Source organism: Bacillus kalamii, from assembly GCF_047238185.1.
Taxonomy (GTDB): domain Bacteria; phylum Bacillota; class Bacilli; order Bacillales; family DSM-1321; genus Bacillus_AD.
Map to the genome: position 1 here is coordinate 2,651,399 of NZ_JBDFMI010000001.1, position 56,980 is coordinate 2,708,378.

Consider the following 56,980-nt stretch of genomic DNA (forward strand, 5'->3'; position numbering starts at 1 on the left):
GACGTCCGCTTCATTTATATACACCCAAGGGAAGTGTACTTGAGTATCGATCCGGTGGGAATCGGCCGGAAAAGGGATGTCATCGAACTGCCGAAAAGACAGAATCTCGATATATACGGTTGGGATTTGACGAAGTCATTACGTTTATTAAGAAAATCCAACCCATCGATATTGGAGTGGATTCATTCTCCCATTATCTATATGCAGGCATCAAACGATATCTATGGACAGTTGAAAAAGGTAGCCGAAGACATATTTTCCCCTGTTCCCTGCCTGCACCATTATGTAAATATGGCTCAAAAAAACTACCATGATTGCCAACATAGTAGCACATTCAATAAAAAGAAATGGATTTATGCAGTACGTTCTATGTTGCTTGCCTTATGGACCGAAAAAAACCATACATTCCCCCCTTTTTCAGCCCATTCATTGCTGGATCAATTCATTGGCGCAGGGACTATTAAAGAAAAGATGTCTTCCATGCTCCTGAACGGAACTTTAGAAGAACACCTTGATATAGCTCAACAATTGGGGCCATTTTTGGATCAGGAAATCAAACGGCTTCAGCACTATTCCAGAAACTATAAAGAAAACGTACATGCGGATATGACAGAAAGGATGGATCAGCTTTTCCGCACCACTCTGGAAGAAATGGACATGGGCGGTTAAATTGTTACATTATTTTTAAATATCAATAAATTTAACTTCTGCTATTTGGAAAAATGGTATGATTGCCATTGACAGAGCTTTGCAGCATTTCTGGAGGGCGGATATCAAAAAGGAGATGTAACTGCTTATGGCTACAAGACAATGCACATTGTGTAAACAGTCCTATCCTATTGAACAGTTAACCCTGTTGAAAGAGAAAAAAGGCTATGTCCATTATTATTGCAACAACTGTTTTCCTAGAGTTAAGAAGAATATTGAACAGCTTCCTATTCAAGGATACTTTACTTGGGAAAAGCAAAATAACTGATAGCTTGTCCGCCCTGAAGTAAATCCTTATGCTGCAGAGCTTTTGTTCTCGGCATTTTCCAGATATTTCACTCATTGCGCCATACAGTTTTGAAATGCCCAGAAGAGCCGCGTCATTTTTTTCCCAATCGTACTTTCGCATGTTTCAGTATATAATCAAATAAATGAAATGTTGATTTATCAAATATTTCCCCCTATTTTAACCATTCACTTGTGAATGGTTATTTTTTCTGCTCTAAGGATTCATTTTGGCATCATTACGGAGCTTATCTTCTTAGCTACTTCCCATGGTCTAACGTCCATAGAGCATATATTTTCTACATTTATCCATAAAGGCACATATATGCCCCTATTTCCCACTTTATATTCATCACCTTTGCCGGTGCCGAATGTTCCTCCAATTTGTTCAGCCAGGAAAAAGGATTGTGTACCGTTGAAATTAATCTGAGCAAAGCACCGATTAATTTTCACTTCTACTCCCAATTCTTCAAAAGCTTCCCTTTCCGCGGCTTCTTCGGCCGTTTCTCCTTCTTCTATTCCTCCACCTGGAAAAACATAATATAATGAACTATTTCTTATTCTTTTAATCAGCGCGACCTTATTTTCCTGAATCAGTATGATCGAACTCCTGTCTCTCAATACAACCTCCCCCTTATTTCAAAATGGCCTATAAACATATAAGTAAGTGATGCCCCGCTTTCTTAGAAAGGTTTTAATCAACAAAGCACTATAAAAGCTGTATTTTCTTCGGAAGTTTTTCCTTTTTTGCATGTTCTGTTTAAGCGGTTCCTTTTGTTTTTTCCAACAAAAAACTAGAGGATATACGCTTCATCAAATGAGCATACCATCCTCTAATTAGAATCCATTAATCATATTCCGCTTGTTTTTACAGCATGGGAAAGACTATTTTTAGGAAAAGAAAGGATTATTCACTGCCTTTCTTCATTCCGCCGTCTTCCACTATATGTTTCAAAACAGAAAGTTTATTGCTCCAAAATTGTTCATAATAGGAAATCCATTCTCCTACTTCCTCCAATGGTTCCGGGTGAAGATGATAGATCCTCTCCCTCCCCATCTTTTTCCCGCTTACAAGATTTGCCTCAGCCAGTATATCCAAGTGTTTTACAATAGCCGTCCTGCTTATCGGGAAATGGGAGGCAATTTTTGAAATAGGCAATTCCTGACCCGACAAGAGATGAAGGACCTCTCTTCGGGTGGGATCGGCAATCGCTTGAAAGACGTCATGTTGTTTTGCAGCCTGTGCCATTTACCCCTCCTCAACCGCCTTAAGAAGCTTCTGTCGGACAATCGCTTCCCAACCTTGGTTCATGCGCTCCCGGATCACAGAGCTTGCTTCATTTGCTTTCGGCAAAATGGTATCAGGCTGCTTCCAACCGCCGTGTATAAGTGTAAACTCTGTCATATCCCCTATCTCTCTCAGTATAAAAGTGACTACCCAGCCGTCTGTATCCCATGTGAATGAAAGGCGGTTCGGCTCATCGATTTCGATTACCTTGCAGGGTGATGGACCGAATGGGGACTGAATATGAAATTCATGCCCTAAAGCTGCCTTAAAATCATTCGGCATGAACCATAAGGCGATCCCTTCTGAAGTCGCAACAGTATTCCATACCTTTTCAATAGGCGCCTTCAATTCTATTTTTTGAATGATATCTTGAACTGTATCCATTGTATATTCCATTTCTCCTTCACAGCATAAATAACACCTTCCGGTTTCACGTTAACTATATAACACCTTTTGGTTTCATGTCAATATGTGCTAATAAATGGATCTTAATGAAACCATTAACGAACCGCTAAATGGCCAAAATGGAAATGTGGAAAAGCATATAATCCTCCCTCCCCATCTTGAAAATATTGTTCTTCTATCATTTCCGGAGATACATTCTCATATACAAGCATACTACTGTTTTGCACTTCCGAATCCAGCAGAAGCGGGTCAAATCCCGTCACCATCGGCTCTCCTGCAGCAGCCGCAATCTGTCTCATTTTTATCAGTTTGTCTGAGGCGATTTCATCGTTGAAGGCATCTACATCCAAATAGTCAAATACAAAAGAACTTCCGCGGCATGAAACGCCTGAAATTTGCGACAATAAAGCCAACAGCACTTTTTTTTCAAGATACATGCTGACTCCCAGCATGCTGAAGAAGCTGGGAACATCGCTATTGAAACCTGCTTTCATCAACGTTTCTGATAAGGGCCCCGCCGTGAAGTCTGCTGCCATATAGTTCACATGAGCAGGCTTCTTTAAGCCCATCTCTTTCATCCGCTTTAATTTATATGCTTGTGCAGATGGATGGTCAATTTCAAAAACAATAAAATCATCCGGCAAATCTTTCTGCCGAAAAACATACGTATCAAAACCCGCTCCCAAGATCACATACTGTTTAACCCCCCGTTGTATGGCAAGGGATAATTGATCTTCCGTATATTTTGCCCGGCTGACTGTTTGGGGAATACATTGAGTGTTCATAACCCACTCTAATTTTTGGTCTTGGCCGGAAAGAGTTTTATTTTTTTCAGGACTATAAAACTGGATGGCATTTGCCCAATTCTGGCCGATAGCTTCCTTTTCTTCCTTTGTTAATATAGAAAAAGCAATGTCATCATTAAAAATCGGCATTGAATGGCGGGCGGCATGGAATCCTCTTGCATAACAGCTTACTAATGCTGTCATAATGCCTCTATTCAATTCCATAAGTATCTCTCCTTTGCATTTTGTGGAATGGCTCTTTTTGCAAAAAGAAAAAACACCTAACTCGTTAGGTGTTCATTATACGTCTGGTATATTTTTATGTAAACATATATTATAACATAAAAATAATTATTTGTCAATACGTATTATTTTTTTCAATGCGGCTTTTTCCTATTTTATTATAGAAAATAGGATTCATTCAAATAGAGGGAACACCAGCTATATAACCAGGTTCCCTCTTCTCTTTATTTATAATTCCACTTAGTCGCCTCATAGGATGCTGTTCCATTTTGGGCAAAGAATGAAATCCCCGTATCTTCCGGGTCCGGGAAAATTCTTGCGGTAAACACTTCTTCACCGTCATTGATGAATACTTCCACTGAAGAACGATCCACAAAAAGATGGAACTTAATGTTTGCCCCCTCAAGACTGCACGCTCTGTGGGTTCCATATTCCTCTGCAAACAGCTGGCCATTACGGCTTCTGTCCAAAATGATTCTCTTCTCAATGCGGTCATACAAAAGGACCGTCCCATTCTCTTTTCCGCATCTAAATTCGATGCCGAACCTATCTGCAGAATCACTTGCCATTTCGCATACCATTTCATACACATCCCCCGAAAAACCTTCGTGGCTGGCATCATCGTTCTGTACTGTCCCGCTCACCTTCTTTTCATCCGAACGCAGGCTCTGCAGCTCTTCGACCGGATTTTGGTACAACTTTCCATTCAGTACCGTTAATTCACGCGGGACCGTTAAACAATGGGCCCATCCATGGGAATCTGTCGGATACTCTATTTCCGGCAGCCCCATCCAGCCGACAAGGATGCGTCTGCCATCAGGCGTTTCCATTGTCTGTGGAGCATAGAAATCGAACCCCCGGTCCAGCTCACAGAACGTTCCATGTTGGAAATCTATATCAGGAAGATTCATTGGTTCACCAAGCAAATAACCCGATTGATATATATTCTGGAAGTGATCTCCTTTTGGTTCAAGCCCTTGAGGGGAAAAGATAAAAAGCCCCTTCTCGCCTATCTCCATATAATCTGGGCATTCCCACATAAAGCCGAAGTTCAAATAGTCAGTACCCATTTCACCAAGAAGTGTCCATGTCTGTAAATCAATAGATTGATAGATGACTGCACAGCCGGTTTCATCTTCCCTCTGTGCACCTATTATCATGTAAAAGCTATCATTATCTTTCCAAATTTTCGGGTCGCGAAAATGATCGGTGTACCCTCTCGGCACTTCTTCTATTATTGCTTGGTCATCTTTCGTTATATGGCCGGTTTCATCCATGGATGCCATCACCTGGTAAGGGAACCTTTCCCATTCATCATTACGGACATTTCCGGTATAAACAATCTTCAATTTCCCTTCATGTTCGATCGCACTGCCAGAATAGGCGCCATGGCTGTCGTAATAATGGCCTGGGCTGATCCCTACGCCAAGATTTTCCCAGTGCACTAAATCCTTGGATTTCGTATGGTACCAATATTTCAACCCATGAACCGGCCCCAGCGGAAACCATTGATAAAACAGATGGTATTCACCATTGAAAAAAGAGAAGCCATTCGGATCGTTCAATAATCCTGTAGGCGGTTGAACATGAAATGTTTGCCTCCACCCGCACGCTTCCACGCTGTCTTTCAATGCTTTCCATTCCTCGGGTGCCGCTTGTTCAATCGTTCGGTACCTTAGCTCTCTTGTCCATTCCATACTTTCATTCTCCTTTTCTATCTTGACAATCGATTCTATCTATCCGGTTCATAAGAAGAGAGGGAAGGAGTCTCCCCTTTCCCTCTGCTTGATTAAGCCGCTAGTTTTTCGCCTTCCGGCTTCGCTTTTCTTTGCTTGATGGCATCACGTTTTCCTAAGAACAATGTGACAGCAAAAGCCGTACCGATTGAGATAGCCATACAAATGATGTAGTAGAAGATCGATCCTGGGGCAATCGAAATGATTCCCGGCAAGCCAGCTGCGCCCAAAGCAATCGCCTTTACCTTGAATAAAGAGATGAAGGCTGCTCCCGCACCTGAGCCGATAACTGCCCCGATGAATGGATAGCGCAGCTTCAGGTTAATCCCGAACATTGCCGGCTCTGTAATACCAAGCAATGCGGAAATACCGGATGCAGACGCAACACCTTTAGTCTTCGAATCTTTAATAAGCAACAAGGCCGCTAGTGCAGCTCCCCCTTGCGCCACATTATTCATGGCTGCCACAGGGAAAATGAATGAACCGCCTGTTTTGGCGATATCGGCAATTAATTGTGTTTCAACAGCAATGAAGCTGTGATGCATACCTGTAATAACGATAGGGGCATATAACAGACCAAAAATCGCTCCGCCAATGATACCAGTCGAGTCATATAACCAAACAAGGCCGTCTGTCAACAGATTTCCCGCTCCGCGAGTTAAAGGACCGACAAACACGAATGTCAAAACACCTGTTATAAAAATGGCAACTAAAGGAGTGATTAAATTATCAAGGAAAGAAGGAACACGCTTTCTCAAGAACAGCTCAATCTTCGCTAAAATAAAGGATGATGCCAATACAGGAAGAACTGTTCCCTGATATCCTACCTTCTCAATATCAAATCCGAAGATACTCCAGACAGGCACCTCATTATTGGCTACAGCATCAGCGTAGCCATACCCGTTCAATAAATCAGGATGGACCATCAACATTCCCAACGCCGCACCAAGATACGGATTGCCGCCAAACCGTTTGGTTGCTGAGAATCCGATCAGAATTGGCAGAAATACGAATGCCGCATTGGCAAACGTATTGATCATCGCAGCCAAATCAGCCATTTCCGGGAAAGCATCGATCAGCGATTTCCCTTCAATAAAGAAATCCTTTGCAGTTAGAAGATTGTTCAATCCCATTAATAAACCGCCTGCAACGATGGCAGGGATGATCGGCACAAAAATGTCAGAAAGCATCTTCACAAAACGCTGCAGGGGATTCATTTTTTTCGAACCCGCCGAACTAACTTCCTGCGTCGACATTTCTGTTAGCCCAGTCAATTCGCCTAATTCCTTATACACCATGTTGACTGTGCCGGCACCGAGAATAATCTGGAATTGCCCTCCCGTCGAGAAAGTCCCTTTTATCGCGTCAATTGCTTCCAATTTTTCTTTATCTATCATAGATTCATCATTGATGACCAAACGAAGCCGCGTTGAGCAGTGGGCCGCCGCTGCGACGTTCTCTTTGCCCCCTAGGGCTGTAAGGACATCTTTGGCTATTTGTTTAAAATCCATTAATATCAACACCTTTACATTTCTTGGATGGAACCGGTTCCTAAAGTGATTAAAAAAAATCACTAGCAGAACCGGCTTCAACTAGTTTATATGATTGGAACCGGTTTCAACTAGATTATAAGACCTAATTTATCTGGAGTCAACGCTTTCTCGGTCAATAATTTGGTATTTTGAGTAGGTAATTTTTTCTATTTCGTCGCCCTGCAGCAAAGAAATAAGCTTTCTAGCAGCAGTGTGGCCGGCTTCCTGATAGAAGAACTTCACAGTAGTTAATTCTGGATTTGTGAATTCTGTCATGCTGTACCCCCCAAAACCAGTAACCGATATCTGCTCGGGAATCCGATACCCTTCTTTTTGAATGGCTTTTAAAGCGCCAAATGCGATGTTATCTGTTGCACATACTATAAGCGAGGGCTGGCATTCTTTAATGATAGAAGGAACAATGGCAATTGCATCCTCTATCTTAAATGTAGATTCGTAATAATGGACCAAGCAATCTTTTTGTTCGCCGACTGCTCTTTTGAATCCTCTTTTCCTCTCAAGGCCAACCGCAACGTCATTTTCAGTAACGCCCAAATAAGCTATGTTCCTATGCCCTTTTGCCAGTACTGCCTTTCCAAGGTCATAGCCTGCGTGAAAATCATCATGGATGACACTGTAGCATTCATCATGCTGCTGGCCCATTAAAATGACAGGAATCCCAATTTGCCGAAATGCCTGAAGATGGCGTTCCGTAATGCTTGTGGCCAGCAGTATGATGCCGGCTACCTTTTGTTTTTGCAATGTATAAATACTTTCAATTTCCCTGTCCAAATTCTGGCTTGTATTGGAAATCATCAATTGGTAGTCAAGTTCCCTCAATTGTTCATCTATGCCGATCAATGTCTGGGAAGTAGCGAAGGAGTCGAGCCTTGGCACAACGGTGCCGATTATCTTCGTTTGTTTCGCCTTCAGGCTTTGCGCAAAACGATTCGGTGTATAGCCTGTCTGTGCAATCACATTTTCAATCAGCTTAGCTGTAGGCTCACTGACAGAGCCCCCATTCAAATACCTGGATACCGTACTTTTCGCTACACCGGCTATTCTTGCAATATCCGCTATAGTTGTTGTCATATTCAATCCTCTCATTTCAACCGTTTATGATAGTTTGATTATACTAGAATGCCCGAAGAGCGTCACTGTGTGTCTTTTTCCAAAAGTAGCTACTGTTGCTTCTGTACAATATATGTAATGGCGTTCGTACTCATCATGATTGCCTTGTCCCGCCTCTTGATTTCATATTGCAACGGCTTTGCTTCCACTTTGATTGGTTTCCAGTATGCATATTTTTCACTAAGTATAGCTGTCATTTCAGCTTCGCTTACATTCACTTCCATCATGGCAGGCAGTTCTTCGCCCGTTTCCGCATCCCTTTCTTTCACTTCCGAATTCACAACCAGGCAATGTATTCCACATTCCCTTGTCCCCTTTATCATTCTGTCCAATAAGCAAGTAAACTCTTCTAGGGATGACACGTGCTCCAAACTTGAAACAGCTACGACAAAATCATAGTAACCGCTAGGGATACTGAAATCTGCTATATCACTACAATAGCTGTTTATAATATCCTCTATGCCATATTGTTTACTGTAACGGCGTAGAGGTTCAATGGCGGTTTCCAATAAATCGACGCAGTCCACTTTTCCCTGCCGCTCACGGATAGAAAGCGCCATAGGAATACTGTTTCTGCCGACGCCGCAGCCGAGATCAAGCACCATCGGCTTATCTGTTTGGATCAATGACAGCGATTCGATGACAGACTTTACAGGAGATGACAGCCATGAACCTTTGACGAACAAATCATGTTGGCTATAAAACCAGTCATGATAGCGCTTTTCTTCTTCACGAATAGTTGTAAAATCTGCCATCGGTCACCCTCTCCTTTGCGCATATGATTGACCTTATAAAAAACCACCCATTGGCACAAAGCTCTAATTGTCTCCTTCATTCAGCATCTTATGCCAAATAAACATTATGCCAGATCTTCCGGCTGCTTTTTTGCCGGTATCGGCAAATCCCGATTTTCTGTATACATGCTGTGCCGATTTATTGGCTGCATTGACCGCAAGCACTATTTCATTTACGTCCGGGAAATGAACTTTAACGAACGGCTCCAGCAACGCCATCGATTTAGTGGCAATCCCTTTCCCTTGGTGGCTGCTTGAAATCGAATAAGCCCTCAGCAACATGCATTTTTTATTGTCGCTATAGACAGCGCTCCCAGGGTAAGCATGAAGCACAAAAAAGCCTGCGATTTCCTCTCCCGCAAATATAACAACAGGATTTCTCTCTTTTTCTGACAAGCAACTCGCCAATGCGTCCAGAGGAGGTGCAGTGAACGCTAATTGTTCTTTTTCAAGGCTGTATTCACCGAAAAAACGCTTGTATTTCTCTTCATATATGCGTAAACTTACTTCTTTTTCCACCATCATTCCTCTCCCTCATTCATTTCGGAATTCACCTCCTAATTATATGGTAAAATTTCTTGATATCTAAATATTTTGACATTTATTCTTAAAAAAGAACAGCGCATTGATTTTTCATTACGCTGCCGGTCAACTCTAGATATATCTTGTTAATCCGATTTTTTTCCGCACTTCTTTCATGAAAGGAATAGCCTTCTCTCTAGCTTTTTCAGCTCCCTCAAGTAAAATGCTATCTAATCTCTCTGGATTCGACATCAATTCATTATACTTCTCCCGGGGTTCCTTCAAGGCTTCATTCATTACTTCAAACAATTGCTGCTTCGCTTCTCCCCATGAGATTCCATCCTCATAATGAGCTTTCATTTGCTCCGTTTGTCCAGCGGAAGCAAACTGTTTATACAGTGAAAAAAGCAAAGAAGATTTTGGATCTTTCGGTTCGCCTGGAAGCGATGAATCTGTCTTGATTTTCTTAACCAATTTCAGAAGCTGTCCTTCATCGGAGAATAATGGAATCGTGTTGTTATAGCTTTTGCTCATCTTCCGCCCATCCAAGCCAAGCAATACCGCCGTGTCTTCCTCAACCTTATACTCAGGCAACGTAAAAGTGTGGCCATATTTATTGTTGAATGTTTGGGCAAGGTCCCTTGCTATTTCTACATGCTGGATTTGGTCCTTCCCGACTGGAACAAGATCAGAATTATAGAGAAGAATATCGGCGGCCATTAGGATAGGATAGGTATACAATCCCATATTGACGCCATCATCTATATCGTTTCCGTTTCGTTTATTTTCTTCAGTCAATGCCTTATAGGCATGGGCTCTGTTCATCAAACCCTTGGATGAATAACAGGCAAGTATCCAATTTAATTCAAACACCTCAGGAATATCGGATTGTCTATAGAAGGTTGCCTTTTCGTAGTCCAACCCAAGGGCAATCCATGTTGCCGCAATTCCATATGATAACTGTTTAAATTCTTCGGGATCCGGTGTCCGCGTAAAACCATGGTAATCGGCAACAAAGTAATAGGCTTCGTACCGGTCATCACGAGCAAGGTCTAATGCAGGCTTAATGGCTCCTATATAATTCCCTAAATGCACTTGTCCGGTCGGCTTAATTCCTGTCAAAATTCTTTTTGTCATGTCTTTCCCTCCAATATGCACGCAAAAAAGGGCTACCCATCCTATGAAAAGGACGGATAACCCGTGGTGCCACCTTAATTCGTTCATCACAAAGAAGAACGCACTTATCCATACAGAAACAATCTTCGTTTCAATATGTCGCCTTTTTTAACGGCAAGACCTCCGCTATGCCTACTAAACTGGTTCAGCATAGAAGCTCCGAAGCCCATTCGACGGTTATTCTACACTGATTTCCACCCGACATCAGCTCTCTAAAGTATGCAAACCGCTTACTATTCTTCATCATCGCTCATTCATTCTATGTGTATACCTTATTATAAATCCATTCAAAATTGAAAGTCAACTTACAGGAAGTGTCGATTATTATCGAAAAATAGCATAATTTTCATTATTTTATAAAAATTCCTTCCCCTCTTTCCCAGCATGTCTTATAATGTGGGAAGGCATGATTCTTTATACAGAGGGGGAACCGAATTGAAAGAACATACACAAATTACTTATTCCTTAAATGAACAACTGCAAGGAAGCGAATTGGCAGACGTCTTTAAGGCGTCCGGGATCAATCGGCCTGTAGATGATCTGAAACGCCTTCAGAAAATGCTAGATAATGCCAATCTTCTCGTTACGGCTTACCATGGCGAAAAGTTAATAGGCGTAGCCAGGGCACTGACAGATTTCAGTTATTGCTGTTATTTATCGGACTTGGCTGTAGATAGAGACTATCAGCGAAGAGGTATAGGCAAAAAGCTTATACAATTTGTTCAACAAGAAATTGGAGATGAGTGTTCATTCCTTCTGCTTTCCGCCCCATCCGCCATGGACTATTATCCTCATATAGGGTTTAAAAAAATGGATAATGGATTCAGAAAATTAAGAAAAAGATAAAGGCGAGGCAAGCGGGAATTCCACTCCCACTTGCCTTTTAGGGTTTTCTATGCATTATTTTCCCTAATCTGTTTTTCCAGCAAAATCTCATCCAAGATGGCTATTCCATTTCCTGCAATTAAAGGAATTTCAGGTTTACGGAGCCTCGCTTCTGCCACTGCATCACGGATGATGGAGACCATCCGATAGCCTCTTTTCTGGTAGAAATCAAGCGCTTTTATATTATCATTCGTTGTAATCAACTCTATTTTTAGGCATCCGTTTCTATATGCATGGTTTTCAGCTGTCAGGAGTAACCTGGATCCGATTCCCCCATTTTCCCGCACACTATCCAAGGATACAATCTCACATGTAGCCCCTTTCTGAAAAAGGGTGACCAATCCTATAATTCCGCCGAAGTGATCGACACAAGCGAACCCCTCCAGTTCTGAACATCTATATGTCCCTGTCGAAATAATCATTTCATTACTGCCCCATTGTTCCCGAAAAAACGCATTCGTCCTATACACAGGCAATTGATCTAACGCTACGATATCCATTTGTCCCATCCTTCCTTTTGAACAGCTCACTTCCTCTGCTGCAAGCAATCAGTCCAGCTCCAAGCATTTGACATTCAAAGGAATTTCAATCCATTCTCCATTCCTTGCATGGATTGAACAAGCCTGTGCTCCGGAAGATGATGATACAATCTGTGCAAGCTTGCTATCGACATAATGCAGGGCAACGCCATTCGCTGCTGCCACTCCTCCCTTTAAGGAAGAATTGCCTACAGCGGTACGGTATGCCTCACTGTACAATTCATCATTCCCATAATGGGGGCAATGACTGCCGGAAATAAACCCCAAACATGCGATAGCCTCGAACACTCCATCTACAGCGTCATGGAGGCCTTCTTCAAACCAACACATGGATCCTGCGCTTAAACCGGCTAAAACAATTCCGTTCTCATATGCCTCCCGCAATATCAAATCCAGTCCATTTTCTTTCCATTGCCCTATCATTTTCTTAGTGTTGCCTCCGCCGACATAAGAATATCTTTTTCCATTATGTAATCTCTTAAATCTCTGCTTGGAGGATTTGACAGCAACAAAGAAGAAGGCAAGCAGCCAAGCGCCGAAAAAGCTTTATTAAAGGACTCTTCATATAGCCTGTCGTCACCGCTCGCAGTCGGCAAAAAGCAAACAGCAGGCTTTTCCTTCCCGCTTTGCTGTATGATAAATTGATCCAGAAGAGGATTATTGAGCTCCATCGAAAAACCTCCCCCACCAAGCGCTATGATTTGTTTCATTTCCCTTTCCCCCATTCATAAACCATTCCTTTTAGACAGGCTGTTTGATCCAAACTCGTTCTATGGCAGCAAATTGGCCATTACGGAAGATGAGTTTATATACTGCTGCCGTATGGCTGTTTCCAGGTAAATCCTCATGTTGTTCGTCAAAGTAATTTAAAATGATAGACAGAATGTTTCCGTGCAATCCGATCACAATAAGCTTTCCGGCAAACGTTTTAGCCACATCATATACTCCCTCCACTCCCCTCCTTAGAGCGTCATTATTCGATTCTCCTCCTGGATAAGCAAAAGTAGGACGGTCAAAGCAATAACGCAGACTGGCTGCAATGTCCTCTATTTCATACGCATCTTCAGCCAGTTTTCGCTCCCTGAAACGGCCATCCATGGTCAAATCAACGCCATTTTGGACAGCCAGCCGGCCTACTGTCTGTATCGCACGAGGATAAGGACTTGAAATGACCGCACTAATCTTTTTTTGTTCCAGGATCATTCCGACTTCTTCCGCATCCTCCTGGCCTTTTCGATCCAGCTCTATTGTCCGCTCCTGCAATATACTCTCCATCGAAAAAGCATGTCTGATTAGAAAAATTTCCGTATCCATAAAAGCTCCTTTAAAAACCTTTTTTCTCAACATTCACCCATCTGTTCCCCTTGCCAAATAAAAAACAACATCTTGCTCATATAATAAACTGAATTTTTTAATTTTTTTAAAAGTATATCCATTATTTGACATGAAATCAACCTCTTCTCCCTAGAATGCAAGGAATACAGCAGAAAGTTATCTCACATGCAAAACGGCCGCCATTCCTCCGGCGGCCGTCATATAAATCCCCCTATAGTATAGCCTGCAAAAGCTAGCAGGGCCCCTCCGCAGAAAGTAATGGCCAAATAAAACAAGAATCCTTTCCTTTCACCGCTTTTTACCATTTTCACCAATTCTAACATGAGGGTGGAAAAGGTTGTAAAGGCACCCATAAACCCTGTCCCGGCAAGCAGCATGATGACGGGGTCAGCCTTCATGCCCGATAATAGTCCGAGCAAAAAGGAACCGCTCAAATTGATCAGTAAAGTAGCAAATGGATAGCGAACAGATACAGTGGACAGTACCGATTTGCTTATTGAAAATCGGGTTACGGCCCCTAAAAAACCCCCGATAGCAACCAATAAAACGTTCATCGCCATTATTTAGCTTCCTTTCTTTCAGAGGCAGCATGATATCCTAAAAATGACATGGCAAGACCCCCGATCATCGATAATGCGGCATATAAAACAGCCATCAGGGCATGGCCGCCTTGAAACAAGGAGACCGTCTCAACGCTTAATGTGGAAAAAGTCGTGAATGCCCCAATAAATCCTGTTCCGATTGCCGACTTCCACTCATCCGGAATAGCCGTTCTTATAAAGACAAAAGTAGTCAGCCACGCAAGAAGGAAACTGCCTATCAAATTGATGGAAAAAGTGGCGATAGGAAAGAGGGATCCATTCCATGCCAATAATCCGATTGCATACCTTAGCACGGCCCCCAGCGCGCCTGCCAGGCCAACATATATGTAAACCATGTTCTAAAAAACCTCCCGGATAATAGATGAAGCATCATATTCATTATTATATCTTCTTTAGTCAGCAGACTGTATCGACATTAAAAATCTATGTGCAATCCATGTAGATTCTTCACTGTCTTTTCACAAACTACAGCTGTCTTTGAAAAAAGTTGCAAATAAAATTGGAGATACATTTACATTATTCTAAATCTATTGATAGCTCTTTTTCTATGACCTATACTATGAAAAAAATGAAGGAGCGAACTCATATGGCTTACCATACAATCAAAGAAGACATTTTCCATTATTACAATGAACAAGGATCCTATCCAAAACATATTAAATTAAATAAGGATCTGTTCATAGCGCTAAAAGAATCCGGTCATATCAACTTATCCGTTGTAAACCCTTCCAAAGTAACCTTTTTAGGTGTAGAAGTACTGGAAGACCGGGGTGTAGAAAAATACGAATTACTTTAATGCCTGTTATAGCTTGGAGAAATCCAAGCTTATTTTTATCCAGGCAATCCCAGCCGCGGCTCTAATTGGCGCCTTAGTGCTTCAAATCCAAGTAAAAAAAGGGCTTCCTGCGAAGCCCCTCTTTTTCCCACAGCCAATTTTGACCTGCCCTACGATTTCAACTCTAACTCCAATTCAGTTAAATAGACGCCATTCCCAATTGGATGCTGATTTACTTCTTTGAATCCATGCTTTTTATATAAAGCGAGGGCAGGAATGTTGCGGGAACCTGTAGAAACTATGATACACTGCTCCCCTGCTAAATTCTCCAGAAAAAAGCAGAGGATTTTTTGCCCGATTCCTTTGCGGAAATAATCAGGATGGACGACAAGAGAACAAATGCGCAGCTTTCTGTCCTCCTGTCCATAAGAAATGAAGCCGGCCATTTTATCTTCCTGAAAAAAGGCTGTATAGGTGTCTTCACTTTGCTGAATTGTTCGGGCTGTCTGCTTTAGCGCGGGAATATCATGGCAACCGATCAATTCTGCTTCCACCCTATATGCAGGCAGTTGGATGGACAACAACTCTTCCGCAATATGAACCTGCCTGTGATCCACTTTTTTAATCATCTTTTTCGCCTCTTCCCTTTTTATCATACAGAAAAAGTGCCATAAGAAAAACCTTTCAATAGTATGAAAGGTTCTAGATTAATAGACGGGGCTTTTTACAGCCTTCGCTTTTTCTTTTGCTTCCTGAAATAACGGGTCACGTCTCTGACTATAAGCTGCATAATAATATATATGGCAGCTGTTTTCAATACTACCCCTTGGACATCCATATATAGAAAATTTTCTGTACTGCCCCCGAACGGAAAAAAGTGAATGGCAAGACACGATAGAACAGCCATCAACAATTGCACTGGCAATACAAATTTCAATTTGATCCCGCTTGAAAGAATGCCTGTTACGAGCGTACAAACAAAAGGCAGCCAAAGCAAGGTAAGAGCCATTGAATAAAAATACCCATTTTCAATATTCAAATAATATAACTTATTATCCAGAAGGAATATCAAATAAGGAACAGGCAATATTGATAATACAAGCCAAATAATTTTGCTTCCCATGCAAAGCCCTTCCTTCACTCTTTGTCTCTAACAATAATATAGCAGATTCCAAATCAGTGTTTGTGAATATGAACGATTCTTCAAGAAACGTTCCTTCGGTCCCCACGATTTTTTCACCAACACCTTTTTTCCATAACCGCATACACATAAAGAATATATAATCCTCGAAAATACCTATGGTCTCTTTACTCGGAGGCGGATAAAATGGCCCTCGAAACAGATTTGCAAATTAAGTTCGGAACGATCCTTTCTTCTGCAGGTTCGATAGTCACGGCGATTGCTGCAACCCCTTCATTCTCCTTCACAAATAACCAAATCAACGGATTGAACCTAGCAGGGAACGTAATGCAAGCAGGAGGAAACGGCCTAGTCGCAGATACAGAGACTGAGGTACTTCCCGCCGCTTCCGATTTATTGAAGGCTGCTGGCAATATTGTGATAATCAGCGGGCTTTTTGGCTTTATCGAACAAATAAAACAACAAAGGCTGTTCATAACGGGCAATTGGCTTCAGGCTGAAGGGGGATTCCTTGCTGCCTTTACCACTCCAATTGACCTCAGCCCGAAAGTCAAATCGTTTGTTGTTACCGGAAATCTCCTTCAAGGGATTGGGAATTCACTACAGGCTTTAGGAATAGCAGATAACCTGGAAGATCTGATTGATTCTGCTGCCCAATTCCCCCACTTTGATTACACCTATAACTCTATGAGTTCTCCACCCAATTCCAAGGGGATATCTAAAGGGACAGAGCTGCTTTTCATCGGCAGCTGGCTGCAAGCAATCGGGACCGTCCTCACTGTCATCGCTTTATTTCTTCCGCAAGAACAAACAGAAGAGGATAGCAATAAGGAAAAAAATAACTCAATGCCTAAATAAAGGATTATGTCAACCCTTTTTATCTTACTTTTTATATTTTTTGTGTTTTTTCAAGATATAACTATGGCATTTTTGTGACATAAATAGTACAATAATAGTAACAAAAGTTCATACAAACAAAAAATGGGATAAAGAAAAGGGGTATATGCTATGAAAAGTCCATTATTATATTTTGGATTATCAATGTTCATTGTATTCGGGGGAGCTTTCTTAATTCGTTTTATGCAAAGCAGCAATTTCTATGTTGTGGAAGCCGGAATGGCGGCGGTTGGTGTCGTCTTGTTCTTGGCAAGCTTCTTTGCTAAAGATGAAATAAAACAGCATTCTCATGCTGAATCGCGATAAGAGCTCTTTCAAATTTATAGTTGAATGTCTGGGGAGCTTTCACTATAATGGAATTACTCAATTAAATAAGAATGAAACGGATAGCAGTCAGTGCTTTGAAGGGTACTGGCTGCTTTTTTTCGTATAGGAGGGAAAACAATGAAGAAAACGACTCTATTTTTAATCGGTATGCTGTTGGTTTCCTTCAATCTTCGACCAGCATTGACCGGAGTTGGACCAGTAACCGAGTTTATCCAGCATGATTTATCCTTAACTTCCAGTGTGATAGGGATACTCGCCATGCTTCCATTGCTTTCTTTCGGTTTTATGTCTTTAGCCGCTCCTTCTTTAGGGGCACGGACCGGGAACAGTAAAGCAATTCTTTATGCACTTATCTTATTATTAATCGGAACTGCTCTGCGTTCAGCAGGTTGGATATCGTTATTATTCATAGGAACCTTATTAGTAGGTGTAGGAGTGGCAACAGGAAATGTGCTTGTACCTAGCTTTGTGAAAGAGAAGTTCCCCAAGAAAGCAACCTTTTTGATCGGGGTATACTCTGCTGTTCTATCCTTGGGCGCTTCCATAGGTTCTGGGATGACAGCTCCTCTTGCTTCCGCGTGGAATTGGCAGATAGCACTTGGCAGCAGCGGCATCTTTGTTCTGATTGCTTTAGCTGCTTGGATATTTGTAGTCAAGCATGACAAGGCCGAAAATGCAAATGACAGGGGAAAGCGTCCTCCATTTCCTTGGAAGCAGCCGATCGCATGGTATGTGACCTGCTTCATGGGGGTTCAATCTTTACTTTTTTATAGCTTGATCAATTGGATGCCACAAATGGTTGCGGACCGCGGAGTATCCATTTCCACTGCCGGCACTATTGTGATGGTCATGCAATTAGCCAGTCTGCCATCGAATATCATAACGCCATACTTTGCAGAAAAGTATGATAACCAACGAGTATTGGCAGTTGTGATCTGCTCGATTTATCTGATTGGAGTATTGGGCATTTTCTTTTTGCCTTCCACATTATTCTGGCTTTATGTGAGCGCCATTATAATAGGTGTTGCCCAAGGAGGATCCATTTGCCTGGCTTTATTATTGATCAATCTGCGGGCCAAAACACCAAGCGAGGTAATGGTCCTTTCCGGCATGTCGCAATCATTCGGCTACTTCATAGCAGCCATTGGCCCTCTAGCCTTCGGTATAATGAAGGATGCCACAGGCACATGGGGATTAGTCCAGATCTGCTTGTTGGCTACTATTATCATTTTCGCCATTCTCGGCTGGTTTGCAGGCCGCAACGAATATATCCAGGTCCGTTCGAGCGGCATGGATCATTTAATAGATTCATAAGGGAATAAGGGGCTTCACCCGCTCCTTTCCGATTACCCGCAATAAAAATGATCCAAGCCCAGCGCATAAGCATTCGCTTTTACTTTACAAACAGATAAATAGCCACATAAACAAAAAAGAATCGCAGCTGAATCAATTTGTCTGCGATTTCTTTTTGTATCCGGAAATTCTATCAACTACACATAAAAATATGTTGGTAAACTATGAATAAGACCTATCCGATAAGTATGCGGATAGGTCTTAGCTTTCGCTATTAATAACCGTTCTAAGCGCTTAATCCGAACCTGTCATGCGCCGTCAAGAACGGACAACAAGGACATCGCATGCCGCATTCCGTGCGATTGACTGAGAAACGCTTCCCAATATAAAACGCTCCATCGCATTCATGCCTGTAGCTCCGCAAACAATCAAGTCTGCTCCATACTTTTCAGCAATCACCTTTGGAATTTTGGATTTGGGAGATCCAAGTTCCAATTGGCTTACCGCCTCTTTCACCCCAGCTTCCACAGCTCTCTTTTCATATTCTTCCAGAAGAGATTGCCCATACCTTTTAGATGACTCTATAATTGAGACATGGTATTCTTCGACTCCCGGAGAAGTAATAGGATCGACTACATGGGCTATAATTAACCGTGATTGATGCCCTTTTGCAATTTCAACCGCTTTTAAAAAAGCTTTTTCAGCTGCCTCTGATCCATCAATAGCCACAAGGATATTTGAGTAATCATTCATGTATATCTCCTCCAATCTATATAAATCCTATTATAATATAGAATTGTGGCATAGATTCCCGATAAGAAAGAAAAATGTGATAATGACGTTACAACTCATGGCGAAATTTTTTTATGAGAGTTCAACCCTAACATAATGGAAGATTTGACTATCCATTACTTAGCGATACAAGCGTGCATTGTTTTTTCGACCGCTGTTTCCAAAATATCAATTGCAGAAAAGATAGCTTCCCTATTGAATGTCATTTTCGGATGATGAAGGCCTGGCTGAAGCCCGCAGCCGAGTCCAAGCATAGTGGCATGTATGGATGGATCGCTGAGTGCATAATAATGGAAATCTTCGCCTCCTGGGGACACAATCGGGCTATCACACTGATGTCCGCCTAAACAGTGCGATATGGCAGCTGCCATTATTTCAGTGGCTTGCTCATCCAATTTTGCTGCCGGCAATGCATGCCTTTTGGCAATCTCAATGGTTGCACCGAATGATTCGCCGATGAACCGGCTTGCTTTTTTTATCTCATTTTCCACTAGATCCATCATTTCATTCGTTTGGGTCCGCACATCTAAGCTGAAATATGCTTTGGCAGGAATTATATTGGAGCTTTCACCGCCTGCTCTAATAGATGTCATCTTAATAGAGTGCGGCACCATAGGATTCATGTGGATCTGGGATAACCTATTCACTAAAGCAGCAGCTACTTCAATACTGTTTACACCTAAGTGGGGCCTTGCGCCGTGAGCCTCTTCCCCAATGATGGCACCCGAAAAATGGGCGCTTGCTCCATGCAAAATGGCTGGTGTTGCTCTCCCGTCTTCCGTCTCTTGCTGGGGCCTTACATGCACACCATATAAATAGTCTACATCTTGAAGGACACCCTCTTTGACCATCTTTAATGCACCTTCCCCCTTCTCTTCAGCCGGCTGAAAAATAAAACGGATGGTGCCTCGCTTTATCCTTTCTTTATTAGCTAATCTCATCATCACACCCAAAACGATCGCCATATGGGCATCATGTCCGCAGGAATGGTTCGCTCTGAATTCCCCATCCACCTCCTGCCAAAGTGCATCTATGTCCGAACGAACAGCAATAACCGGCAGGCCTGCCCCTAGCTCTCCTACCACTCCAGTGCAATCTTGAAAAGTACGGATACTGCATCCATATTCCCTTAACTTTTTTTCGATATATTTTGTTGTCTCTACTTCTTTCCAGCTAATTTCTGGATGATCATGCAAATAAGTGAACACTTCTTCAATCTCAGTTTTTATTTCTTCCTTCTGCAACTTCACTCCTATTCCTCCTACTGGTACCATCTGCTTAAATGGCATTATTTTAAAAATATGGATTGAACTAACATAAAAAGAATGGTTATAATATATCACACTATTTATTAACTGAATAGTCAAACTATTAAAAGGAGGACATCCTATGGAACCATTACAGACAACGATATCCCCCAAAAGCAAAAAGCCGCGCCTGAAAATGCCGGATGCTTACGTCTTATTATTTTGCATAGCCATTATTTGTGCTGTTGCCACCTACTTCGTGCCCGCAGGAGAATTTGATAGGCAAACAAAAGGGGATATCACTACTGCAATACCAGGAAGCTACCATTTTATCGAACAGATGCCAATCAGTTTTGTAGATTTCTTTACTTCCATTCAAGATGGAATGATCAATTCCGCACCTATTATCTTTTTAATTCTTTTTACTGGAGGAACCATTGCCATACTGGAAAAAACGGGGGCAATTAATGGTCTTATACATAATGTCATCAGTAGATTTAGGACAAAGCAATTACTGTTTATCTGTATAGTAGGCGGGCTATTCTCTATATTGGGTACAACAGGGATTGTCGTCAATTCAGTAATTGGCTTTATTCCTATCGGCATCATTGTCGCCAGATCGTTGAAATGGGATGCGGTGGCTGGGGCAGCGGTAATCTATATAGGATGCTATGCAGGCTTTAATGCAACTATCCTTTCTCCGTCGCCTTTAGGTCTATCTCAAAAAATAGCGGAGCTTCCGCTCTTTTCAGGCACCGGTTTCCGGTTAGTGATTTATGTATGCTTTTTGCTCGCAAGCATCATCTATATTTATTTATATACCAGAAAGCTTAAGAATCCAGCCAAGGGCAGTGTTCTGGGAGATGATTGGTTCCCGGAAAAGGGGTTGGCAAGCGATGCCGCCATGGATCAAAACACGCCATTTACGGTGCGGCACAAGCTTATATTAGCTGTAAACGGATTAAGCCTGCTTGGATTTTTGTTCGGCGCATTTAAACTCGGATGGTCCGATAGGGAAATGGCAGGTGTTTTTATTTTTATGGCAGTCATTTCTGGCTTGATTGGAGGATTAAAAGCCAATGATATAGCCAAAACCTTTATAACAGGATGCCAAAGCTTAGTATATGGCGCCCTGATTGTAGGTATGGCTAGATGTATTTCTGTTATTTTGGAAAATGGAAAGCTATTGGATACGATCGTGAACGCATTGGCAAGTTTACTGGACGGCTTCAGCCCAGTGTCAGGAGCAGTGGGCATGTATGTATTAAGCGCTCTTTTGCATTTTTTCATTTCTTCCGGTTCAGGAGAGGCTGTTGTATTCATTCCGATCCTGGCACCTTTAGCGGATTTGATGGGAATAACCAGACAAGTCGCCGTTCAGGCGGTTATGTTAGGCGAAGGAGTTGTCAACTGTATAAATCCTACATCAGGCGTCTTAATGGCCGTTTTGGCTTCAAGCGGGGTTCCCTATGTGCGCTGGCTCCGTTTCATGCTGCCATTGGCTCTTATCTGGTTCCTGATTGGTTTGGCAGCTATTTGTATAGGGGTGCTTATCCAGTGGGGGCCGTTCTAATAACAAAAACTACGCTTTTGTTGACATATCTGTTTGGTGAAGTTTTCATTACAATTAAGCCTGATAGCCATGATCAGGCTCTTTTTTTGTACCCGTTAAAAAACTGAAAACAACTTCATTTTAAGGAAGGCGGTTTTTCTTGATATATTTATAGTAAAGTCATTCATACAACAATGTCTTTGAAAACCGCTAAAAAAGATCAAAAAAACACGGAGCATCCCTCATGTCCAAAATAAATAAACTAATAATCGTTATATCAAGTATTTTTATTATTTCAACATGTGCTTTTTATACATATCAAAAAAAAGTAGGAATAAGAAAACAAATATCTTCTCTCAATTCTTTGACGATTTTGAACCAATACTTCGATTTAGTCGACTATTCTCTCAAAGGAAATAAACTGGATGTCTATATGAAGCTGAACTCTGAATTCGCTAACCTACCTTTTGTTGCTAAATATGGGGTGTTTCAATTAGGGCATCGAACCATCCAATACGGTTTGGTTGGTTACAAACCTTTTTCATACGCCTTAAATGGATTTGATGTGAAGCTTCACGGACGGCTTGGAAACGATCGTTTTGAATTTACAAGCAATACAGCAGACAAAACAAGGATCTATAATAATAAAGGATTTATGAAATTCAATGAACAAATCATCACTAAAGCAGATTTAAAGGAACACTTTTTTGACGATGAGCAGTTTCTAAAAGAAAAAACATCAAATGGATTCCCGAAAAAAGAAGTGTATGACCATATGGTAAACTTGTTTGCTACACTTACCAACCGAGGCATCGATTACAGAGCGCAACAAGACAATTCAATAATCATCGAACAAACAGCTAAAAAATTCGCTTTACAAAAAAGGGAGATAGGCGATATTTATTTAAGCTATTATTTATATTCCAATCGTTAAGCACCAGGCGATTTTCACTCCTTTTTTGCTTTTTAACATTCAGGAATTATACTCGGCAATCCTATTTACTGGAAGAAAGCGTTCTTTAATTATCCGATCAGCAATTTTCTTCTGTATTTTCGGTATTCGGAGTTGCTTGTCGTCAATAGCCATCATATCATTCATGAACACCCACTTGCTTCCAATGATTTCTTTCCCGTCTATGCGCAAGCAACCGCCGATCCTGTTAGCCATAAAGTGATATAAGAGAACTAGCTCACCTGTATTACTGATATACGGATATACGCCTGTAGTCGAGGACAACTCTACCTCCAGGCCCGTTTCCTCCAGAGCTTCACGGCAAGCGGCTTGATAAACACTTTCCCCTAGTTCCAATCGGCCAGAAGGAAAGTTCCATTGTCCGGCCGCATTCGTTTTTCCCTCTTGGATTAAAAGCACCTTTCCTTGTTCAACAATGGAAACACTGGCCACTCTAATAATCTCCATATGAAGCCCCTTTCCCAGAAAACATATTACATGTCCTTCCCACAGTCATTGATCCAATGCTTTCGCCATCGCCGCTAATTTATTGATTGTCTTCCAATTGCGTGCTGTAGCTGGAACACCCAGCTTATTCAATTGGCCCGCCAGCTTGGAATAACGGATGCTCCTAGGGAATAGAAGATAGACCTCGCGGCCGTCTATAACATATTCTTCCTCGCAAGATGCAAGTGTAGCGAGCATATCAATTCCTTCTTGTAGTGGATCTTCTTTAAGGAATGCCACATGCAAAGGCTCTCCCTCACATGTTTTATCCGCTTCTTCAATTGCCTGTTCTGAAAAAGGACATGTATGGATGATACGTTCAAGCTCCAGAGCATTTCTTACAACCACATCGATGCGAAAACCAAAGCGCCCTTCTATCTGTCGAGCAATCCCTCTTTCCACTTGCTGCGGATCCTCATCGGCTTCAAAGAGGACATTACCGCTTTGTATATATGTTTGAACTGTTTTCAGACCCATCCCTTCAAGAAGAATCCTTAATTCAGCCATTTTGATCTTATTTTTTCCACCAACATTGATCCCTCTTAAAAAGGCAATATAAACTGACATATCAAAACTTCCTTCCCTCTTCATTCAATCAACTGTGCCAAGCATATTCTTTCCAGAAGAGACTTCCCATTAAAAATGCCCCCTTCACTAAAGGACACTAAACAATATCTTCCAACGTTGCATCTAGATTCCTGAAAGCAAAGGTATATCCTTCATCCTCCAGCCTTTTAGGAAGAACCCAACGGCTTTTTAAAACCAATTCTGTTTCAGTTTGAATAAAGATGGCACCCATTTTCAGCATCCATTCAGGTGCAGGCAGGCTGAACCTGGCATTCATAGCTTTTCTCATTTTTTGCATTAACTCCCGATTGGTGACAGGCTCTGGCGCCGAACAATTAAAAATGCCCTGTAAATCTTTTCTTTTTTGTAAGAAGCGGATGATTCGAAACAGATCTTCAATATGGATCCAGCTGAACATTTGTGTTCCTTTCCCTTGGGCACCGCCAAGGCCATAGGTTACCATATGTCGATAAGGAGTCATTACCCCCCCATCCCTTCCCAAAACAATAGCAATCCGTAAGGCGATTTGCCGTGTATGCTTCAAATGATATTGAAAAAATGCATTTTCCCAATTAGAGGCGACATCCACGGAAAATCCGGTTCCTATCTCACCGCCTTCTTCTGTCATCGGGCGGTCTTCTGCATGACGATATATCGTTGCGGTACTGGAATTGACCCACAGCTCGGGAGGCTTTGCACATGCCTCGATGGATTCTCCAAGTATTGTGGTGGTTTTTATTCTGGAATCCATGATTTCCCTTTTCGCCTTGTCATTGTATCGGCAATTCACTGATTTTCCTGCCAAATTGATAAGAAGCTCCGCCCCTTCCAAATTCTCTACGATTCCATCACGGTCATCCCAGGAAATATGGCCGTCCCGGCGGGATATCATTTTAACATCATACCCCAGCCCTCTCCACTTCTGTACGAAAAATGAACCGATAAATCCAGTTCCTCCAGCTATGATCACTTTTTTCATGTACATGCGCTCCTTCGTCTTTTTCCATTAGGCTGCAAGGGTTTTTCTCTTTAGGAACTACTTCTATAGAAGGGACTCCCTCTCCTGCATGAAAACAAAAGAGGCTCCCCAAAAGGAGAGCCTCTCTACCTAAGCGTACATACACTGTTAGTCTTTACCCGATTTTCATAAGCCTGCCTTCACCCTTTTTTCTCAGGAATACAAATAAGAAGAAGGAGAGTAGCATCAAGGCAAACCATAATAGAATGATCGTTATTGTCCGTTCAGCAGACGGCACAAGAAGTACTATCGCGATAGGAAGCATAACACTCGCCAGCCCCAGCATGATCGATAAAAATGAGGCGACACTCTGTTTGACCACCGCCATTTCACTGGTCCAATCGAAATTGGGAAAGGCCAAATTCAAGACGATGCCCGTTAGAGCAGTCCATACTGCATACGTAAGCGGAATGGCGAATAATAAAAGGCTTTCAAGGAATGGACCTTTAATGACAAAAAGAAGCAACAGATTATTACACAGAATAGCCGGAACTGTGATTGTCAGATTAACAGCCATTTTGCTCAAAAAAACCGTTTGGGCACTGACCGGGGCTGTTTGGATGATCCAGATATTTTTCCCTTCCAGCGATAAAGAGCACATAGTCGTACAAGATAAAACAATAAAAACGGATGATATAAAAGGCGCGAACTGTATTGCATACTGCGCAAAATGCTTTACCTGGACCATTTCTCCAAGAAAATCAAGCCCGGTAAACAGTACAGCTACGCTTAACAAAGTATAAAGAACAATGCCAAAACCTGTATTGAGGACGTAGACATTCGTCGAGAAATATCGCTTCAATTCCTTTTTGTATAACGCAACGAAGGGAGAAGATGCTTCTTGGCTCCCCAAAAGAAATTGCCCTTTTCTTTGTACAGCCATCAATGTCGTATTGATTTGTTTGTAACGCTTGGATACAGTAAACGTAAACACAATAAATATGCCCATGGAGCTGACTACAAATAAGAAGAAAAACGGAATGCTCCCTTGGCAGACTGCTTCCATATACCAATGGGCCAGAGGATAAAATGTATTCATTTTCCCCATTAAATCAATGCAGCGTTCTGTTAAGTCCCCTGAGCCTCCAAACATACTAAGCATGCCTGCCATAAAGGCTATTAAAACAGCAAATGTTACTAGTAGATGAAGCAGATTGGCATACTTAAAATGCATCACTATAATGTTCGTCAAATAACCGATAAAAGTGGCCACAATAATCGGTACAATCGGGATAGCCAGGACCGTCAAGGTAAAAATCAGATAATAGCTTGGCCCCGGCAAAGCTTTGACGGCATATACCAAACCGGCGGGAACCATTACCATTAAAGAAAACAAGATATTTAAAATATATAAAATGACTATTCTGCTGGCCACTATACTACTCGTCCTGATCGGCAAGGACATCAATATATCATAATCCTTAAAACCAAAAAGCATCCCATTTACTTTATATAAGGTCACCATACATGACATAAGGCTCGCTGCAGCCATCATCAATCCCAATAGATAATCCAAGCTCCCGGATTTCTCCAGCATGGAAGCCATCCGATAACTGTATAGAAACCCGACAGCCAACATATAAGCGATCAAGAAAAAGGATCCGCAATAAATCGCTGTCCATTTCCGCTTTTCCCTCTTACTGTTTGCGTAGCGGGCTTTATTAAAACCCGTCAGCTGAAGCAATTGAATTTTAACTAACAGCCATATATTATCCATTCTTTATCATCTCCAAAAAAGTGTCCTCCAGACTGCTATTTCCTTTTATTGTCTGGATATCTCCACTGATCAGCAAACGTCCGCTTTTAATGATGGCAATTTTATTGCACAGCTTTTCTGCCACGTCCAGAACATGTGTTGAAAAAAAGATAGAGGAACCCTGATTGCAAAGCTCCTTCATAATCCTTTTCAATGTATAGGCTGCTTTTGGATCCAAACCAACAAATGGCTCATCTAAAATCAATAATGTCGGTTTGTGCACTAAAGCGGATATAATAGCCACCTTTTGCTTCATGCCATGGGAATAGGAGGAAATTAAATCCCCAAGGCTATCCATTATGTCAAATTCATTGGCATACCGCTGAATGCGCGTTTCCCTGTCTCTCGCAGAAACGGAATATAAATCAGCTATGAAATTAATATATTGGATACCGGTCAAATGTTCATATAGGTCTGGATTATCGGGTATATAAGCCATCATTTTTTTACATTCAAGTGGATGTTTCCGTATGGACAATCGATTGATCTCAATCTCACCTTCCTCAAAGTCCAAAATGCCGGCGATCGCTTTAATCGTCGTTGTCTTTCCAGCTCCATTATGCCCGATGAACCCATAAAGATCCCCGTCTTCCACATGCAGGCTTAATGAATCAACTGCCCTCTCTCCATTCTTATAACTTTTTGAAAACTGTTTGATTTCCAGCATATCTCACACCTTCTTTTTCCCTTTATCTATAATACGATCAACATTGTGAAATCGTTCACTCAATTTCCTGGATGAAATCAAAAGCGGAAAGCACCGGTTATCCCCGACAAGCTTAAGAGGGACACTGACAAAGGCTAGTTTTCGCCTTTGTCAGTGGCACGGCTTAAGACCTCGAGGGGATGGTGCTTGCAGCTGGATGAATCAAAAGCGGAAAGCACCAGTTATCCCCGACAAGCTTAAGAGGGACACTGACAAAGGCTAGTTTTCGCCTTTGTCAGTGGCACGGCTTAAGACCTCGAGGGGATGGTGCTTGCAGCTGGATGAATCAAAAGCGGAAAGCACCGGTTATCCCCGACAAGCTTAAGAGGGACACTGACAAAGGCTGGTTTTCGCCTTTGACAGTGGCACGGCTTAAGACCTCGAGGGGATGGTGCTTGCAGCTGGATGAATCAAAAGCGGAAAGCGCCGGTTATCCCCGACAAGCTTAAGGCCTACAAGAAATGGGATGAAAAAAAGCGCCCTGCTGGACGCCCCTTTTATACGTTAATGAACCCCTGCTTTTCCAAGGTATGTATACACATTCTTTACCCAATGGGCATTTAAGCCTGCCGGGTCATTTCCAGCCCCTTCCGGTGAATAACGAGCATGGATCGACTCGACTGTATATAGTCCGTCCTGAATATAAAGCCGTGATAATAATGAACCCATATAACGAATGCTCTCCTCAACTGTCGAAAAAGACATCGGCCCATTATGAATGAAGCCGCCAACATTGTTATACTCGCGGAGCCAACGGCTATCGCCGCCCGTTTCGCTCATTGCCACAGCCATTAAAAAGGCCGGTTCTATTCCGTATTCTTTTCCTACTTCAAAAAAAACAGAGCCATAACCTGTCAGCCGGCCAGATAAAACTTCATCTAAAGCGGCTGCTGCCACTTTCGGAAAACCCCGGACATCAAAGCCCCTATTTCCAGAGGAATCTATTTCATTGCCCGCCTGTACTTGCAGGGTATCCGCCTTGCGCTCCAATTCGACATATTCCGCCCTTAGGCTTTGAATTTCCTTTAAGGTCCAACCATACTGGGTACTCACATATGCCAAAAATCCCTTATTTGCCGTGTGCTGCGCATTCAAATCCGCTTCCGTCTGCTCCAATTCATTCTGTAAGGCCTGTAGATTTTCCAATTGATCTCTTGCAGTCGCTTTAGCATGTTTATATTGGGTAAGATCTTCGTTTAGAGAATCAATCATGGCTTGATCGGCCTTCATTATGTATGAGAGGGCCAGCGAGCGGCTTAAAAAGTCAGATATACTTCTCGAATTGACTAGCACCGAAAGGATTTTATGGTTGCCGCGTTCTTCTTGGATGACAAGCAATCGCTTAGAAAAAATTTGATAACGCCGATTTACTTTCAGCTTCAATTCCTTTTCGTCTTCAACTGCGCTCACTAATTGCTCCTGGGTTTGCAGAAGATCTGATTTCTGTCTGTATTGTTTAATCTCCAGTGACGCTTGCTTGACCGTAATGGATTTCCATTCGTCATAGGCTGCCTGCTTCTGTTCTTCAAGATTGCTTGCTTCCTTTATTTTCGACTCTAATTCATTTTTCACCTTTGACAATTGTCTATTTATTTCTGATTGGACTTTCATCCCATCATAGCCTGAAGCACAAACTGATAAAGGAAAGAACACAAAACTGGCTGCTGCTAAACAGCATAGGAATCCACGTTGCAACCTATCCATCCCCCACCCCAAAAGATTATTTGCCTTTCAAGCTCTTCCCAATTAACGCTGCGGTCTTTCTGCCATTCGTGATACAATCGGCGATGCCTACACCGTAATATGAACAGCCCGCAAGGAATATACCAGGGAATTCCAACGCCAATTTATTTTCCAGCGATACCACGGCTTGGGGATGGTTCAAATTATATACAGGCATCAGATTGTCCCACTTGGTGATTTTTACGGAAATGGGTTTTTCTGCTAGTGAAAGCCCGGACTGGACATCTTTCAATGCCGTATTTATTAATGATTGTTCGTCCATCGCTAAAAGCTCCTCAAAGTTCGGCAAGCTATTTTTATAGAATAGGCGGACGAGCAGTTTTGCCGTTGAAGATGTGTGCGGCCACTTCCTGCTTGTCCAAGTGCAGGCATTGCATAGCAATCCACCGTCAGCCGTGGCGATGAAGCCCGTTCCATCTGCCGGAAGCACGGCATCCTGAACGTCAAAACCCATGTAGATGCTGATAAGAGATTTATCCTTGAAGGAACTAAAATCAGCCTCTAATTCACTTGAATGAAGCATTTTTTGTGCTGCCTGATGTTCTGTCGCCAGTACAACATAATCAGCTTGGAGTATTTTGCCGTCCTCGAGAGTAAGCATGTAGCCATCTTCTGCCTGATTGATAGCCTCAACGCCATTGCCCTTCATGATAGACACATCCGTTAATGCTTTTTCAAAGAAATCCATGACAGTCGATAATCCATTTTTAAAGGAAATCAATTTTTTGTCGCTGGACCGTTTGAACTGTTCCTGATGGGCAGCCAATCCTTTCATAATGCTCCCGTATTCATTTTTGTATTCCAAAAGATAAGGCATGGTCGAAGCTATGGACAATTGATGGAGATCGCCCGAATAGACACCAGATAGAATCGGCGCTATTTGATTTTGCACCAACTCAGCCCCAAGGAAATACGTAAGGAAATCGCCGATCGAATCTTCCTTTGTAAAGGTAGTATTAGGCATTTCGAAATCCTTCAAAGCCTCCTGCTTCCCTTCTTCCGATACGAGAGTGGAGCGGAACAGAGCCTCTTTGCTCATAGGGATTCCAAATACGGCATCCTCAGGTATCGCGTGCAATTCCCCCTTCGTATAGATATAGGAAATCCCGGTCGCATTATAGACAAGCTCATCCTGTAATCCAAGCTCTTCCACCAAATACATGACATTGTCTTTTCGGGCAACAATAGAATCTGCACCGGTTTCCATAATAAATCCGGATTCATGATAGGAAGCGATTTTCCCTCCCAAATCTTTGTTTTTCTCTATTAACACACATTCAATATCTTCCTTTTTTTCTCTCATTACCTTCTGCAACTCATATAAAGCAGTTAATCCAGTGATTCCCCCACCTACAACCGCTATCTTCTTCACAACGTCCACTCCTCACATTACGCGTTCATTTTAGTAGAACAAACAGCCTTACTTACTGTGATTCTATTATACTATAAGCGATATATGACATTTCTGGCAGTTTTGACAATTTAACGGAAAGGAAGAAGAGTGAAAATGCTTCTATATCCTAGCAAATGATTAAACATAGCAAGAACAGGCGGAAATAACGATTTGTTCTAAAATCGCCCTCTGCTTAGCATTTCCTTTTTATCACGAAAAAAGTCCAGCCAATAAGCACTGGCTGAACAGTATACCAAGGATAAACATACTACACAAAATGATTCATTTTTGACGGAGTACCAATCAAAAAAGACGTTAGAAAGAAAAAAGATTATATCTCCCATAAGAGAGTGGCGGCACTACTTTTTTATATAATGAAGCATAACAAGCTGACCTACTTTTTCTGCTTTGGCCAGTGTGTATTTTACAGTAATATCCTCTCCGGTATAAAGAGAGATCCCTTTCCCTAAAACGATTGGAGCAATGGCTAATTGAAATTCATCAATTACATTTTCTTTAAAGAAATCATGGGCTAACTTTCCTCCACCAATTAACCATATATCTTTACCAGGCTTTTGCTTTATTTCCTTTATGAATGTTTTGACATCACTATTTATAAATGAAGCATATTCATCTGATCCGCTGGAAGAGGTGGAAAACACATAGTTTTTATATCTGCTATACGGATAATCCATATCAAATCCACGAATAGTATCATACGTCCCTTTTCCCATTACAACTGTATCAATTCTTTCCAAAAGTGAATTGTACCCATTATCTCCTTCTACTTCCGTTGATTCTAGCCATTCCAATGTACCATCTTCATTTGCAATATAGCCATCGATTGATGTTCCTATATATAAAATAATAGTACGCTGTTTATTCATAAAAATTTTCATTCCTTTACTTTATCTAATCAACCCTATTCAAAAAGGAAAAACATTAAAAACGGATATTGGTTTATCTATTTACAGGATAATTGCTCCGATTCTGGAATAGATATAACACCATGGAGCAAGTGATTTCACCTTTCATTTTTCCTTTTTTGTAGTTCTAATACAAATAAAAATCTACTAGGAGGAAGATGTGATGACTGATTTATATTTAATCATATTTTTAGGAGCATTACTATTTGCATTAACAAATCTAATTGTCTATTTTTTTGCAAAAGGCAAGAAGAGAATGATTCTAGCTGGCATCTTTATTCTATTACTCTCGCCGTTTGTTTTTTGGGGCACTTTGATTTTTGTCTCCAACTATGATAAAGGTGGTTTTGGGGCTGCCATTTTTGCAAATGTATATGGAATTGGCTATTTTCTTAATGGAATTGTTATTCTTTTCAGTAATCAAACAAAATAAAGATCTTTCTATATGGGCTATTATCGCAAACTATGTTGCTTTATCATTAAGAAATGTATCCATTCATTCGCTTTCCGAGTGGCGTCAGAGAAATATATTCTTCAGCCTTAAATAGCCTCCCTTTTAAGCAGAGTAGAAATGCTAATTTAAATATGTACAGTATTGCTCGAATAAATATGTACAAATTTGATATGAATCTACATACTAATCTTGGGGGGATTAGTATGTACATAACAATGAATATTGATATCGATTTTGAGATTAAAAGTCTTTCAGACTTACCGAAATTCAAACAGATTATGGAGCATATGAAAATGAAAATCAATAAAAGTAAGCTAGCAAAGGAATTGGGTGTGGATCGGCGGACAATTGATAAATATCTAAATGGCTTTATCCCAAAAAGAAAAAGGGAAAAGCCCTCAAAGATTGATCCTTATTATGAAATAATAGCCGCATTGTTATCAGAAGATTCAAAACAGGTATTTTATTACCGTCGTATGCTTTGGCAGTACCTAAAAGACAATCATGGATTGGAATGTGGAGCTTCAACCTTCCGTGCGTATATAGCTCGTACACCTGAATTTAATGCCTACTTTGAAGAGGATAAACGTATTTCTTCACCCAAAGGGACAGTCCGATTTGAAACGCCACCAGGTAAGCAGGCCCAATTAGATTGGAAGGAAAACATTTTATTCGAAACCAAAGAGGGAGAAAAGATAGAAGTCAATGTGGCGGCTTTCATTTTATCAAATTCCAGATTCCGAACATTTCAATTAAGTCTTTCTAAGTCACAGAGTACCTTACTTTCTTTTTTAACAGATACTTTTGAAGCAATTGGCGGAGTTCCAGCTGAAATCCTTACGGATAATATGAAAACGGTAATGGATGAAGCGAGGACTGATTATCAACCTGGGAAAGTGAATGCGAAATTTGATCAGTTTGCGAGGGACTTTGATTTTAAAGTCAAACCATGTATTGCAGGACGACCGAGAACCAAGGGGAAAATTGAATCCACAATGAAACTCCTTGATGAAATTCATGCGTACCAAGGTCAACTGACAATGGAGGAACTTCATCTATTCATACAGGATTTAGGGAATAGAATGAATCACCAGATCCATCAAGGAACGGGGAAAATACCGATTATGGAATTCAAAAAAGAAAGGAACCACTTACTCCAGCTACCAACTGACAAAGTAAGAGATTCCTATCGCATCAAACATACACATGTAAAAGTCAATGCATCAAACATGATTTCCTACAAATCGAATCAATACTCTGTACCACCAGAATATCAAGGAAAAAAAGTAGGCTTACAGGTGTATGATGACTACTTGTGGATTTATTATAACATGAAACTGATCGCCCAACATCCAATTAGTAACGCTAAACTTAATTATCAAGAGGAACATTATAAGGCAAGCTTACTTGTTTCCACCCCTCATTATCCTGAAATCGACGATTTAGCAAAACGGAATTTAGCAACGATTGGAGAAGTGTATAAATAATGAATCCAACTACAAACTATCAACAATTATTATGGAATCTTGACTATCTAAAGTTAAAGCAAATGAGCTTACATTTAAATGAAATCGTAGACTTCAGCGTAAAGCATCAGATGTCATTTATCGACACATTAATCAAGTTGACTGCGTATGAAATAGACATACGGGAGAAAAACATGACGCAATCGATGGTGAAGGTCGCAGCTTTCCCTCATTTTAAGGAGGTGAAAGATTTCGATTTTACCTTTCAAACATCGATTAACCAACAGCAGATTCTAGACTTCCTTACATTGCGTTTTATCGAGGAGAATGAAAATATTGTGTTTTTAGGACCAAGTGGTGTCGGTAAAACCCATTTGGCCACAGCAATAGGGATTGCGGCAGCAAAGAAACGGACGAGTACCTATTTTATTAAGTGCCATGACTTGATTCAAAATTTGAGGAAAGCTCGATTAGAAAATCGGTTAGAGAGCCGTTTGAAGCATTACAGCAAATACAGACTGTTAATCATCGATGAAATCGGTTATTTACCGATTGATCACGAAGACGCTAAGTTGTTTTTCCAGCTGATTGATCGAAGATATGAAAAAAGAAGTACCATCTTAACAACCAATGTGAATTTCAAAGCGTGGGATGAAATATTTCAGGAACCTAAACTGGCCAATGCCATATTAGACCGCATTTTACATCATGCGACAGTTGTGCCTATGATAGGTGATTCATACCGATTAAAGGATCATTTAGCAAAAGAGAACGAGTAATTCTGTACATCCTTATCCAAGCGAAAGTGTACATATTTATGTTGACATTTACAAGCAGAGAGGCTATTTGCTGTGTAGACCATCCACACCCCTTAAGTCTATATATTCAAATCAACTAATAAGGCGGAATGGTCCGAGGATTGATCGAACCGCTCTTCATGTGAAAAATGGCAATATGACAAAGCATGTTTCAAACTAGGCGAAATATAAGCATAATCCAATCTGAATCCATAACCCCCATCATCCTCGTAGCTATACTCTATAGCTTGGTTTCCATTTGCCATTCGCCATGAATCGGTCCATCCGTTCTTGACCAATTTCGGAAGCAATTGCTGGCAGCCTCTCGGAGGGCCCTGGCTGTCTATCGTTAGGCTCGTATTATAATCGCCTATTATGACGCACTGGTCCTCCTTATGGCTTTTCGCATAGAGCACCAGGTTTTCGCAAAAGCAATCCCTATCCTGCACTCTAGTCAAGTAGTTAGGGATATGCACCCCAAGGACATACAGCTCTTTTTCAGGAATGTACAGCTCGACCCATCTTTCATAAGGGATATTCGGATGTTTTGTATCCGTCACATCATAAAAATCAATCTTCGAGGCGATGAACACGCAATCCATCTTATAGGGTGAAACATGGGTATTCTGAAACGTATATCCCATAGCGAACAACCCTTTTTTAATGGCTGCCCCTTTGGGGTTATCCCAAAACTCCGTCAAAACAACCATATCAGCCTTATGCTGCATTAAATGGTTGATAATACTTTCAAAACTTGCATGCAAGCCGCCATTCTGGATATTCCATGTAAGAATCCGCATGTCGATCATTCCCTTTCCTGCTAAAAAAATACCCCTCACTATTCTTTACCACAAATCGTCCAACCTAAATGGATCAATCAAAAGGTTCAATGATTTGACATGAATGCCTCCAAAATGAAAAGGCATTTCTCAAAGAAATGCCCATTGGTTAGTTACTTCCCTTTATCATTCAATTCAATTACAAGAGCCGAGTGGTCGCTCGATTGATCGATTCTCTCTTGGTGCGAATAATGGCACTGCACTAACTGGCTGCTTAAGGAAGGCGAAATATAAGCATGGTCGATCCGCCAGTCCTGCCCGCTGTACGAATGCCAGCTGACTTGTTTTCCATCCTTATGGGTATAACGCCATGAATCTATCCAACCCATAGCATTCAATTCTTTCAGGTATTCCAGGCACTCGATTTTTAAGCCAGCCGTGTCCTCAGGAAGACCGGTATTATAATCGCCGATTATGACACAACGCCCATCTTTATGCTTGCGGGCATATTCAATCAATTCCTGCCAAAACACCTCTTTATCCTGAAGCTTAATCATTGTGTTTGGAATATGGATACCAAGCACCTGCAAATCTTTTTCCGGGAAATATAAATCGACCCATCTTTCATATGGCACTGCATATTCATTCATATCAGTTACATCTTGGAAAGGAATTTTTGAGGCGGCAAATACACAGTCCATTTTAAAAGGGGCTGTATGGATGTCCTGATAAATATAACCGGCATCATAAAGTCCTTTTTTAATATGGTCCCCTTCATCCCCCACCCAAAATTCAGTCAGAATGATTAAGTCTGCTCCATGTTCCAACAAATGCGAGATGATAGAATCAAAACGAGAGCCCGTTCCCCCTTGTTTTATATTCCATGTCACCAATTTCATCGATGCTTCCTCCACTCTATTTTCTTGCTATGTCCTACCTTATACTTAACAGATAGTGTACCATGAGAAATAGACGAGTAAACCCGCCCTGTCGATTGTCACATATTGTTCGAAAATATTTGCGCATACACTGCCACTTTCCCCAATCACTTCCATTATTCCTTGCTATACATTCCTTAGCCCTCTTTATTTCCTTATATCACGAATACTTTCCCAGGCAGAAAGCTATGGCCCGCCAGCAAGCTGCCCTTGTCTTCAAAACCGGGCTTGCGATAGACATTCCCGCCTTTTTCTTTATTGGGAAAAATCGATAGACTTCCAGCTCACAAAAAAACCGCCGCCATTAAATGAGGGCAGTTTATTCTGCGGACGTTAATTTCACGAATCCATATCCTCGTTTAGCCGCCAACGTTTCCAGCGCCTTCTTAAATGATAGATATGTTTCAAATGAATCATCCTGAAGCAAATCCGATTGCAATAGCTTCAACGTTACATTCGGACCGAAACCGACAAAGACTGAGTGGACTCCCATCAGTTGCAATGACTGTTTTAGGCTCCTTACATAATAATCAAATGTATCCAATTCCTCGATTTCTTTTGAAGTAATAGCGGTAAAGTCGATGACAACTGTCGTAACATCCTCTATACTTGCCGCACTCAATATTTTGGCATTCATTGCCTCAAATCGTTCGGGAAATAAATTCCCGACAACTGGTACTAGAATAGTTTCTGGAAGAATCGAGGGAATAATCGGTGCCGATAAATCCTTAATCAATCGCTGGCTTTTCTCCAGCTCTCCCTTTAAATGGAGTATTTCTTCTTCTAACTCCTTTACGTATTCCATAATGCCTCCTCAACCAAATAACGGGTAGTTTATATGACTTTATTATATCCTTACTCGCCCTTTTCCCCTATATTTCTGCTCTATGTTCCTATTGACTGATTGCCCCCTCTTGAATACTCTCCCGATTTCTGTGCATCCTGCACTGATTTTCTGTTAATACACGTTCTATTAGGGGCCAAATTAGATCTTTGCCGGGAGAAGGCTCGCTTTGGATTTCAACTAAGCGCATGGAAGTGAATCCTTGTTTCAGCACCTCACACAGAGCTTCACAAAAAAGGTCCATGCACACTTGAGGGTCGGCGGCTGGTTCAATGCGAAGCATAGCTTGATTGCAATCAATATTCCAATCAGAGTACCCGCAATATCCGATTAACCGGCCCGTTTCTTTTTCAATTAATTGCCAATCCCGGCAACTGACAACGCCTTTATCACTAAGGAAGGTTGAATACCTCTGAAACGTATCATCCAATTCGTTCTCTCTCTCCAAATGAAAAAAACGTTGAGCTTCCACCCTTCGCTCCGGATTATTCAAATAAAGCAGGATAGCTGGATTTATTTCGTTCAAATATAACCTCTTTGTTTCAAAAACCGGCATTTCTCCCGTATAGTGAGTACATTTCTTCAGCATGATGACACCTTCTGTTTTTATTTTATGTCGTATATCCATCATAACAGAGAAATACGCACAAACGGCCAATTAAATATCGGTAAACTTGCTATTGCTCAGCAGGCTTCTTCGGATCCATACCGTGGCTTAGGACAGCTGATACTCCGGTAAACCGGAATGGCTCCCTTCCGGTTTACACCTTTCATTTTTCTTATTGTCGGACATGGAAAAATCAGGTTTGATCGCTCCCTTTTCAATCATTCTCCTTGGAGGCCAATGTATATGCCGATTTTCTTCCGTTTTTTTCCACAGATATATTTGGATAAGATTGATCCAAATATAGTTTAAATAAACGTTGGGTCTTTTCTTTATCCTCTTGGCTAGGCCCTGTTTTTTTCTCCTTGAAGGAAACCTTCAATACGTTCTTTTCGGAGGAAATGGAAACATCAGTATAGGTACGGGTCAGCCCATCCGCATCAACTTGGATGCCGGTCAACAAAACATACAATTTTCCGTCCTCAGTGTCCCATATATAGGCACCATTGGATTCTTGCTTGGAAGCAACAAATTCTAAAATAGATTTATTTGTTTTATATAGATTGACCTCTTCGTATGACAAATCGTCGCTATAAGATATCCAGTGGCAGCCAGAAAGAACCATCATAGTACACAGTATAATGATCAATTTCTTCATTTTTTCCCCCTTTTGGCAAATACATCTTTCAACTTGTTCGCCTCTATCCAATGGTATTCGCTACACATACATGAAATCCTTTCTAATCGTCTATACGATTAATGGTTATCAAAATGGGGAAAAAACAATACAACATATAAAAAGGAGGAGAAACATATGAAAGTTCTTTTTCATATTGATTCAATGGATCTTTGGCCAATGACAATCGGAAATGTCCGAAATTTAGTCGATAACTTTGAGGAAAGCGGACAATTATTTGATGTGGAGATTGTCGCAAATGGAGAAGCAGTAAAAGGAGTGATTGCAAAAAATGGGGAAAAAGAGGCGAAGCAGCTTGCAGAATTAGCCGAAAAACACGTCATCATAGCTGCTTGCAACAATGCGCTTACTACATATGGCCTGAAACCGGACGACATACATTCTTTTATTAAAATCGTCCCTGCCGGAGTAGTCGAAATAGCCGAAAAACAACAAGAAGGCTACAATTATATAAAACCCTAAGAAATGACTCAGGCATGTGGCTTATTTCCAAGCAGGCCAGGTACAAGGCTCGACACCGAAAAGCCGGTACTGGTGAGTCTTTTCCGAAGAAAAGCGGAAAGGACCTGCTTTGATTCGAGCCCTTTTCATCCAATACGAAATTAAGAAGCCAAATGTATGCCAATTTCCATCGGCAATCCATTTGGCTTCTTTATTGGACATCCCAAAACTGTTTAATTGCTTCAGAGAGCATTTCCGTATTCCGCACATAAAGCATTTCTTCCCAATGATCGGGAAACAGCAGCCTATATGACTGTGTGCGATAACGGCTATCTATCAACAGGATGATGCCTCTGTCCTTTTCATCGCGGATGACACGGCCAGCAGCCTGTAAAACACGATTCATCCCGGGAAAGGTATAAGCAAACTCATAACCGTTTCCAGATAGAGAGTGGTAGTATTCGCGCAGCAATTCCCTTTCCTCCGTAAATTGGGGAAGCCCAACACCTACAATGCATGTGCCGATCAATCGTTCCCCCTTCAAATCGATGCCTTCGGAAAAAATACCGCCGAGGATACAAAAGGCAATCAACGTTTCAGAAGGTTTTTCTTCAAATTCATTTAAGAACGCTTCTCTTTCTTCATCTGCCATTTGATTCTTCTGGCAGATGGAACGGATATCAGGGTACATGGCGGAAAATGCGGAATAGACCTCCTGCAAATAGTGATAGGAGGGGAAAAAGATCATATAATTCCCTTTTTTCTCCATAACCATCGCATGTATTTGTTCTGCTATAGGCTTTATGCTTTCAGGGCGGTCCTTATATTTCGTAGAAATCGAAGCATCAATAAGAAGCTTGGCGTTCCCAGCATCAAAGGGGGACGATAGCCGGAAAAACTTACATTCTTCATCGCCGCCCAAGACAGAAGAAAAGTAAGGGAGCGGAGAAAGAGTAGCAGAGAAAAAAATAGTGGAGCTTGCCAGCTTCGTTACCTTTTTCAGCAAATCGGAAGCATCCAGACAGAGCAGTTGAATCTCTGTATCACCCTGTTCTGTTTGAAGAACCGTTCTGTACGCCTCGCTGTATAGACCCATTATTTTTTGAAAAGCCAAAATGTCAAAGTACACCTGCATTAGTTCATTATTAAGGGGATTTGCTTGTAAATATCCATTGAACTGCTGGATTAGATCAGAAACAAGTTCTTCGAGCCGATCCGGCAGTTCCGGCCAAATCAAAGACTTCCCATCCTCCATTTTTTTCTCATTATCCAAAAAGAACATTTGCAATGTACGTATGGCACTCCGCAGCCCCTTTTCATTCTGGCCCAATGACTCTCTCGCTGTTATCAGCATTGATTTTGACAGTTTGGCGGAATACATGTCTTTAGCGCGCTCGACAAGATTATGGGCCTCGTCCACCAACACTGTCGGCTTACGGCCCCTGTCCATGAACAAACGTTTAATATATACATGGGGATTAAAAACATAATTGTAATCACAGATAACGACATCACACCATAGAGTGGCATCCAAAGACAATTCAAACGGGCAAATGCGATGCTTGCTTGCATACTCTTCGATGACTTTTCGTGAAAGATGGTCATGATTCTGAAGCATATCAAATAAGGATTCATTTACACGGTCAAAATATCCTTCCGCAAATAGACAATGCTTCGGTGTGCAATTACGTTCCTCTAAAAAGCATGTTTTATCTTTGGCTGTCAATACTATACTTTTTAAACGAAGGCCTTTTTCACTCAGCAGGGAAAGAGTATCTTCAGCCCCTTTTCTCGTAATTGTCTTGGCTGTTATATACAAAATCCGGTTCGTTTTCCCTTCACCCATTGCCTTAACGGCCGGAAATAAAGTGGATAATGTTTTGCCTGTTCCAGTCGGGGCTTCGCAAAACAGCTTCATTTTATGGTAAATGCTTTTATATACGACTGAAGCCAGCTGCCTTTGGCCATCCCTGTACTGTGAATAGGGAAATCCCAGCTGGCGGATGGATGAATCCCTTGCCTCCTTCCAGTCCAATTGGAACAAGGCCCACTTCTCGTATAGGGACAGATAGTAGCGGAACTCTGTCTCTAATTGCACCAAACTGTATTTCCGTTCAAGGGCTACTACCTCTTCGGTTCCGACTTGGATATATCTTAAACGAATGGCCACTTCATTCAAATCTTCTTTTTGGGCATAAATGAAGGCATAGCATATGGCTTGGGCCCAATGCACAACTTGACCGTCCCCCACTTCGCTCAATGGGCGTACGGTAGATTTGATTTCATCGATCACCCATAGTCCATCATCTTCATATATCCCATCCGCTCTTCCCTCAATCCGGAACGGAATGCCTTTATAATCATAAAGAGTAGATAAGGGGACTTCAGCGCTGTACTCTTCCGCTTCCTTCTTTTGCAGCAAACGATGTAGGCGCGTACCTTCGGAAGCACGGTCCTGCCCAGAAAAAACGGAATCGATGCTTCCGCTCTTCAAGACGAATTCTATTAACTGTTTTACCGAGAGAGCCACTTCTTCCTTCATTTCGCCACTCCTTTCCCATCCCATCATGCATTTATTGTAAATCATACTAATTGTGCTTAAAATTACGTTTTTGCGACATTCTAACGTACATAGTGAACTTTGTTAGGAAGTGAATGTACATGCCTTTTTTTTCGTCCAAATGGATCATACTCTTCATCATACTTGCTGTAAGTTTGTCCATCATGCCTCCCCTTTATTGTGCGGCTGCCAACGATTCAGCACTTTTGCTTTCACCTGTTTTTCCGCTTCAAGAAAACAAAAAGAAGGTCCAACTCTATATTAACGGACATTCCTATCATACAACACTTAACGATCTTGGCCTTCATTTCGATTTCTTTGATCTCCTTAAAGAATCCGATCCTTTTGGCGAGTCCGCTAGCATTCCTACCCCCTTCGCCGTAACTCCCAAATATTCGGACCGCACGCACTATTTAGGAGCCTCTTTAAACATGGACAAATGGAAAAATACACTTACAAGCATTGAACAGCTTCAGGAAAACAAAATGCATAATGCCACTTTAAAGATAACCGGCGGAACACGGCAGCTTACTGATCATACAACCGGAATAAAAATACGCAGAGCTGAATTGCTGTCTCTCCTGAACAATCAAATAAGCAGCGGCAAAGAGCTCAGTACAATTCAAATCCCGGCAGATCCAGTCAAACCAACCATCACCAAGGAGAGCCTGAAGCAAATAGACGCCTTAATCGGCACATTTTCGACGCAATATACTGTAAGGGAGAGCGATTCCAATCGCAATATAAATATCGCCCTTGCGACAAATGCGATTGATTCGACTATCCTTATGCCCGGGGAAGAATTCAGCTTTAATAAGCATATAGGCAACACAACCAAGGATAAAGGCTATCAAAAGGCGGGTTCTTATCTTGAAGGGGAGGTTATCAGCAGCTATGGAGGCGGAGTATGCCAAGTCAGCACGACATTATTTAACGCCCTTATTAAAGCTGGCATCATTCCTACCACACGTTCTAACCATAGTATGGCGATCAATTATGTCCCCATTGGGCATGATGCAGCAATCGCTTTTCCTTTTAAAGATCTCATCTTTAAAAATCCCTATTCTATTCCCATTTATATCGAAGGAATCGCCAATAACGGCTGGCTTACATTTAAAATCCATTCATCCAACACAGTAAAAGCCAGCAATATCGAATATCGTTTAACAAGCGAAATTCTGGCAGAAATAAAGCCAAATATTACGTTTATTGAAAGCACAGCACTAAGGCCTGGAAGGATAAAACAACTGGCATCTGGTAAAAGCGGATATCGTTCAGCAACTTTTTTAGAAACGTATATAAATGGTAAAAAAGTAGCAAAAACCAGATTATATACTGATTTTTACAAACCAAGGAATGAAATTGTGATGCGGGGCAAACAACCATAGAATGTTGAATGCAATAGAGGCCCGTTCCTGTTTCACCCCAGTAAAATAAAGGAGCGGAGGAATCAAAGTCACTCTCCGACATAAGAGTGGCTTTTGCTTACGTTCTAGGGGACAAACACTAATAGCTTACTCAATAAATAACAAAAGTCCCGATGACATTGCTTTCACCGGGACTTTCCACTTATTTGTTTGTTGACACCAAAGAAATCATACAGTTAACAGTATTTGAAAAATTATGGTACACTAGAAAGTACAAAAGTTTTGTAATAAAAAAATAAAAATTGTAATACTATTGTAATAATTGGTCTGTTCCACTACACTTAACTAGTAACTATGTTACTGGTAATTTACTATTATTGGAGGAATTCTATATAATTATGAAAAAGAAATACATTTGGATAATCGCTTCTCTGGTCATTGTGTTGGCTGCCGCGGGATCAATATATGCATACATATATAATACCGCTAATAAATATAGCCATGCTTTTTATCCCAATGTGAAAGTGGAAGGCAAGGACTTAACCAATCAAACAAAAAAAGAAGCTGAAAAAACATTGGCCGGCGTGACAGCCAAGCATGACCAAAACAAAATTACAGTTAATGTCCAGAACCAGCCTTTCCAGACAACATTAAAAAATATCGGCGTTCAATACGATACAGATAAAATACTCAATGCAGCCTATTCCTACGGCAAAGATAAGAGTTTACTAGACCGTTATAAATTGGTGAAGGATGCCAAAGGAAAAGAATATTCGCTGTCCTATACGATAAATGAAGAATTGTTGAACAAATGGATTTCCGGCATAGAAGAACAGATAAAAACACAGCCTAAAAATGCAAGCATTTTCATCCGAAATGGAAATGTATCCATTAAAAATGATTCAAAAGGGCAACAAATCAACCAAGAACAACTGCGCAAGCAGCTACTCGCAGCCCTTAATAAGAACGATAAAAATGATATTGCCGTAAAGGCAGAATTGAAGCCGATCGCGGCAAAAATCACAAAAGAAAAACTGGAAACAGTCCATAACCTCATCGGCACATTTACTACCCATTACACAACCGGCGCCAGTGAGCTGAACAGAAACCTGAATATAAAGATTGCTGCCCAGACAATTGATTCCTACTTATTGATGCCAGGCGAGAGCTTCAGTTTTAATAAGTATGTGGGTGATACAACCGCTGATAAGGGCTATAAAGCGGCCGGCACATATGTAGGCGGAAAAGTAGTCGACAGTTACGGCGGCGGGGTATGCCAAGTCAGCACAACCTTATATAACGCAATCATTAAAGCGGGAATAGAACCGGATGTAAGATCCAACCATAGTATGACAGTCGGCTATGTGCCTGTCGGCCAGGATGCAGCGATTGCTTATCCTTATAAAGATTTGAAATTCACTAATCCATATTCCTTCCCTGTCTATATTGAAGGGACAGTCGGGCCTGGAACATTAACGTTTAACGTTTATTCATCCGGCAAAGCAAAACCCGAAGATATTGATTATCGTTTGGACAGCTCAGTTGTCAGCCAAACAAGCGGCGGAACAAAAAGTGTCACTTATTTAGAAACGATAAAAAACGGCAAGGTTGCAGGCCGAAAAGTAATCAGCAGAGATAGCTACTTAGCACATAAATAAAGCGGAAATGAAAAGCTCCAGCCTAGCATTGGTTGGGGTTTTTTTATCATAGTGTCCTATCCTCAATGGCCTGTATAGCAATAGTTATCTCCACTTCATCTCCCAGCATCATCCCCCCTGTTTCCAAAGCCGCATTATACGTAAGCCCGTAATCGCTCCTTTTGATGACCCCAGATCCACTTATCCCTATTTTGGCAGTTCCATGTACATCCTTTGCCTTTCCTTCATATTTCATTTGAAACGTTTCCTGCTTTGTTACACCATGAATCGATAATTCTCCTGTTACCGCATACTGGTAACTGCCTTTTGCCTTTATTTCAAGCGATGTAAAATGCATGTTCGGAAATGCAACGGCATCAAAAAAATCGGAAGACATTAAATGCGCATCACGTTTTTCATTACGTGTATCAATTGATTTTACATCGACCGACAAATCGATTTCAGCCGTTGTCCAGTCCTCCGGGTCCAATTCCAGAGTAGAAGGCTTCATCAGAAATGTCCCTCGGACTTTGCTGATCATCATATGCTTAATCGAAAACTCCAGATAACTATGCTTCGTATCTATACTATATATCAAATGGACTCCTCCCCTTTCATCTCATTTTATTCCTAATACCACACTCCTATGAAAACTAACATCCACAGCTTCCTATGTTTAAGAAAAGAATGGAGAAGGGAAGAAAAAAAGAAATACGAATAAGGAGATGGATAGAATGACAAAAGACCAAGCCGTACAAAAATTATCAGCTATATTGGAAGACTCACGAGTAGGTGTGCTTTCTTCAGTGAAACAAAATAAGCCAAAAGCGAGATATATGACTTTTTTCAACGATGGCAGCACCTTATACACGCCTACAAGTGCGGATACATGCAAGGTGGATGAATTGGAAAAGAATCCTTCCGTCCATGTAATTGTCGGCTACGAAGGTGAAGGCTTTGGGGACGCCTATGTAGAAATAGAAGGCCATGCAACAATCAGCGAAAATCAATCCTTGAAGGAAAAAATGTGGGATGATTCATTTAAAGCCATGTTTACCGGAGATAACGACCCTGATTATGTCATTTTGGAGATCAAACCGGCACAAATGACCATCAATAATCGTAAACAACAGTTGGAGCCAGAAATAATCTCCTTCCAATGACAGGAAATTCATTGGAAGCACTATACTTTATCCAGACTAGGAGATAAACAATGAAAACAATAACCAGGGTTTTATATAGCTTTCTTATGACGGGAGCGGGTATCATGCATTTCCTTAAGAGAGAAAATTTTAAGCGCATCATGCCGCCAGTAATCCCTTTTCGTTCCTTCTTCGTATTATTTACAGGAGTATGCGAAATATTGGCAGGGATTGCTCTGCTCTTCAATATCTTCAGGAAGAGCGCCAGCGTGTTGCTGGAAGTTTTCCTCGTGCTTATTTTCCCTGTCAATATGTATATGGCCATCAAAAAGATGCCTTTACGCCCTGGAGATAAAGCGCACCCTGTAGCACTTTGGCTGCGTCTGCCCCTTCAATTGCCGTTAATAAGCGGGGCTCGCAGCTGGAGAAAGGAAAAAAATCAATCACCACAATAAAAATCTAAAAAACTTTATAAAAAAGGTTAGATTATTTGATATCCGGGTATATATAAGTGACGAGGTTAATAGATACCTCGCCAAGAAACACATACAGGTGGTTGGTTGCTCAGATGAGAATGCTATTGAAAGAAAAGGTAGATTCCATCTGGTAAATCATCATACTGGCGATGCGGTAGCCGAACTTCCACACAGGGTCAAACATTCTGGGAATTGAGTATAAAAGCGCACCGCCAAATATGAAAAGTCCCTTTCCAATCATAACAGCCTATGTAATTCAAGTTTTGCGAACAATGATAAATCAGCCCAATGTCCATTCGGGGTACGCAAACGCTTTGGATACATGACATGGACTTGATTGATTCAACGTTACAGGCCTTTGATAGGCTGACGGTGAAAGCGGACAACAACTGAATAGTGTGCAGCAAGGCAATTACAACAATCTCACTTTTCTATTAAGAAAAGGAAAGAGCAACCAAACCGCCTATATTACTAATCAATTAACAGGATCTTTAACAGATCCTGTTTTTATGTACAATTACCGCATATGGAATACTTTTATGATAGAATGGGCTGCTTTCTGGACAAAGAGTTAAGGTCCTTTAACGTCAATGAATAACAACCCTGGGTAAGCAAAAGATATTAGTACATGATTATCTGTAGCCCTTAAGACTCTAAGATATGCGCCCATTACCTGATTCTCTTTCTGCAATGGGAAACCCTCAATTGATATTCAGCTAAATCTTCATATAAACAAACTTAAGACATGATTAAAGGGCTTGTGGCATTGCACAAGCCCTTTATCCTATTTAATCATCTTTTCCCATAGATATAATATGTCCATCCTTGGCATCGACCTTTACTTCATCTTCTTTGCCCCCGGATTTGTGCACATCGACTTCATAATAGGTAGGCCCGTTTTTGCGCTCTATTTTCCATTTTGTTGCTTTTCCGTCCGCTTTATCAGTTGCTTTTTCCATCGCTTCTTTTGGGCTAATAATTCCGGTAAGCTCAATTTTGGATTGTTCGCGGTCTTTTTTTATTTTATCGTCGTCTAATTTATCGGTTTTATTCTTTATGATTTTTTTTGAATTGGCATCTATACCGATCTTTGTTTTTTCTGTATCTGTCATCATTTCAACTTTATAGGCATATTTTTGGTTTTCCTTTTCCAACTCCAGCTTTGTTACATCTCCATCTCCTTTTTCACGCGCTATATGTAAGGCTTCCTTTGCGGAAACCTTGAATTGGCTTTTTTCCAAGTCTTTCCCTTGATTGGATGATTCATCTCCCCCGGCTTGCTGGGTAGAGCATCCAGCTAAACCAATTAGCAAAATAAGTCCGGTTAACACTGTTCCTGTTTTTTTCATTGCGTTCATCCCCTTCCCACGTTCTAATACCACTACAGAAAGAGTGATAAACAAATGAACTTTCCCTTAAAAACAATATTATCCACAATGTGATAAAATTAGCAAATATTACAACATTTAAAGAGAGGCAGGCCTTCCTTACATGACATTACTCTTCGAGCTCATTTTTCTTTTTAGTATGTATCTTGCAATTGATATCTATCTCCGTAAGAAAAACAAGACGGATATAAAACGTTCTTTTTTGCGTAAACGGAACAGCGACCGCCATAAAGTGTTTAAAATGATTGAGTATTCCTATATATCTTTGTTTATTGTCTTTATCTTTCTTTCTGTTATTAAATGGGGTTATCCCCCTGTTTATTTTTCTTTATCTCTTTACCTAGCAGTATTATATGCATTCCTCGGGTTTGAAGAATGGAGATGCCGATTTTCCGATAAAGAATATATTCATTACTGGCTAGGCAGCTTTTTTATGTTCATTTTTTATTTTCGCCTTATTTTTTATAAATATTTATAAAATGGTTTAACAATAGTACGTAAGGGTATAGAACAATATCAGGAGAAGTAATTTCCTGAATGGTACACTCCGCGGTGGCCGGTTGCTTGTTTGAGAGTATGCAAGAATGTCTCAGCAAGTTTATGAAAAAAATGATTTATGAATTACGACATATGAATATCGCTATTCAAGTGGACTTAAAAATAGGCTGTTTGAAAGAAGATGTCTTTCATCAGATATGTAGGTACACAAAGTACAAAGCACCTGAAAGTGGTATTCAATTCTGCTTGGCAACAGCCCGGCAGCCTGTTCAATCATTTTCAAGCACATATAGATGTTTTTTATTTGCCCTTTCATGAATTGAAAATGACAAAGCACGATGTTATGTTAGTTGTTACCATTACCCCTGCTTTTCAGAAGAAAAGTGTATAGCAACCAGCCGCCATTTATGAAATGATTTGATTGATCTTTTGCTCAGTAAGATAAAAAGAAAAAGAGGAGCACTCCGATGCTCCTCTTTTTCTTTTTATAAAATCCTTCTTTTTTGCCCATACTATTGACGGATTCGCTCTTCTAATTTATTGGCCCGGCATCATATATTAATACTATCCGTGCTGGCCTTATCAACATAATAATCCCACTTTAATGCAAAGGAGGATTTATCGATGTCTGCAATCATAGCTATATTTATGCTAACGGTCATTTATTTGATTATAGAAACGATTATTCAAAGCCATCATCCCCATTCTGAATCAAAAACAAATCATCCCTTTTCCGATCGCCATACATGTTTCCTCATTTTAGAAGCGTGCATGCTTGCCATTTATCTGCTAAGCGCCCTATTTTTATTCACTGCCCAGGATCCGGCTTTCGCTATCGACTTGCTCGTCCTGTTCCTCTTCTCCATTTTTATCATAAGGGGCATCGAGGAATGGATGTATAAAAAAGCGGAAAAAGAATATATCCATTCATTCATAGGAGCATCCTACTTCTTAACGGCTTTTCTGATCCTTTCCTTTCTTAATTTCGTCTAAAGAGGCATACCTGGCTAATCATAAGCGGGTATGCCTTTTATACTGACCCCGCACAAATATATGAAACCCTATTATTGTTCAGTGAATCACAATGTTTTGTTGACTCACTCCTTCCTTGATTTTATGATGAAAGTAGACGTATTTTTCTGCCATCGTTAAATCCCAGCATTGAAGGAGGAGCAACATGATTAAAAGGATTGCATCCGACACAGGAGATTTCTGTCTGCTCCCACTAATAGCGAAGAACGCATTTTAGATCGAATACAGCAAAGGTGATCCAGTGTAAGCCTTCTTGTACTGCACTCCTAAAAGAAGGGTACAAATTCACCTCTTGGGGTGTTTATTTATGGAGATTAAATAAAAGTTAAGCGCCCAGATGGAACTAAAATAACCTGAAGGATCGCACCATGCCATTGCTTTCTCCTTAACTGAAAGAAAACATTGCTTCCTTACGCAACCATGTGCGATTATAATGAAAATACATAAATAGTTTAATGACTAAATCAGTTTTAAAGGGTGATCCTATATGAATAAACCGTCTGAAGATATGGTCCAGCGCTTATTGGTGAAATTTTTCGAAATACAGGACAAGTCAGCCAAATTCATGTCTGGCTTGACCGCGGATGCACATATATCCAAAAACCTGATGCTTCTTATATTCCTCTTACGACTGTATCGACAAATGAAAATAACGGAAATAGCCGATGCTTTTATGCTGACACCCGGTGCAGCCACAAATATGTGCGATAAGCTTGAAGATTTGGGTTTTGCCGAACGGATTAGAATGAAGGATGACCGGCGTGTTGTCAGAATGTCGCTAACCAAAAAAGGAGAACAAAAAGTAGAAGCCATCTTCTCCAAATTTACAAACGAAGAATTGGAGCAGCTGACAGCAACTTTAGGAAAAATAAGTACCCTTTTCGGAAAACTATAAGCCATCAAAAAAAAGATTATGAATAAAATAATCTTTTTTTATTGACTATTCATTTTATTATTAATAAATTATTATTATTAAATGTTTTAGTTATTAAAATAGTTTAAAAGGGGTACTGCTATGAATACATGGCACAAATTAGACAATGCGGCCAAGCTTTTTCCTGCTGTCAAGGCAGACCATAATTCCTCTACCTTTAGAGTTTCAATGATTATGAAAGAGACCGTTCAAAGAGATATGCTTCAGGCAGCGGCAAGCATGGCCATAAAACGGTTCCCGATGCTCGCAGTTGAAATGAAGAAAGGAACATTTTGGAACTACCTTGATGAACCAAAAAGGACCATTCAGATTGAAAAGGAAGAAAACTATCCTTGTTATCCTGTTACAAACGGAAGCTTGCTGAGAATCATCTATTTCCATAAAAGGATTTCGTTGGAGATTTTCCATGGGCTCACCGATGGCGCAGGAGCTGTGGAATTCCTAAAAACAGTAGCCTATTCATATTTAAAAATGCTTGGACATCACATAGAGCATGAAAATCTAATCCTGCTGCCGGAAGACTTTCCGGATAAAGAAGAATATGAAGACAGTTATACATTATACTTCAGGCCAGAATCAACCAACCGTATAATGGAACCGAAATCTTTTCAGATAACAGGTACTCCAATAGAACCATTCGGGAATAATGTCATCCATGGTGTTGTAAGTGCATCCAAGCTCAATGAATATGCAAAGAGCAAAGGGGCTACTATTACGGGTTACTTGACAGCGATTCTTATTCGCAGCATCTATATGGAATACGCAAAAAATCAAAAGTCTGACCGAAAAGTGATGATTGCTGTTCCGGTCAGTTTAAGGAAAAGCTTCCCATCGAAAACAATCCGCAATTTTTTCAGTGTTATGAATATAGGCACCGAACTAACCGAACAGACTTCTTTTGATACTCTATTAATGGAAGTTATGAAACAACTAACGGAAAAAACGAACAAAAAGGCACTTGAACAATCTGTCTCTCCTAACGTACGGCTTGAGAAAGAATTATGGATCCGATTCATCCCCCTTTTTATAAAACATACGTTTTTACGGTACAGCTTCGAGCATTTTGGGGATAGCAGAAAAACTCTAACTTTATCCAACCTTGGCAAAATCAACCTTCCTAGAGATATGGGCAAGCATATCGAGCGCATGGAAGCTGTCGTGTATCCTACTGCAAAAAGCCCGATCAACTGCGGGATATGCTCGATAAATGATAAACTTACCATCACTTTTACAAGAAGGATTATGGAAACAGATGCAATCAAGCATTTTTTTCGCAGCTTGGCAGACCAAACTGGATTGCGCATTGAAATCTACTCCAATGAATGGGGGATCAAACAATGACTCTTTGTCCGCATTGCCATGTTTACATCGATGAACACCTTGATAGATGCCCGCTTTGCCTGAAGGGAATGCCAGCCTGCCAAAAGAAAGAAGGATGCGCTCCCCTTTACCCGGAATATCGGATAAAACCGGCCAACCACAGTGTCGTTGTAAAAATATGGCTCTTTTTATCCATTATCTCCTGCAGCATTAGTTTCTTGGTAAACATGCTGACATTGGAAACCAAACCTATTTTTTGGTGTATATATGTGATTTCAATCGTTCTGTATGCATGGCTGTTGATTCGCCATACATTCCTATCAAAGCGTAATGCTGGTGAAAAAATTGTTGTACAGACTATAGGGTCCTCACTGCTTTTATTCATCATCGACCTAAATTCAGGGTACGAAAAATGGTCAGTTAACATTGTCATACCTGTCATTATCATGGTAAGCATTGTGTGCCTCGCCATTTTTATGGCATACAAGCATCATAATTGGAAGGCATACCTCAATTGGGCTATCGTGGACATCATACTTGGATTTTTCCCTCTTCTACTGTTTGCGGTCAGACTTTCAGACGTATTTTGGACAAGTGCTGTATCAGCATTATTCTCTATTTTGGCGATTACAGGACTTATTATTTTTGCAGAAAAACGTTTTAAAGCAGAGGTAATTCGCCGTTTCCATTTGTAGGATGATAGGTATGACAGCATATTAATTGCCTATATGTTCCTTATTAGTACCATAACGACTGTTTTTCTTATACAATGAAAAGGAATTCTACTAAAAGGTTGGATAAATTGAATGAAACAAATGAAATGGATGCCGTTCATACTTCTTCTCCTATTACTATTATCAGCATGCAGCTTTTCAAAAGATAAGGATAATAGTGTTCTTCTTTATGGAAATGAGGCAGATGCCGATGCAGCCACTGATCCCTATCAATCGAAATTACAAAGTCAATCGCTTTATCATGTAAAGGAAACAAGTCTGGACGGGTTGAAGATTATCGTTATAAATAAAACGACCTCCCTTCAAATCATGGATCAAAAACTGTTCCATAAAGAAAACGACCCGGACACATCGGCCACATTGCCTAAATTGGAACAGCTTGATGACAAACACTCCATACTTTTGTCGCCGTCCAAATACAAGCAGCCTGTAAGCGCCCATTTCCGTATGACTGACATTATTTACGGCGGGAATATTATGGTGGGGACTGACAATTACTTCAGTGATGCCATTTTGATTGTTGAAGACAGTATGTATGATGCAGCGGAGGGCAAAGAAAAATCTCTTTCCTTTATGAAATTCCATAAAATGAAAGATGCCAAGAAGGCGTATCAGGATATAAAAGGCATAATGAAGAAAAAAATGTCTGTGGACTAATATGCGGATGTGAAAAAGGCCGGAAGAGATCACGTTTAACTCTTCCGGCTATTTGTTATCCAACAACTTTAATATTGGTTCAATTCTTCTATAATATCCCCTTCATGGTCGATTAACAGCCATTTACATTGATGTCTAATGGCATAGTTGATCACATCAAAGAATTCGACCGGAATCTTCCTTTTCTCCTCTAATTCTTCTGTAACGATTCTCTCATTGAGTGGAATGAACCAGCCATCATCCTCTTTAGGAAAAACTGAGAAATCCATCTGGCCATCATGAGTCAATTTAGCTTGCTTATCCAACCAATCTTTTGTTTCCTTTGTGACGTGGGCACTAGATAAAGTAAGTATTTTTTCTACCATGTTCATTCTCCTCCTTTTAATAGCCGGACAAACTACTTATGTATATGTTTTTTGTTTGCCTGTATCTTTTAATACCCACACAATTATTTTAATATACTAAAAAAGGATCAGAAATATGGCTTTTTTATGACAACTAATGTAAATAAGGATTAACAATGAATCCATGGCGACAAAGATTCAATGTATTCCAAAAGGGCTATTGTTTTCCAAGCAATGAAAGAGTATTATTACACTAAAAAAAACTTTCGTTCCTATAGGGGTGCCATTATGGATAAAGAGGACATTATTCAGCTGATTTCAGCCAAGGCAAGGCTAATCAGGCATGAAAAAGGATACACGCAGGAAAAGATGGCGGAGGTATTGGGCATATCCAAAAAGACACTCGTCCAGATAGAAAAAAATAGAAGTCAAGCAACATGGACTTGCATAATTGCCATTTGTTCATTATTCCGCGATTCTGAAATCGTACAATCCGCTTTGGGAGAAGATCCGTTGGAAGTGATCGAGACACTTGCACATGAAAGGATTGTCACTCCTAAGGAAAAAACGATGGGCGGAAAAGTCTGGTGGAAAAAGCTTAAAACAGAAAAAGAGTTTACATTGCAGCAAAACATGATCAGCCAGCATTATCGAATCATCGATTCAGAAAACAACAGATGGTTCAGTTCATTCGATAAAGAGGAAGCTTACCTGTACTTTGACGAATTATTGGAGAATGAATAATGATTAACCCTTTTAGCCGGATATCTTGCACATATTTAAAAACCGAATAGACAGAGCTGTCCTTCTGTTTATTCGGTCTCGCAGATCCTTTATCGCGCTCTATCAGTTTTCTTGTGCAGTCTAAACCGCTCACCCATTCAACATGTAAGGTTCCACCCTGTTCAGGTTGATGTTCCCCCTCACTTGTACCAAGCGGGTATGATTTCTGTAAAACCGCCATGATCCTTAATGACTTCCAGTGAATTTTTGTACAGCAATTCATACTGATCCTTCCCCATTTTCAATCCCCAAACAAGGGCAGAAACGATATGGATCGCACTGTACAATGTATATAGCTGCCAAAAGGAAGCATCTATTTTTTCATTTCCATGATAGCCATCAATGATCCCCTTGGCCAATTCAATACTAACAGGTTTTGAAAAGAAACCAATTTTTTGAAGATCATGGATCGGATCACCCCAATCCATGCGCTGAAAGTCGATAAAACCGGCAAATTTCCCATTATGTATAATCAAATTCGATGGTGTGATATCATCATGCTGAAAGGTATTGGGACGGTCTTTCATATGCCCCTCATGTTCAGAAATATAAGATTGCAGCATGTCCTTCAATGATTGGTCGACATCCATATTTCGCAATTCTGCCAAGTAACGCCCGACTTTTTCTGTTTTAGCTGTATGCCAGGATGGAAAACCATCCGGTGCGGGCAGCTTGTGGAGCTTTTTTAATTCTTTGCCGGCATCGACACCTACTTCATATTGAGAATCCGGTTGAAGATAGCCGAGCGCCTCTTCCCCGTCCCCTCCTGGAAGGTATTCCAGAATCATATATCCTTTTTGGGGATTTTCTATCACATTCATTTCCAATGCTCTAGGAACAAAATCAGAATAGACATTTAACCTGCCAATCGTCTCAAACTCTTCTGCTCTTTTTGCATACTCTTCCAATGGAAATATACGCAGTAAATAAGCTTCATCTATTACATATTTTTCATCGAATGAAAAGCCCTTCGACAGCTTTCTTATGGAAGTTGTTTTTCTTATATAATCACTTTGTACATCCAAGGCTGTATACATGCTTCTCTCTCCTATTCTATTATTCTAAAGAATTCAACCGTTTTTTCACAAAACTGTATTATATATATTAATCATAGTAACAAGTAAAGGCTATTATCAATTAAGAAATTGAGGCGAACTTTTAGCGCGCATTCTTATTCAACTCTTTTACTGAATATATCTGTAACAAAGGCTTCTTTATAATCTGTATAAGCGATGATGCCTGTAGTCGCCCTGTTGGCATAATCCATCTTCAACTCGGCATATGCCAAGCGTGCCTGTTTATTTGCATTCAAGTAATCCCTAAAAAAGAGAAGATTCTTCCATAGCTCTTTACCGTATTCAACAAGATGGATATAATGTGTCTTCACTTCATACGACGGATCTTTGAACTTTGCGAATACAATTTCATTTGGCCTCTTCACCTTTAGCCTATGGAATCCGATGATCTTAAATTGCTTAACCAGATTATCGTCCATCATATCCAGGCTCTCTACAGCCACCAACAAATCAATAATCGGCTTTGATGGCATCCCTTTTATCGCTGTACTGCCGATATGCTCTATATAGGCTTCCTTTATTCCTGTACTGCTTTGTATTTCATCTTTCGTTTTTGCAAACTCATCCTTCCATGCTTCGGAGAAAGACACTAATCTCACTTCGTCATTGCCAAGTCCCAATTCCATGCGGCCCATTCCCTCCTCTTTCATTGTTCTTTCTGCATGGTTTCTCAATAATCCTTCATTTATTCAATGAAAACAGGCGATTCTATGAAAAGAATCGCCTGTTTTCACCTTTATTTAGCGTGTGATGGCTTTTTTTCAAAAACCTTCTCGCCGCCAATATACGTTTGAAGGACATGGACCTCAGCGATATCCTCAAGCCCACAAGCCAAAAGGTCTTGATTCAATACAAGAAAATCAGCAGAATACCCCTCTTTCAATTGTCCAACATCCGGTATTCTCGTCACCTGCTGCGCCACTCTTGTATACAGCTTAACAGCTGTTTCAATATCGATTGAATGCTCTTGGCCGATATCCTCTCCTGTATATGCTCTTCTTGTAACAGCTGCCTTCAAAGTAATGAAAGGATCTGCCGGTTCGCTCCAAGCTGTTGCCGGGGCATCGGATGAGAGCGCCGTAGGAATGCCTGCCTCCAGAAAAGCCGGAATCGGAAAAGCATTCTTTGTCCGTTCTTCTCCTAAGTTGGCAAGATAGCTTTCTATTTCCGCAAATTGAAAGATCGTCTGAGGAACAAAGGCAATGCCTTTCTCCCCTGCTTTAGCAATCGATTCCTTTGTAGGCATAGCTGCATGCTCTACCCGGAAAGTAGGTCCATCAGCAAGCCAAGGCTCTTCCTTTGCAAAAGTATCGACAACTTGTTTGATGGCCTGCTCACCCATTGCATGGACAGCTACCTGGACACCTTTTTCCCGAGCCTGTTTAATGGCCTGCCCCAAAATTTCAGGAGTGGTAGTCGACAATCCATAATCCTCTTTTCCGCCGCCTTCAAAAGGTTCCTCTACCCATGCTGTGCGCCCTGATACGCTACCATCGGCCAGTAACTTGATGCCTGCGATAAAGACAGGGTGTTCAGTTGAAATATGTTCAGGTGTCAGCAAATCCTGCTCCTGAAGTTCACTCAAATGATAGTAGATGGCTGTTTTTTGTTTCATACCCGCCGCATAGGCTTTCCTGTAAAGAGACAGATAGTCGAACGGTTGTGCTTCCCCGTACATTTCCGTCATACTTGTAATGCCGTAAGCATTAAACTGTTGTGATAATTCTACAAGTAAATCAATGTATTCTTGTTCATCCGGCAACGGAATCACTTTCTCGACTAGAAATCGGGCTGCCTCGCGCAATATTCCAGTAGGTTCCCCATCAGGGTCCCGGTCTATTTGCCCTCCTTCTGGATCAGGCGTATCCTTTGTGATCCCAGCTTCCTCCAATGCTTTGCTGTTTACTGATAAAATATGGAAGCAGGTCCGTTTTACGGCCACTGGAATGTCTTCAGATACCTGATCAAGATCATGCCGTGTCGGAGTCCGGCCCTCACTTAATTTCCCTTCATCATAGCCCCAGCCCTGAATCCAGCCATTCTTGGCGGCTCCTTTTTCCTTCAGCTGTTCTATCATATCTTTAATGGATAATACTGTGGGAGGTGTACAAGCGATTTGCTGGAAACTAATAGCAGTGAAAAGTGGATGAATATGGGCATCTACAAACCCAGGTATAATTCGGCTCCCCTCGAGATCTACAACCTCGCCGTTATACTCTGGAGCATCTTCCATATCGCCAATCCAGGAAATTTTCTTATTTTCCACAATCATCGCTGTCGCAAATAATTTTTCTTCATTTGACGTAAATATTTTACCGTTTTTATATAATGTCATTTAAGCCAACTCCTCTTTAGGCAGCTCGGATGGTTCTACATCGCCCGAGCCTGCCATTTTTCTAACAATCGCCCCTACAATAAATCCAATGACTGCCGGTACAACCCATGCAAATCCAC

The 56,980-nt window shown here is 40.9% G+C and carries 63 protein-coding genes, 1 pseudogene and 1 other annotated feature (2 of these 65 cut by a window edge); of the genes and pseudogenes, 24 read left to right on the plus strand and 40 right to left on the minus strand.

Translation table 11 applies throughout. The features are described 5' to 3' along the window. Nucleotides 1-669, plus strand: partial view of a nucleotidyltransferase domain-containing protein gene (locus ABC357_RS13150; protein WP_412887948.1) — the 3' portion only. 120 nt of this gene lie to the left of the window's left edge; the window shows 669 of its 789 coding nt (coding positions 121-789); its start codon lies beyond the left edge, outside the window; its stop codon occupies nt 667-669. Nucleotides 670-1,218: 549 nt separating this feature from the next. Here ABC357_RS13150 and ABC357_RS13155 read toward each other — a convergent pair. The 10 genes from ABC357_RS13155 to ABC357_RS13200 all read right to left on the minus strand — a co-directional run bounded on the left by ABC357_RS13155 (nt 1,219) and on the right by ABC357_RS13200 (nt 10,566). Next, nucleotides 1,219-1,614, minus strand: a complete 396-nt coding sequence (locus ABC357_RS13155; protein WP_412887949.1) for an NUDIX domain-containing protein — start codon at nt 1,612-1,614, stop codon at nt 1,219-1,221. Between the two features lie 286 nt (nt 1,615-1,900). Continuing rightward, nucleotides 1,901-2,242, minus strand: a complete 342-nt coding sequence (locus ABC357_RS13160; protein WP_412887950.1) for an ArsR/SmtB family transcription factor — start codon at nt 2,240-2,242, stop codon at nt 1,901-1,903. Continuing rightward, nucleotides 2,243-2,665 carry an SRPBCC family protein gene (locus ABC357_RS13165; protein WP_412887951.1) on the minus strand — a complete coding sequence of 141 codons (423 nt, stop codon included), beginning with the start codon at nt 2,663-2,665 and terminating at the stop codon, nt 2,243-2,245. It lies immediately after the preceding gene. A gap of 116 nt (nt 2,666-2,781) precedes the next feature. Then, nucleotides 2,782-3,696 (minus strand): class I SAM-dependent methyltransferase, encoded by a 915-nt coding sequence (locus ABC357_RS13170; RefSeq protein WP_412887952.1) that lies wholly within the window; start codon nt 3,694-3,696, stop codon nt 2,782-2,784. Between the two features lie 242 nt (nt 3,697-3,938). Beyond that, entirely contained in the window at nt 3,939-5,411 is a 1,473-nt protein-coding gene (locus ABC357_RS13175; protein WP_412887953.1) for a glycoside hydrolase family 32 protein, read from the minus strand. Between the two features lie 92 nt (nt 5,412-5,503). After that, entirely contained in the window at nt 5,504-6,961 is a 1,458-nt protein-coding gene (locus tag ABC357_RS13180) for a sucrose-specific PTS transporter subunit IIBC (protein ID WP_412887954.1), read from the minus strand. Nucleotides 6,962-7,090: 129 nt separating this feature from the next. After that, the gene (locus ABC357_RS13185; protein WP_412887955.1) at nt 7,091-8,074 is read right to left on the minus strand and encodes a LacI family DNA-binding transcriptional regulator; all 984 of its coding nucleotides are present in this window, start codon (nt 8,072-8,074) and stop codon (nt 7,091-7,093) included. An 89-nt stretch (nt 8,075-8,163) separates the two neighbouring features. Further along, the gene (locus tag ABC357_RS13190; RefSeq protein ID WP_412887956.1) at nt 8,164-8,868 is read right to left on the minus strand and encodes a class I SAM-dependent methyltransferase; all 705 of its coding nucleotides are present in this window, start codon (nt 8,866-8,868) and stop codon (nt 8,164-8,166) included. A gap of 63 nt (nt 8,869-8,931) precedes the next feature. Continuing rightward, nucleotides 8,932-9,432, minus strand: coding sequence for a GNAT family N-acetyltransferase (locus tag ABC357_RS13195; RefSeq protein WP_412887957.1), 501 nt, complete (start codon nt 9,430-9,432; stop codon nt 8,932-8,934). A gap of 129 nt (nt 9,433-9,561) precedes the next feature. Beyond that, the gene (locus tag ABC357_RS13200) at nt 9,562-10,566 is read right to left on the minus strand and encodes a tryptophan--tRNA ligase (protein ID WP_412887958.1); all 1,005 of its coding nucleotides are present in this window, start codon (nt 10,564-10,566) and stop codon (nt 9,562-9,564) included. Between the two features lie 45 nt (nt 10,567-10,611). After that, nucleotides 10,612-10,861, minus strand: a binding site (T-box leader). Nucleotides 10,862-11,040: 179 nt separating this feature from the next. Here ABC357_RS13200 and ABC357_RS13205 point away from each other — a divergent pair. Further along, nucleotides 11,041-11,451 (plus strand): GNAT family N-acetyltransferase, encoded by a 411-nt coding sequence (locus tag ABC357_RS13205; protein WP_412887959.1) that lies wholly within the window; start codon nt 11,041-11,043, stop codon nt 11,449-11,451. 47 nt (nt 11,452-11,498) lie between these two features. Here ABC357_RS13205 and ABC357_RS13210 read toward each other — a convergent pair whose 3' ends face one another. The 5 genes and pseudogenes from ABC357_RS13210 to crcB form a co-directional block, all read right to left on the minus strand. Beyond that, the gene (locus tag ABC357_RS13210) at nt 11,499-11,990 is read right to left on the minus strand and encodes a GNAT family N-acetyltransferase (RefSeq protein WP_412887960.1); all 492 of its coding nucleotides are present in this window, start codon (nt 11,988-11,990) and stop codon (nt 11,499-11,501) included. 48 nt (nt 11,991-12,038) lie between these two features. After that, nucleotides 12,039-12,739 (minus strand): annotated as a pseudogene (locus ABC357_RS13215) (Type 1 glutamine amidotransferase-like domain-containing protein). Nucleotides 12,740-12,770: 31 nt separating this feature from the next. Next, nucleotides 12,771-13,343 carry a histidine phosphatase family protein gene (locus tag ABC357_RS13220; protein WP_412887961.1) on the minus strand — a complete coding sequence of 191 codons (573 nt, stop codon included), beginning with the start codon at nt 13,341-13,343 and terminating at the stop codon, nt 12,771-12,773. Nucleotides 13,344-13,561: 218 nt separating this feature from the next. Next, on the minus strand, nt 13,562-13,924 hold the full coding sequence (locus ABC357_RS13225) for a fluoride efflux transporter FluC (protein WP_412887962.1): 363 nt from the start codon (nt 13,922-13,924) through the stop codon (nt 13,562-13,564). Then, entirely contained in the window at nt 13,924-14,301 is a 378-nt protein-coding gene (gene crcB, locus ABC357_RS13230; protein WP_412887963.1) for a fluoride efflux transporter CrcB, read from the minus strand. Before crcB ends, ABC357_RS13225 begins: the two co-directional genes overlap by 1 nt. Nucleotides 14,302-14,552: 251 nt before the next feature. Between crcB and ABC357_RS13235 the strand changes: the two genes are divergently transcribed. Then, on the plus strand, nt 14,553-14,762 hold the full coding sequence (locus tag ABC357_RS13235; RefSeq protein WP_412887964.1) for a hypothetical protein: 210 nt from the start codon (nt 14,553-14,555) through the stop codon (nt 14,760-14,762). Nucleotides 14,763-14,911: 149 nt separating this feature from the next. On the opposite strand, the gene ABC357_RS13240 is transcribed toward ABC357_RS13235, so the two are convergent. Together ABC357_RS13240 and ABC357_RS13245 are read right to left on the minus strand one after the other, a co-directional pair. Further along, nucleotides 14,912-15,370: a GNAT family N-acetyltransferase gene (locus tag ABC357_RS13240; RefSeq protein ID WP_412887965.1), complete on the minus strand. Its 459-nt coding sequence runs from the start codon at nt 15,368-15,370 to the stop codon at nt 14,912-14,914. A 95-nt stretch (nt 15,371-15,465) separates the two neighbouring features. Then, nucleotides 15,466-15,864 carry a hypothetical protein gene (locus tag ABC357_RS13245; protein WP_412887966.1) on the minus strand — a complete coding sequence of 133 codons (399 nt, stop codon included), beginning with the start codon at nt 15,862-15,864 and terminating at the stop codon, nt 15,466-15,468. Nucleotides 15,865-16,068: 204 nt separating this feature from the next. Here ABC357_RS13245 and ABC357_RS13250 point away from each other — a divergent pair, with 204 nt between their 5' ends. The 3 genes from ABC357_RS13250 (at nt 16,069) to ABC357_RS13260 (ending at nt 18,420) form a co-directional block, all read left to right on the plus strand. After that, on the plus strand, nt 16,069-16,740 hold the full coding sequence (locus ABC357_RS13250) for a DUF6944 family repetitive protein (RefSeq protein WP_412887967.1): 672 nt from the start codon (nt 16,069-16,071) through the stop codon (nt 16,738-16,740). 150 nt (nt 16,741-16,890) lie between these two features. Then, the gene (locus ABC357_RS13255; protein WP_412887968.1) at nt 16,891-17,085 is read left to right on the plus strand and encodes a hypothetical protein; all 195 of its coding nucleotides are present in this window, start codon (nt 16,891-16,893) and stop codon (nt 17,083-17,085) included. Between the two features lie 138 nt (nt 17,086-17,223). Further along, complete coding sequence (locus tag ABC357_RS13260; protein ID WP_412887969.1) at nt 17,224-18,420, plus strand: CynX/NimT family MFS transporter; 1,197 nt, start codon at nt 17,224-17,226, stop codon at nt 18,418-18,420. A 297-nt stretch (nt 18,421-18,717) separates the two neighbouring features. On the opposite strand, the gene ABC357_RS13265 is transcribed toward ABC357_RS13260, so the two are convergent. After that, nucleotides 18,718-19,152: a universal stress protein gene (locus tag ABC357_RS13265; protein ID WP_412887970.1), complete on the minus strand. Its 435-nt coding sequence runs from the start codon at nt 19,150-19,152 to the stop codon at nt 18,718-18,720. Between the two features lie 155 nt (nt 19,153-19,307). Beyond that, entirely contained in the window at nt 19,308-20,435 is a 1,128-nt protein-coding gene (locus tag ABC357_RS13270) for a M20 peptidase aminoacylase family protein (protein WP_412888660.1), read from the minus strand. 145 nt (nt 20,436-20,580) lie between these two features. Here ABC357_RS13270 and ABC357_RS13275 point away from each other — a divergent pair, with 145 nt between their 5' ends. Together ABC357_RS13275 and ABC357_RS13280 are read left to right on the plus strand one after the other, a co-directional pair. Next, a complete protein-coding gene (locus ABC357_RS13275) occupies nt 20,581-22,011 on the plus strand; it encodes a YfcC family protein (protein ID WP_412887971.1) in 1,431 nt (476 codons plus the stop codon). Between the two features lie 223 nt (nt 22,012-22,234). Further along, nucleotides 22,235-22,924, plus strand: a complete 690-nt coding sequence (locus ABC357_RS13280; protein WP_412887972.1) for a hypothetical protein — start codon at nt 22,235-22,237, stop codon at nt 22,922-22,924. A 39-nt stretch (nt 22,925-22,963) separates the two neighbouring features. Here ABC357_RS13280 and ABC357_RS13285 read toward each other — a convergent pair whose 3' ends face one another. From ABC357_RS13285 to ABC357_RS13305, 5 genes are all read right to left on the minus strand, one after another. Beyond that, nucleotides 22,964-23,410: an NUDIX hydrolase gene (locus tag ABC357_RS13285; protein WP_412887973.1), complete on the minus strand. Its 447-nt coding sequence runs from the start codon at nt 23,408-23,410 to the stop codon at nt 22,964-22,966. 45 nt (nt 23,411-23,455) lie between these two features. Further along, entirely contained in the window at nt 23,456-24,016 is a 561-nt protein-coding gene (locus ABC357_RS13290; RefSeq protein WP_412887974.1) for a DUF1697 domain-containing protein, read from the minus strand. Nucleotides 24,017-24,113: 97 nt separating this feature from the next. Further along, on the minus strand, nt 24,114-24,995 hold the full coding sequence (locus ABC357_RS13295; RefSeq protein ID WP_412887975.1) for a TIGR01777 family oxidoreductase: 882 nt from the start codon (nt 24,993-24,995) through the stop codon (nt 24,114-24,116). A gap of 154 nt (nt 24,996-25,149) precedes the next feature. Then, nucleotides 25,150-26,751 (minus strand): hypothetical protein, encoded by a 1,602-nt coding sequence (locus ABC357_RS13300; RefSeq protein WP_412887976.1) that lies wholly within the window; start codon nt 26,749-26,751, stop codon nt 25,150-25,152. Next, nucleotides 26,744-27,457 (minus strand): ABC transporter ATP-binding protein, encoded by a 714-nt coding sequence (locus ABC357_RS13305; RefSeq protein WP_412887977.1) that lies wholly within the window; start codon nt 27,455-27,457, stop codon nt 26,744-26,746. The genes ABC357_RS13300 and ABC357_RS13305 overlap by 8 nt, the downstream gene beginning before the upstream one ends. 320 nt (nt 27,458-27,777) lie before the next feature. On the opposite strand from ABC357_RS13305, the gene ABC357_RS13310 reads away from it, so the two are divergent. Further along, entirely contained in the window at nt 27,778-27,945 is a 168-nt protein-coding gene (locus ABC357_RS13310) for a hypothetical protein (RefSeq protein ID WP_412887978.1), read from the plus strand. A 55-nt stretch (nt 27,946-28,000) separates the two neighbouring features. Here ABC357_RS13310 and ABC357_RS13315 read toward each other — a convergent pair whose 3' ends face one another. The 3 genes from ABC357_RS13315 to ABC357_RS13325 form a co-directional block, all read right to left on the minus strand. After that, nucleotides 28,001-29,200: a coiled-coil domain-containing protein gene (locus ABC357_RS13315; RefSeq protein WP_412887979.1), complete on the minus strand. Its 1,200-nt coding sequence runs from the start codon at nt 29,198-29,200 to the stop codon at nt 28,001-28,003. Between the two features lie 16 nt (nt 29,201-29,216). Next, nucleotides 29,217-30,611 (minus strand): protoporphyrinogen oxidase, encoded by a 1,395-nt coding sequence (gene hemG, locus ABC357_RS13320; protein WP_412887980.1) that lies wholly within the window; start codon nt 30,609-30,611, stop codon nt 29,217-29,219. A gap of 380 nt (nt 30,612-30,991) precedes the next feature. Then, nucleotides 30,992-31,519, minus strand: coding sequence for a dihydrofolate reductase family protein (locus ABC357_RS13325; RefSeq protein ID WP_412887981.1), 528 nt, complete (start codon nt 31,517-31,519; stop codon nt 30,992-30,994). A 202-nt stretch (nt 31,520-31,721) separates the two neighbouring features. Between ABC357_RS13325 and ABC357_RS13330 the strand changes: the two genes are divergently transcribed. The 3 genes from ABC357_RS13330 (at nt 31,722) to istB (ending at nt 34,257) form a co-directional block, all read left to right on the plus strand. Then, nucleotides 31,722-31,991, plus strand: a complete 270-nt coding sequence (locus ABC357_RS13330; RefSeq protein ID WP_412887982.1) for a hypothetical protein — start codon at nt 31,722-31,724, stop codon at nt 31,989-31,991. A gap of 224 nt (nt 31,992-32,215) precedes the next feature. Then, a complete protein-coding gene (gene istA / locus ABC357_RS13335) occupies nt 32,216-33,499 on the plus strand; it encodes an IS21 family transposase (RefSeq protein ID WP_412885845.1) in 1,284 nt (427 codons plus the stop codon). Continuing rightward, on the plus strand, nt 33,499-34,257 hold the full coding sequence (istB, locus tag ABC357_RS13340; protein ID WP_412885551.1) for an IS21-like element helper ATPase IstB: 759 nt from the start codon (nt 33,499-33,501) through the stop codon (nt 34,255-34,257). The genes istA and istB overlap by 1 nt, the downstream gene beginning before the upstream one ends. Before the next feature lie 98 nt (nt 34,258-34,355). Here the strand turns inward: istB and ABC357_RS13345 are convergent, their stop codons facing one another. The 5 genes from ABC357_RS13345 to ABC357_RS13365 form a co-directional block, all read right to left on the minus strand. After that, on the minus strand, nt 34,356-35,084 hold the full coding sequence (locus ABC357_RS13345) for an endonuclease/exonuclease/phosphatase family protein (RefSeq protein ID WP_412887983.1): 729 nt from the start codon (nt 35,082-35,084) through the stop codon (nt 34,356-34,358). Between the two features lie 143 nt (nt 35,085-35,227). After that, a complete protein-coding gene (locus ABC357_RS13350) occupies nt 35,228-35,953 on the minus strand; it encodes an endonuclease/exonuclease/phosphatase family protein (RefSeq protein WP_412887984.1) in 726 nt (241 codons plus the stop codon). Nucleotides 35,954-36,311: 358 nt separating this feature from the next. Then, the gene (locus ABC357_RS13355) at nt 36,312-36,797 is read right to left on the minus strand and encodes an STAS domain-containing protein (protein WP_412887985.1); all 486 of its coding nucleotides are present in this window, start codon (nt 36,795-36,797) and stop codon (nt 36,312-36,314) included. Nucleotides 36,798-36,885: 88 nt separating this feature from the next. Further along, a complete protein-coding gene (locus ABC357_RS13360) occupies nt 36,886-37,425 on the minus strand; it encodes a GNAT family N-acetyltransferase (RefSeq protein ID WP_412887986.1) in 540 nt (179 codons plus the stop codon). A 232-nt stretch (nt 37,426-37,657) separates the two neighbouring features. Beyond that, complete coding sequence (locus ABC357_RS13365; RefSeq protein ID WP_412887987.1) at nt 37,658-38,098, minus strand: hypothetical protein; 441 nt, start codon at nt 38,096-38,098, stop codon at nt 37,658-37,660. 156 nt (nt 38,099-38,254) lie between these two features. Here ABC357_RS13365 and ABC357_RS13370 point away from each other — a divergent pair, with 156 nt between their 5' ends. Then, on the plus strand, nt 38,255-38,599 hold the full coding sequence (locus tag ABC357_RS13370; protein ID WP_412887988.1) for a DsrE family protein: 345 nt from the start codon (nt 38,255-38,257) through the stop codon (nt 38,597-38,599). 190 nt (nt 38,600-38,789) lie between these two features. Here ABC357_RS13370 and ABC357_RS13375 read toward each other — a convergent pair whose 3' ends face one another. Then, nucleotides 38,790-41,120 (minus strand): ATP-dependent DNA helicase, encoded by a 2,331-nt coding sequence (locus tag ABC357_RS13375; protein ID WP_412887989.1) that lies wholly within the window; start codon nt 41,118-41,120, stop codon nt 38,790-38,792. Between the two features lie 119 nt (nt 41,121-41,239). Between ABC357_RS13375 and ABC357_RS13380 the strand changes: the two genes are divergently transcribed. Then, nucleotides 41,240-42,526 (plus strand): VanW family protein, encoded by a 1,287-nt coding sequence (locus tag ABC357_RS13380; protein ID WP_412887990.1) that lies wholly within the window; start codon nt 41,240-41,242, stop codon nt 42,524-42,526. Nucleotides 42,527-42,903: 377 nt separating this feature from the next. After that, nucleotides 42,904-44,163 (plus strand): VanW family protein, encoded by a 1,260-nt coding sequence (locus ABC357_RS13385; protein WP_412887991.1) that lies wholly within the window; start codon nt 42,904-42,906, stop codon nt 44,161-44,163. 46 nt (nt 44,164-44,209) lie between these two features. Here ABC357_RS13385 and ABC357_RS13390 read toward each other — a convergent pair whose 3' ends face one another. Beyond that, the gene (locus tag ABC357_RS13390; protein WP_412887992.1) at nt 44,210-44,740 is read right to left on the minus strand and encodes a YceI family protein; all 531 of its coding nucleotides are present in this window, start codon (nt 44,738-44,740) and stop codon (nt 44,210-44,212) included. A gap of 136 nt (nt 44,741-44,876) precedes the next feature. Here ABC357_RS13390 and ABC357_RS13395 point away from each other — a divergent pair, with 136 nt between their 5' ends. Both ABC357_RS13395 and ABC357_RS13400 read left to right on the plus strand, forming a co-directional pair. Beyond that, nucleotides 44,877-45,305, plus strand: a complete 429-nt coding sequence (locus ABC357_RS13395; RefSeq protein ID WP_412887993.1) for a pyridoxamine 5'-phosphate oxidase family protein — start codon at nt 44,877-44,879, stop codon at nt 45,303-45,305. Between the two features lie 50 nt (nt 45,306-45,355). Continuing rightward, complete coding sequence (locus tag ABC357_RS13400) at nt 45,356-45,739, plus strand: DoxX family protein (protein ID WP_412887994.1); 384 nt, start codon at nt 45,356-45,358, stop codon at nt 45,737-45,739. A gap of 809 nt (nt 45,740-46,548) precedes the next feature. Here ABC357_RS13400 and ABC357_RS13405 read toward each other — a convergent pair. Next, the gene (locus ABC357_RS13405) at nt 46,549-47,109 is read right to left on the minus strand and encodes a PepSY domain-containing protein (RefSeq protein ID WP_412887995.1); all 561 of its coding nucleotides are present in this window, start codon (nt 47,107-47,109) and stop codon (nt 46,549-46,551) included. A gap of 142 nt (nt 47,110-47,251) precedes the next feature. On the opposite strand from ABC357_RS13405, the gene ABC357_RS13410 reads away from it, so the two are divergent. From ABC357_RS13410 to ABC357_RS13435, 6 genes are all read left to right on the plus strand, one after another. Then, a complete protein-coding gene (locus tag ABC357_RS13410; protein WP_412887996.1) occupies nt 47,252-47,626 on the plus strand; it encodes a DUF4181 domain-containing protein in 375 nt (124 codons plus the stop codon). A gap of 644 nt (nt 47,627-48,270) precedes the next feature. Further along, complete coding sequence (locus tag ABC357_RS13415; RefSeq protein ID WP_412887997.1) at nt 48,271-48,639, plus strand: DUF4181 domain-containing protein; 369 nt, start codon at nt 48,271-48,273, stop codon at nt 48,637-48,639. A gap of 526 nt (nt 48,640-49,165) precedes the next feature. Further along, nucleotides 49,166-49,573, plus strand: coding sequence for a MarR family winged helix-turn-helix transcriptional regulator (locus tag ABC357_RS13420; RefSeq protein ID WP_412887998.1), 408 nt, complete (start codon nt 49,166-49,168; stop codon nt 49,571-49,573). Between the two features lie 120 nt (nt 49,574-49,693). Next, nucleotides 49,694-50,953 (plus strand): alcohol acetyltransferase, encoded by a 1,260-nt coding sequence (locus ABC357_RS13425; protein ID WP_412887999.1) that lies wholly within the window; start codon nt 49,694-49,696, stop codon nt 50,951-50,953. Continuing rightward, nucleotides 50,950-51,627 (plus strand): DUF6320 domain-containing protein, encoded by a 678-nt coding sequence (locus tag ABC357_RS13430; RefSeq protein ID WP_412888000.1) that lies wholly within the window; start codon nt 50,950-50,952, stop codon nt 51,625-51,627. Before ABC357_RS13425 ends, ABC357_RS13430 begins: the two co-directional genes overlap by 4 nt. 111 nt (nt 51,628-51,738) lie before the next feature. Beyond that, nucleotides 51,739-52,323, plus strand: coding sequence for a lipoprotein BA_5634 family protein (locus tag ABC357_RS13435; protein WP_412888001.1), 585 nt, complete (start codon nt 51,739-51,741; stop codon nt 52,321-52,323). Nucleotides 52,324-52,391: 68 nt separating this feature from the next. Here the strand turns inward: ABC357_RS13435 and ABC357_RS13440 are convergent, their stop codons facing one another. Then, nucleotides 52,392-52,688: a DUF5983 family protein gene (locus tag ABC357_RS13440; protein ID WP_412888002.1), complete on the minus strand. Its 297-nt coding sequence runs from the start codon at nt 52,686-52,688 to the stop codon at nt 52,392-52,394. A 267-nt stretch (nt 52,689-52,955) separates the two neighbouring features. Here ABC357_RS13440 and ABC357_RS13445 point away from each other — a divergent pair, with 267 nt between their 5' ends. After that, on the plus strand, nt 52,956-53,411 hold the full coding sequence (locus ABC357_RS13445) for a helix-turn-helix domain-containing protein (protein WP_412888003.1): 456 nt from the start codon (nt 52,956-52,958) through the stop codon (nt 53,409-53,411). A gap of 179 nt (nt 53,412-53,590) precedes the next feature. Here ABC357_RS13445 and ABC357_RS13450 read toward each other — a convergent pair whose 3' ends face one another. From ABC357_RS13450 to brnQ, 4 genes are all read right to left on the minus strand, one after another. Beyond that, complete coding sequence (locus ABC357_RS13450) at nt 53,591-54,487, minus strand: aminoglycoside phosphotransferase family protein (protein ID WP_412888004.1); 897 nt, start codon at nt 54,485-54,487, stop codon at nt 53,591-53,593. Nucleotides 54,488-54,621: 134 nt separating this feature from the next. Further along, nucleotides 54,622-55,152 carry a GrpB family protein gene (locus tag ABC357_RS13455; RefSeq protein ID WP_412888005.1) on the minus strand — a complete coding sequence of 177 codons (531 nt, stop codon included), beginning with the start codon at nt 55,150-55,152 and terminating at the stop codon, nt 54,622-54,624. A 110-nt stretch (nt 55,153-55,262) separates the two neighbouring features. Continuing rightward, complete coding sequence (locus ABC357_RS13460; RefSeq protein WP_412888006.1) at nt 55,263-56,861, minus strand: amidohydrolase; 1,599 nt, start codon at nt 56,859-56,861, stop codon at nt 55,263-55,265. Continuing rightward, nucleotides 56,862-56,980 carry the 3' end of a branched-chain amino acid transport system II carrier protein gene (gene brnQ / locus ABC357_RS13465; RefSeq protein WP_412888007.1) on the minus strand. Its footprint extends 1,204 nt past the window's final position, so 119 of the gene's 1,323 nt are visible here — the last part of the coding sequence; its start codon lies beyond the right edge, outside the window; the stop codon is at nt 56,862-56,864. It lies immediately after the preceding gene.

Bases quoted from the DNA above. Each gene is read 5' to 3' on its own strand.
- ABC357_RS13300 (WP_412887976.1), bottom strand. From the start codon at position 26,751: ATGGATAATATATGGCTGTTAGTTAAAATTCAATTGCTTCAGCTGACG.
- ABC357_RS13265 (WP_412887970.1), bottom strand. From the start codon at position 19,152: ATGAATGATTACTCAAATATCCTTGTGGCTATTGATGGATCAGAGGCA.
- ABC357_RS13180 (WP_412887954.1), bottom strand. From the start codon at position 6,961: ATGGATTTTAAACAAATAGCCAAAGATGTCCTTACAGCCCTAGGGGGC.
- ABC357_RS13240 (WP_412887965.1), bottom strand. From the start codon at position 15,370: ATGATTAAAAAAGTGGATCACAGGCAGGTTCATATTGCGGAAGAGTTG.
- ABC357_RS13175 (WP_412887953.1), bottom strand. From the start codon at position 5,411: ATGGAATGGACAAGAGAGCTAAGGTACCGAACGATTGAACAAGCGGCA.
- ABC357_RS13355 (WP_412887985.1), bottom strand. From the start codon at position 36,797: ATGGAATACGTAAAGGAGTTAGAAGAAGAAATACTCCATTTAAAGGGA.
- ABC357_RS13255 (WP_412887968.1), top strand. From the start codon at position 16,891: ATGAAAAGTCCATTATTATATTTTGGATTATCAATGTTCATTGTATTC.
- ABC357_RS13345 (WP_412887983.1), bottom strand. From the start codon at position 35,084: ATGATCGACATGCGGATTCTTACATGGAATATCCAGAATGGCGGCTTG.
- ABC357_RS13170 (WP_412887952.1), bottom strand. From the start codon at position 3,696: ATGGAATTGAATAGAGGCATTATGACAGCATTAGTAAGCTGTTATGCA.
- ABC357_RS13360 (WP_412887986.1), bottom strand. From the start codon at position 37,425: ATGCTGAAGAAATGTACTCACTATACGGGAGAAATGCCGGTTTTTGAA.
- ABC357_RS13450 (WP_412888004.1), bottom strand. From the start codon at position 54,487: ATGTATACAGCCTTGGATGTACAAAGTGATTATATAAGAAAAACAACT.
- ABC357_RS13185 (WP_412887955.1), bottom strand. From the start codon at position 8,074: ATGACAACAACTATAGCGGATATTGCAAGAATAGCCGGTGTAGCGAAA.
- ABC357_RS13365 (WP_412887987.1), bottom strand. From the start codon at position 38,098: ATGAAGAAATTGATCATTATACTGTGTACTATGATGGTTCTTTCTGGC.
- ABC357_RS13160 (WP_412887950.1), bottom strand. From the start codon at position 2,242: ATGGCACAGGCTGCAAAACAACATGACGTCTTTCAAGCGATTGCCGAT.
- ABC357_RS13200 (WP_412887958.1), bottom strand. From the start codon at position 10,566: ATGACAAAAAGAATTTTGACAGGAATTAAGCCGACCGGACAAGTGCAT.
- ABC357_RS13425 (WP_412887999.1), top strand. From the start codon at position 49,694: ATGAATACATGGCACAAATTAGACAATGCGGCCAAGCTTTTTCCTGCT.
- ABC357_RS13190 (WP_412887956.1), bottom strand. From the start codon at position 8,868: ATGGCAGATTTTACAACTATTCGTGAAGAAGAAAAGCGCTATCATGAC.
- ABC357_RS13445 (WP_412888003.1), top strand. From the start codon at position 52,956: ATGGATAAAGAGGACATTATTCAGCTGATTTCAGCCAAGGCAAGGCTA.
- ABC357_RS13380 (WP_412887990.1), top strand. From the start codon at position 41,240: ATGCCTTTTTTTTCGTCCAAATGGATCATACTCTTCATCATACTTGCT.
- ABC357_RS13310 (WP_412887978.1), top strand. From the start codon at position 27,778: ATGAATCAAAAGCGGAAAGCACCGGTTATCCCCGACAAGCTTAAGAGG.
- ABC357_RS13195 (WP_412887957.1), bottom strand. From the start codon at position 9,432: ATGATGGTGGAAAAAGAAGTAAGTTTACGCATATATGAAGAGAAATAC.
- crcB (WP_412887963.1), bottom strand. From the start codon at position 14,301: ATGGTTTACATATATGTTGGCCTGGCAGGCGCGCTGGGGGCCGTGCTA.
- ABC357_RS13455 (WP_412888005.1), bottom strand. From the start codon at position 55,152: ATGGAATTGGGACTTGGCAATGACGAAGTGAGATTAGTGTCTTTCTCC.
- istA (WP_412885845.1), top strand. From the start codon at position 32,216: ATGTACATAACAATGAATATTGATATCGATTTTGAGATTAAAAGTCTT.
- ABC357_RS13395 (WP_412887993.1), top strand. From the start codon at position 44,877: ATGACAAAAGACCAAGCCGTACAAAAATTATCAGCTATATTGGAAGAC.
- ABC357_RS13210 (WP_412887960.1), bottom strand. From the start codon at position 11,990: ATGGATATCGTAGCGTTAGATCAATTGCCTGTGTATAGGACGAATGCG.
- ABC357_RS13285 (WP_412887973.1), bottom strand. From the start codon at position 23,410: ATGGAGATTATTAGAGTGGCCAGTGTTTCCATTGTTGAACAAGGAAAG.
- ABC357_RS13245 (WP_412887966.1), bottom strand. From the start codon at position 15,864: ATGGGAAGCAAAATTATTTGGCTTGTATTATCAATATTGCCTGTTCCT.
- ABC357_RS13260 (WP_412887969.1), top strand. From the start codon at position 17,224: ATGAAGAAAACGACTCTATTTTTAATCGGTATGCTGTTGGTTTCCTTC.
- ABC357_RS13235 (WP_412887964.1), top strand. From the start codon at position 14,553: ATGGCTTACCATACAATCAAAGAAGACATTTTCCATTATTACAATGAA.
- ABC357_RS13435 (WP_412888001.1), top strand. From the start codon at position 51,739: ATGAAACAAATGAAATGGATGCCGTTCATACTTCTTCTCCTATTACTA.
- ABC357_RS13350 (WP_412887984.1), bottom strand. From the start codon at position 35,953: ATGAAATTGGTGACATGGAATATAAAACAAGGGGGAACGGGCTCTCGT.
- ABC357_RS13220 (WP_412887961.1), bottom strand. From the start codon at position 13,343: ATGGATACGGAAATTTTTCTAATCAGACATGCTTTTTCGATGGAGAGT.
- istB (WP_412885551.1), top strand. From the start codon at position 33,499: ATGAATCCAACTACAAACTATCAACAATTATTATGGAATCTTGACTAT.
- ABC357_RS13280 (WP_412887972.1), top strand. From the start codon at position 22,235: ATGTCCAAAATAAATAAACTAATAATCGTTATATCAAGTATTTTTATT.
- ABC357_RS13415 (WP_412887997.1), top strand. From the start codon at position 48,271: ATGTCTGCAATCATAGCTATATTTATGCTAACGGTCATTTATTTGATT.
- ABC357_RS13325 (WP_412887981.1), bottom strand. From the start codon at position 31,519: ATGAATAAACAGCGTACTATTATTTTATATATAGGAACATCAATCGAT.
- ABC357_RS13400 (WP_412887994.1), top strand. From the start codon at position 45,356: ATGAAAACAATAACCAGGGTTTTATATAGCTTTCTTATGACGGGAGCG.
- ABC357_RS13305 (WP_412887977.1), bottom strand. From the start codon at position 27,457: ATGCTGGAAATCAAACAGTTTTCAAAAAGTTATAAGAATGGAGAGAGG.
- ABC357_RS13385 (WP_412887991.1), top strand. From the start codon at position 42,904: ATGAAAAAGAAATACATTTGGATAATCGCTTCTCTGGTCATTGTGTTG.
- ABC357_RS13405 (WP_412887995.1), bottom strand. From the start codon at position 47,109: ATGAAAAAAACAGGAACAGTGTTAACCGGACTTATTTTGCTAATTGGT.
- ABC357_RS13315 (WP_412887979.1), bottom strand. From the start codon at position 29,200: ATGGATAGGTTGCAACGTGGATTCCTATGCTGTTTAGCAGCAGCCAGT.
- ABC357_RS13275 (WP_412887971.1), top strand. From the start codon at position 20,581: ATGGAACCATTACAGACAACGATATCCCCCAAAAGCAAAAAGCCGCGC.
- ABC357_RS13440 (WP_412888002.1), bottom strand. From the start codon at position 52,688: ATGGTAGAAAAAATACTTACTTTATCTAGTGCCCACGTCACAAAGGAA.
- ABC357_RS13165 (WP_412887951.1), bottom strand. From the start codon at position 2,665: ATGGATACAGTTCAAGATATCATTCAAAAAATAGAATTGAAGGCGCCT.
- ABC357_RS13330 (WP_412887982.1), top strand. From the start codon at position 31,722: ATGACTGATTTATATTTAATCATATTTTTAGGAGCATTACTATTTGCA.
- ABC357_RS13460 (WP_412888006.1), bottom strand. From the start codon at position 56,861: ATGACATTATATAAAAACGGTAAAATATTTACGTCAAATGAAGAAAAA.
- ABC357_RS13375 (WP_412887989.1), bottom strand. From the start codon at position 41,120: ATGAAGGAAGAAGTGGCTCTCTCGGTAAAACAGTTAATAGAATTCGTC.
- ABC357_RS13370 (WP_412887988.1), top strand. From the start codon at position 38,255: ATGAAAGTTCTTTTTCATATTGATTCAATGGATCTTTGGCCAATGACA.
- ABC357_RS13420 (WP_412887998.1), top strand. From the start codon at position 49,166: ATGAATAAACCGTCTGAAGATATGGTCCAGCGCTTATTGGTGAAATTT.
- ABC357_RS13225 (WP_412887962.1), bottom strand. From the start codon at position 13,924: ATGGCGATGAACGTTTTATTGGTTGCTATCGGGGGTTTTTTAGGGGCC.
- ABC357_RS13430 (WP_412888000.1), top strand. From the start codon at position 50,950: ATGACTCTTTGTCCGCATTGCCATGTTTACATCGATGAACACCTTGAT.
- ABC357_RS13290 (WP_412887974.1), bottom strand. From the start codon at position 24,016: ATGTCAGTTTATATTGCCTTTTTAAGAGGGATCAATGTTGGTGGAAAA.
- ABC357_RS13410 (WP_412887996.1), top strand. From the start codon at position 47,252: ATGACATTACTCTTCGAGCTCATTTTTCTTTTTAGTATGTATCTTGCA.
- ABC357_RS13295 (WP_412887975.1), bottom strand. From the start codon at position 24,995: ATGAAAAAAGTGATCATAGCTGGAGGAACTGGATTTATCGGTTCATTT.
- ABC357_RS13250 (WP_412887967.1), top strand. From the start codon at position 16,069: ATGGCCCTCGAAACAGATTTGCAAATTAAGTTCGGAACGATCCTTTCT.